Raw genomic sequence first — 53,154 nt, 5'->3', positions numbered from 1 at the left:
AATTCACCAAGCAGATGGAAGAGCAGCTCAAGCACTTCAAGGAAAAGATCGACGCCACCAAGGCCAAGGCCGAGAACAGGGGTCAGGAGTTCATCAAGGGCTACGAGCAGGACCTGGAAAAGCTGGAATCCAAGTATGAGCTGGCGCGCTACAAGCTGACGCTCTTGCGCAAGGGCGGGAAGTCGGCCTGGAGCGAACTGAAGACGGGCTTCGAGAACGCCTTCCACGACCTGAAAGAGGCTGTGGGCAAGGCCAAGGAGAAGTTTTAGTGCAGCGGCCTTGACAACTGAACATGTTTGTCAAGGATAATAGCGGCTTAGATTTTTATCCTCCTCATAAATGTGCATTTATTGAGAGGAATCCACACGTGTGTCGCGTTGGTGAAAAACAACATGTTTTTCACCAACAAAATGTATGGTTCTCTTGGCTTAGAACCACACACTGTATGAACGCATTTTGAGGGCTCCACACTGGGGCTCGCTCCTCTGGAACAACCGCCCAGACAGCAGCGAAACCCCGCCCGGGCGGGACGGAGTCTATTTTTTCCCAGGCTTCATATCAATCATAAGGCCGTCCGCCCCCAGGTTCAGGATCAGGCCCTTGGTGGTGGTGCGCAGCTTGATGACCACTCCGTTGGAGTTCTCCAGCCACTGGACTCCCTTGCCCTCCACCGCCGCGTATCCGGCGCGGACCTGGAAGAATGCTCCGGGGAACTCTTCGACATTGTTGAGATTGTACACTTCTCCGGTGGCGGTCGTCTTGGAGACGCCAAAGCCGCCGACGCCCAGGCTCCCCAGCTTGAAGGGATACTTGCGGCCCTTGAACGTCAGCGTTCCTTCGCCGCCGCTGACCCCAAGGATGAAACCGCCCTGCCCGAACTTCATGGTCACGCTGCCGGTGGGCTTGTCGCCGGGTTCCACCTTGGCCGCTTCAGCTGCCTGGAGGGGCGCGGAGCACAAAAGTGAAATGAGGATCAGACAGCTGCCAAGCATGCCGGAAAGAAACCGTCGATTCGTGACCATACCCGGAAGACCTCCGCTCTGCGTGTCGCCGCCGGGAAAGCCTTTATCCCAACGATCCGTCATGACACGCTATTCCACGCACGGGCCCATGGCAAGCCTTCGGCGCTCAGCTCGCCCGGAAACTTCGCTCAGCTTAAAAGCCGTCCACTGCACCAAGACCCGCCACAGCAGGGCACAAACCGCTTCGACGCACCGGAATCGTCGGCAGGAGTGGTCCGCCGTCGAGTATCCAGTCGGATCCGCTTTGGTCCGGGATTTGCCGCTCGTTACTTGACCACCTGGATGATGAGGCCCTCGCCGCCCACGGCCAGCGACAGTCCCTTGGTCTTGGAGCGCAGCTTGAGCACGACTCCCTTGGTGTTCTTCAGCCACAGGATGCCCTCGCCGTTCCCGGCGGCGTAGTCCGCCCCGCCCTGGACGTAGGCTCCCGAGAAATCTTCAAGCCGCGCGAGGTTGTACACGTCGCCCTCGGCGTCCACAGTGGTGATGCCCAGAAGCCCGATGCCGAGCCCCCCCAGCTTGAAGGGATAGGTCTGCCCCTCGAAGGTCAAGACGCCCCTGCCGCCGGTGGCGCTGATCAGCATGGCGCCGCGACCCACGGTCATACTCACGCGCCCGGATGACGGGCCGTCGGAACCGCTCGGCGCGTCCTGGGCCTGGGCTACCCCGGCAGGCGCGCAACACAGCAGCGCGGCGACGAAACATGCGGCTATCGATCCGAAAAGTCTTTTGTTCATTTCATCAAGCTCCCTGATTCCAGTGATGTTCGCTCTCACACTGGCCTGTCGCAACGCGGCCAACCTGCCATATGTCGCAGAACTATAAGGGATTCCAAAGGGGCTCGCCCCTTTGGCCGCCGGAGGCTTCTGCAACAAAACGCCCTCCGCGCCCGACAATTACTCCCCCACTTCCTGCAACCCGACGCTTCGCCCGGCCTGCCGGTCCCCCGCTTCCCCTCAATTCCCGTCCGGGAAGAGCAGGCGTCCGATTATCAGGTTGCTCACCAGCATGCCCTGGCGTGTCAGGCGCAGGCAGCCGTCCTTGATTCGGATCAGCTCCTTCTGGCGAAGCGCGCTCATAAGCTTGGGCTCGGCGGTGGCCAGGTCGCGCCCGGTGAGACGCCGGTACTCCGCCAGCCGGACGCCCTTGGAGGTGCGCAGCGACAGCATGAGAAGCTCCCTGGCCCGCACTTCGGGCGTGAGCGTCTCTGCCTCGCGCCCCCATCCCTTGCTCCGCGCCAGGGCCGCGTACCCGGCCACGTCGGACGGGTTCTGCCAGCGCCGCCCGGCCAGCGTGGACACCGCCGACGGCCCCAGCCCCAGGTAGTCCTTGCCCTCCCAGTAGCCCTGGTTGTGGCGCGAGGAGAACCCCATGCGCCCGAAGTTGCTTATCTCGTAGTGCAGATAGCCCTGTTCCTCAAGGAAATCCCCGCCATGCACGTACATCTTGGCGGCCTCGTCCTCGGGCGGCATGACCAGTGCCCCCTCTTCCGCAATGCGGGCCATGGGAGTTCCCTCCTCCAGGGTGAGCCCGTAGGCCGAGATGTGCTCCGGCCCCAGGCGCACCGCCGCCTTGAGGGTATCCATCCACTGCTTCAGGCGCTGGCCGGGAAGCCCCCAGATGAGGTCCACGGAGAGGTTGGCGAAGCCTGCCGCGCGCAGGCGCTGCACGGCGGTCAAAACGTCCGCCACGCCGTGAGGCCGCCCCAGCATCACAAGCTCGGCCTCGTTCATGGACTGCACCCCAAGCGATATGCGGTTCACGCCCGCTGAGCGCCACTGGTGCATGAGGTCCTTGTCCACGGCGGAGTCCGGGTTGGCCTCCAGAGTGAATTCGATGTCCTTGGGGATGGTGAAGTTGCGCCGCAGAGACTTCATAAGCCTGTCAAAAGCCCAGGACGGCAGCAGGCTCGGCGTGCCGCCGCCCAGGTACACCGTCTCCACGGACGGTTTCTTGAGGAGCGCGCCGTAGTGGGCCGCCTCGGCGGAGACCGTCTGCTCCCAGGTTTCCAGCACGTCCATGTCCATCACCTGGGAGGAGAAGGCGCAGTAGCGGCACTTGCTGACGCAGAAGGGGACGTGGACGTAGAGGAGCATTTGTATAGGACCTGTTGTTATTACAGCAATATAGTCAACTATTGTTTTCGGAAGCCTCCGGCGGGCAAAGGGCTCCGCCCTCTGCACACCCTCTCCGCTTCGCGTAGTGGGCGGAAAGCTGTCGGGTAGGCCGGAACCTCAAGACGCTACTACGCGATTTCTGCCGGAACGCTTGCCCTCATACAACGCCACGTCCGCCCGCCGGATCACATCGGCCACGGACTCCCCGTCCCGCACCGTGGCGACGCCCAGCGTCGCGCTCAGGCGCAGGGAGTGTCCCTCGTAGGCGTAAACCCGCTCCCCGATGTCCAGGCGGATGCGTTCAGCGATAGCCCTGGCCAGATCCGGCTCCGTGGAGGGCAGGAACAGCAGGAACTCCTCCCCTCCCCACCTGACCAGAATGTCGTACGGGCGCACGGCCTGGGAAATATCCTGGCCGATCATGCGCAGCAGGCTGTCGCCTGCGTCGTGCCCGTGCAGGTCGTTTACGTTCTTGAAGAAATCGATGTCGCAAAGCACCACGGAAAAGGGTTTGCCGGTCCTCACGTAGCGGGCGTGCTCCTGCGGGGCGGACTCTTCAAAATGCCTGCGGTTGAACAGGCCTGTGAGGATGTCCGTCCTCGAAGCCATTCCCAGGCGGATGTTCATGTCCTCAAGCGTGCGTTTGGCCTGCTCGAGTTCCGCATTGGCCTCCTGAAGCTGGCGCGTCCGGTTGGCGACCATTTCTTCCAAAGAGGCGTTCAGCCCCACCAGTTCGCGTTCCATCCGCTTGCGTCTCGTCCTGTTGACGCCCAGCCCGACTATCAGGGCCGTCTCGAGCAACAGCACGACTATGCCGCCAAGGATGTACGCCCCGTGCTGGTCCCAGGCGGAGAGCTCCCTGAACTCGATGCGGCTGCCCTCGGGCAGGACCTTCTCATCGATGTTCCAGCGCTTGAGTTGCCGCCAGTCGAATGCGTATTCGCTGACCGGGCTGGGAACGGACGGACCGGCGGACTTGTCTCCCCCGAGTATCTCCAGGCTTTGCTGCGCCAGCCTGCGCCCGAAAAGCTCGAAGCTGAAGAGATACCCCCCCAGCATACCGCCGCCGAGAGCATGGGCCACAACGCCGTACACCGGGGCCTTTGCCCGCTCAGCCACCTCGCGCGCCACATCGTCGGGAATGAACGACTCGCCCTGCACGTCCCTGTGCCAACGCATGAACAGGATCGCGCTGTCCTCGCCAGCCTCGCCCATAAGGTCGAGCATCCGGGCATGCGTCAGATCGTTCGTGAACACGAACCGCGCCCGCTCGCGATAGGCCTCAGCCACGCGGGACATGTCCTTGAGGATGCTTCGTTCCTCGTCGGAATCGCCCAAGACCACGTACACCGTCTTCGTGGCGGGCCGGGTGCGGAAAATCACTTCCACGCTCTTCATGTATTCTGAATTGCGGGAGGTATCCACGCCGCCCTTGACGGCAGCCTCCAGCGCGGCGCTCTCGTCCCTGGGGAACACCACAGGCACGCCGGGAAACATCGCGTTGCCGTATTCGTCCATGAACTGCCGTATGGGGCCGCCGGAGACCACCACGTCCGGCCTCAAGCGGGCGTACTTCGCTTTGAGGAAGGCCGCCACGTCCGCCAGATAGCCCTGCTCGTTGGGGAAGCGCGCCAGATCCAGGTATTCGTAGCTGATCCGGACGTCGGCACGCGCTTTAAGGACGCTGTCGCGAAACCCCTTCACCAGTTGCAGGTGAACGGGATAATCCTGGGAGAACGGAAGGATCATCACGATGCTCTTTTCGCCAGCATCCGGCGCACGGCCGGGGCTGTCAGACCGGTCCGCGCAAAAGCCCCTCGCGCCCGGCCAAACGAACATCAGCAACAATATGAATACCAGGCGTTGCTTCGCCACTCCGCGGTCATATCCGGGCAATATCGGACACATCTTGATCTTGCCTCTGCTCTGCTTACTGCTTCAAAAGATGAACCCGCTCAGTCGGTTGCGGACGCCCCTGATGATTTCCGCCGCACAACGCGGCCTTGAGCGCAATGAAGTGCGAGCCATTCCCCGACTTATGCCCTCGAAAGCAAGATATGTGCGCAAATCTCGTGGACCGTTGCATTGACGTACAGGGTGTCTCCCGTGCGGGCCAAGCGTATTCGGATTCCAAGGCGCAGATCCTTATGCCCGAAGACTCTTCTGGTCGTTGATTGTGCGTGAAACCCGCGCTTCATGGTCATCGACCCCTGACACTACCGCCCCAGCTTCTTCCGGTAGCGGTCGAACTCGGAGTAGATGCAACCGCAATAGGGCTGGCGGTAGAGCTCCCACTCCTTGGAAAGACGTATTCCTTCCTCCCAGCCGGGGCGGAAGTCCTGGTAGAAAAAGGGTACGCCGTGAGTACGGCCTGCGGCCTCGCCAGCGTCGCGGATGGCCTGGTGGTCCTGGTATTTGCTGTAGAGCAGCGTGGAGGTGAACGCCGTGCAGCCCTGGGATTTCGCCTCGCGCGCGGCGCGGTCCAGGCGCAGCTCGTAGCAGGAGCCGCAGCGGTCCTTCTCGCGGAAGGCCGCCAAACGCAGGAACTGGACGGGGTCGTATTCGGCGTCCGCCACGACCAGGGGGACTTCAAGCCGCTCGCCCACCTGCCTTAAGGCGTCGCGGCGGCGAAGGTATTCGGCCAGGGGGTGGATGTTGGGGTTGTAGTAAAACCCCAGGACATCCTCCCCCTGGCCGAGAAGTTCCCGAAAGACCGTGATGGCGCAGGGGCCGCAGCAGGCGTGCACCAGAAGCATCGGCTACTCCGGCATGATGTGGATGGCCTTGTTGTACTGGCTTTCCAGCGCCTGGAGCCGTTCGCGCTTCTGGTTCAGCAGGTAGAAGGCCAGCTCCGGCGTGGTCTTGTAGTGCACGGCGTCGCTCGAACCGGGGCGGCGCAGCAGCCGGTAAAGATCGTGCAGGGCCTGCAGGGCCTGCCACTCCAGGTTGCGCCGGGTGCCCGTGCCCCGGCATTCGGGGCAGGTCTCGGTGGAGACGGACATGGCAGAGGAGCCCATGCGCTGGCGCACGATCTCCATGAGGCCGAACCGCGAAATCTTGCCCACGTCGTGGCGCGCGCGGTCGATCTTCATGGCCGTCTTCATGGCCTTTTCCACCTCGGCCACGTGCTTGCGCTCCTTGAGCTCGATGAAGTCCACCACCACCTGTCCGCCGATGTCGCGCAGGCGCAGCTGGTTGGCCACCTCGGCGGCGGCTTCCATGTTGGTGCGCAGCGCCATCTCCTTGAAGTTGGTCTCTCCGCCGATCTTGCCGGAGTTCACGTCCACGGCGGTGAGGGCTTCGGTGTGGTCGATCACCAGGCGCCCGCCGGAGGGCAGGATCACCTCGCGCCCGTGCAGCTGGTCGATCTGCCTGCGCAGGTTGAAGCGCTCCCACATGGAGTGCTCGTGGTCGGTGTGCAGCTTCACCAGTCCCTGGCGGCGCGGAAAGACCAGGGCGGCCATCTCGGAGACGCGCTCGGCGGTCTCCTTGTCGTCCACCCAGACCTCGTTGACGTCGTCGGTGAGGTAGTCGCGCACGGCGCGCGCGGACAGATCCGGCTCCTGGTAGATCATGCTCGGGGTGGGCACGCTGGTGCCGCGCCCGCGCACGTCCTTCCAGAGGCGCTTGAGATAGTTGATGTCGCGTTCCAGGGCGGTCTTGGACTGCCCGATGGAGGCGGTGCGCACGATGATGCCGATGCCCTCGTCCAGCTTGACGCCACCGGCGATCTCTTTCAGGCGCTTGCGCTCCTCGTCGTCCTCCACCTTGCGGGAGATGCCCTTCTGCTCGCGGCCGGGAGTCAGCACGAAGTAGCGCCCGGGAAGCGACAAATAGCTGGTGACGAACGCGCCCTTGTTGCCGGTGGGTTCCTTCACCACCTGGATGAGCACTTCCTGACCCTTTTTCAGCACCTTCTGGATGGGCGGATACTTGCCCCGGCGCTCTGGATTGGCCTCTTCCTGGTAGTATTCGGGGTGGACCTCGTCGATCTGGAGGAATCCGTTGCGTTCGGCCCCGTAGTTGATGAAGGCCGCCTGGAGGGAGGGATCGACGTTGTGGATCTTGCCTTTGTAGATGTTGCCGCGCGTCTTGGCCTGATGGGTCATCTCCACGTAGTATTCCTGGAGGACGCCGTCTTCGGCTATCGCGACCTCCACTTCCTCACCGGGAAGCACGGAGACGAACATCTTGCGCTTGCGCTTCTTGACTGCCATGCGAAATTCTCCTGCCGGACCGCCCTCTGCGCCGATTGATATGGCGCGGTGCGTCTCAGGTATCCCCCTCGGGGGCGGGCGTCCGGTCTGGTGTTGCCCCTGCGGGCGCGCAAAGCGCTACCCGGAGGCGGCACGTTGATGCCGTAAATTATTCTTGCCCAGGGCGGCGCACCTTCCTGGTTCGGAAGTAAAACGCGCCGCCGTTTAAGCGCCGGACCTGCACAAGGCCCTGCGCCTGAAAATCGTCGAGTAAATTCCTGAGGTCGCTGTCCGTCGCGCCCAGCACCCGGGCCAGGTCCGTTGCGGACTGCGGCCTGCGCGCCAGGGAATCGAGCACCCTCATGCTCAGGGCCTGTAGCCCTTCCCCGGTCTGGTTGTCCAGTGGATGCGCGAAATGCCGGGCTTTTTCCGGAGTCGCCGCGTCGTCCTGCGCTTCACCCTGCCCTGCCTGCCCGGCCTCATCTTCCAGCGCCGAGTCCCGGCAGGCCTGGGTCGCCTGAGTGTGCTGCGATGGCCTGACGTCCTCACGCCCGGTTCCGGGGGCGCACAGGGCCTGCCGGAAACGCTCGAGCGTGGCCGGGGGCGCGGGCATGGCCTGGATGTAGGCTCCTGGCCGGGTCATGGTCACCACGTCCACACGATCCGGCTTAAGCTCCGTGCAGAAGGCGCTCAGGCGGTCCAGGTTCTCCTGGGAGTCGTTCACCCCGGCCAGCACCAGCACCTCCAGGCAGAGCCGCCCGGAAAAAAGCTTGCGGAACTCCAAAAGCCCGCGCCGGATGTCCAGGAGCGACAGGCCGGATACGGGCTTGTTGATGAGCGCAAATTCGGAAGGCACCAGCGAATCCATGGAGGGCAGCACCAGATCGGCCAGGGCCAGCTCGGTGCGCACCCGGGGATCGTTTATGAGGCTCGAATTGGTGAGCACAGCCACCGGCACGCCGGGGACCAGCTCGCGCACGCCCTCGATGATGCGGCCCATGTCGGAATTGAGGGTAGGCTCGCCCATGCCGCCCAGGGTGACGACGTCGAACTCGGGATGGGGGTTGAAGAGCCAGTAGGCCAGCTCTCCCAGAATCTTGTCGGCCGGAACGTACGGCTTTCGCGCCGAGGTCAGCGCGCGGGTTGGTCCCACCTCGCAATAGAGGCAGTCGAAGGAGCAGATCTTCGCGCCCAGAAGGTCCAGGCCCAGGGACGTGCCCAGGCGGCCCGAACGCACGGGACCGAAGATCAGGCCGTGGTCGTCAAGGCGCATGAGGGTGCCTCGGCTTGACAGGTGGGGCCAGTGGGGCCATGGTGATGCGCTTCGCGCAACGCATGGAATGCATAAATAAGGAATCGTTTCACAGTGATCCAGACCGGAGAGTTGGTACTTCTCATAAGTCCCGAGGGCAAGCGCTATCTTCGCACCCTCGACCCCGCGCACACCTTCCACACCCAGGAAGGCCTGCTGAAAATGGCTGAAGTGGCCGAGGCCGGATTCGGCTCGGTGGTGCGCACCCACAAGGGTTTCGCCTTCCGCATCCTGAAACCCACCCTGCACGACTGCATCAAGGGCGTTCGCCGCTCCACCACCATCATGTATCCTAAAGAGATCGGCTACGTCCTGCTGAAACTCGGGGCCGGACCGGGCAGGCGCATCGTGGAGGCGGGCAGCGGCTCCGGAGGGCTGACCACAGCCCTGGCCTGGATGGCCGGTGACACTGGCCGGGTCTATACCTGCGAGCGCCGCGAGGAGTTCTCCAAGCTGGCCAGGGAGAACATCGAGCGCGCGGGCCTGTCCCACCGGGTGAGTTTCTTCCACCGCGACATCGCCGACGGCTTCCCCGAGGAGGCGCGCGGCGCGGACGCCTTGTTCCTGGACGTGCGCACCCCGGCGGAATACCTCCAGCAGGCCGCAGACATCGTCTGCCCCGGCGCGCCCATCGGCTTTCTGCTGCCCACCACCAACCAGATCACTGACCTCCTGCGCGCCCTGGAGACCTCGGACTTCGAGGACGTGGAGGTGCTTGAGATCATGCTGCGCCGCTACAAGGCCGTCCCCGACCGCCTGCGCCCCGAGGACCGCATGGTCGCCCACACGGGCTTCCTGGTTTTCGCGCGGCACAAGGGCCTGGAGATCGTAAATCCTGAGCCGGTCGAACCCGAAGCGGACGCCGTGACTCCGGAAGGCTCGGATGTCCCGGAAGGACAGAGTGGGCAGGAAGAGCACGGCGAATCCGGCCAATCCGGCGGACAGGACCAGTCCACACAGGAATCCTAACGCGTGGGAACGCCCCAGGCAGGAGTTGCGCGATGTCGCCGACGCTTCACAAATACCTCAACGAAATGCTCCTGACCGAAATCGAGTCCATGCTCGAATTTTCCCTGCACGCCAGCCTCCCGGAGGGACACCCCGTCCGGGAGCGGCTGCTGGATTTCGCCCATGAGGAACTGGAACACGTCAACATGCTCATGGGCATGATCTTAAGGACTGGCGGCGCGGTCAGCGTCGGCAGGCCGGACTTCATCCGGGCGGACAGCCTGGGCGACTTCTTCTGCCGCAGCGCCGCCCGCGAGGACGACTCCATCACGCGCTACACGGCGCTCGTGGAACTTATGGAGAGCCCGGAGGACAAGGCGCTGCTGAAGAGGGCAATCGCCCAGGAACGGGCGCACAAGGAACTCCTGGAAGTCATTCGTTCCTCGTGTGACGCCCCCGGCTTGGGATAGCGCCCGGTGTTGTCCCGGAGCCTGTCCAACCGGCTTGACCGCAAGCGGCCTCAGCCCAGATTGTCCGGCATGGCCTCCACGAAGGCGCGGATCTCGTCGCGCACACGCCGGTAATGGCCGAGCGCTTCCTCCTCTGAGGCGGCGTCCCCGGCCAGGGCGGGCGGATCGTCGAAGCCCGCGTGCATGCGCCTGGCGTTGCCCCTGAAGAACGGGCAGGTCTCGTTGGCATGCCCGCACAGGGTGATGATGGCGTCGAACTCCACAGGGGGCAGGTCGTCCACGGTTTTCGAGGTCTGGCCGGAGATGTCCACCCCGGCCTCTGCCATCACGCGCACGGCGTTCGGGTTCATGCCGTGCCGGACGACCCCGGCGGAATACGCGTCGAACAGGTCGCCCTTGAGCGCGCGGGTCCATCCTTCGGCCATCTGGGAGCGGCAGGAGTTGCCCGTGCACAGGAACAGTATTTTTTTCTTCATCGTACGTGCCTTATGGGATTGATGCGCTGTTGCCACACATGCATACTGCATCGGTCAGAAATCCTGGTTACGTTTACATGACAAACAGCATGAACACATTGTAATCGTGACATGCCACACGGAAATTTTTTGAATATATTCCGTATTTATCATGGGTTGGGAAGAACTTGCCACGCGTGTCCAGCCGCCCGGACGCCGGAAACCCTTTGCTTACAGGGACCAATCTGCTACCGCCGCTCTGGACGCGGCTATAGCCCCGCCATGCACGTACCCCAAGGACAGTCTTTCCTTCCATGATGGATGAACTGAAAAAGATCGCACGGCTCTGGCCGACCTCAGGGAAAGTGCTCGTACTGACGGGCGCGGGGATCTCCGTCGCCAGCGGCATCCCGGACTTTCGCAGTCCCGGCGGCCTGTGGTCGGTCTACGATCCCATGCAGGTGGCCACCGCAGACGCCCTGGACAACAATCCCATGGCGGTCTGGAAGTTCCTGATGGACGCGGTGTGGGTCATGTCGCGGGCCGAGCCCAACCCGGCGCATCTGGCGCTGGCCGAACTGGAACGCGCGGGCATGCTGGAAGCCGTGGTCACGCAGAACATCGACGGATTGCATCAGAGGGCAGGATCGCAGAACGTGCTGGAGTTCCACGGCTCAATGTCGCGCTACCGCTGCAATTCCTGCGAAAAGCCGCACGACGCGGCCCTCGCCAGGTCCATAACCCTGGCCACGGCCCCCTGGCGCTGCGACTGCGGCGGGGTGGTGCGCCCCGACATTGTGTTCTTCGGGGAGGCCATCCCACTTGACGCACTGCACAAAAGCGGTCAATTGGCCTGCGGCGCGGAGCTTACGCTCATCGTCGGAACGTCCTGCGAGGTCACCCCGGCAAGTTCCCTGCCGGGACTCACCAAACAGTACGGCGGCAGGTTGGCCGAAATAAACCTGGAACCCGGCCGCATGGCGCATCTCTGCGACGCACGCGTGGCGGCAAAGGCCGAAGAAGCCCTCCCCGAGCTTGCGCGGCTGCTGTTGGAACACAGGAACACTACCACAAGGTGAAGACATGATTGATACTTTGACGCCACACGGCGGCATCCTGGATATGCTCGCCACCGCCACGCTCACGGTTAAATTCGTCCTGGCCATCCTGGTGGTCATGTCGCTGGCCAGCTGGAGCATCATCTTCCTCAAGCTCTTCACGCTCTCCACCGCCCGCAAGGAGGCCGCACGGGACTCCAAGCTCTTCCAGGAGTCGGAGAACCTGAAGCTGGCCATGCGCGCGGTGAGCCAGCACAAGGGCTCACCCTGCTACGCCGTGGGCCTCCAGGCCTTCGAGGAGCTCATGCGCATGGAAGAGGCCGACCTGGACCCCGCCGAGAAATCCCGCGTGGCCATGGACAACATCCGCCGCACCCTGCGCCAGGCAGTGGCCTCGGAGCTCGGGATGCTCACCAAGTCGTTGTCGTTTCTTGCCACCTGCGCCAACGCCACGCCCTTCATCGGCCTGTTCGGCACGGTCTGGGGCATCATGAACTCGTTCCACTCCATCGGCCTCCAGCAGTCCGCCGCGCTGGCCGCCGTGGCCCCCGGCATCTCCGAGGCGCTGGTGGCCACCGCCATCGGCCTGGGCGTGGCCATCCCCGCCACCCTGGCCTACAACTTCTTCCTGGGCTACATCCGCCACATCGAGCGTGAGCTCATCGGCTTCTCGGGCGCGTTCCTGAACCGCATCCAGCGCGAAGTGAGCTGGTCGCACAAGCCGCAGCCCCGCCCCGAGGCGCAAAAGCCCGCTCCCCGCGTGCGGGAGGACTACTAACATGGGCATGTCCACCGGCGGAGGCGGAGACGGCTTCCTGGCCGACATCAACGTCACGCCTTTCGTGGACGTGATGCTGGTGCTGCTCATCATCTTCATGGTCACCGCCCCCATGATGACCCAGGGCCTGGAAGTGGACCTCCCCCAGACCAAGACCGTCACCAGCCTGCCCCAGGACTCCGAGAACCTGGTGCTCTCCATCCGCAAGGACGGCTCCCTGCACCTGGCCGATTACCAGGTGACCATGGAAGAACTGCCCGCACACGTGAAGAGGCTGGTGACCGACCAGAAGAAGATGCTCTTCCTGCGCGCCGACCGCGAAGTGCCCTACGGCATCGTGGTGCAGGCCATGGGGCAGATCAAGGGCGCGGGCGTCGATAAGCTGGGCGTGGTGGCCGAGCCGGAACCCGTCAAGGACGACAAGTCCCAGGGCCGCGCAAAGAAATGACCGCCCGCCGGTCCTCAGGAATGATATTGTAAGGCAATGCGCTATCTCAGCTGGCTCTTTTCGCTCTTTCTGCACCTGACCGTGGTGCTGGGGGGCATCCTTCTCTCCAACATGGAGATGCACAAGATCAGGCTGGACGTGCCGGTGTACGAGGTCGAACTCGTGGATCTGCGCCTGCCCGGCCCCGGCGCGAAACCCGAAGCAGCCCCCGGCTGGCAGGGTCCCGGACAACCGGGGCAACAACCCACCCCCGAACCTCCCGGCCCCAAGGCCGACCTGCCTCCCAGCCCCCAGCAGGACGCAAAGCCCCTGTCCGACCAGGCTGCCGACGCGGCGAAAAAGGCTGCGGAAGACGCCGCCAAAAAAGCCGCAGCCGAGAAGGCTGCAGCCGAGGAAGCCCACAAGAAGGCCGTGGCCGAGGACGCCGCCAAGAAGGCTGCCGTCGAGAAGGCCGCTGCCGAGAAAGCTGCGGCTGAAAAAGCTGCAGCCGAAAAGGCAGCTGCCGAGGCCGCGCGCATCGCTGCCGAGAAGGCCCTCAAGGAAAAGGCTGAAAAAGAAGCCAAAGAGAAGGCCGAAAAAGAGAAAGCCGCCAAGGACGCCGCCGACAAGGCCGCAAAGGACAAGGCGGAGAAAGAAGCCAAGGAAAAGGCCGAGAAGGACGCCAAGGACAAGGCTGCCAAGGATGCTGCCGACAAGGCGGCGAAGGAAGCCGCCGACAAGGCCGCAAAGGAAAAAGCCGCCAAGGACGCTGCAGACAAGGCCGCCAAGGAGCGCCAGGACGTGCTCAGCCAGGCCCTCAAGGATGCGAAATCCAAGGCTGGCCAGGGCAGCACCTCCGGCCCCAGCGCCGTGGACCAGGAACTGGCCAAGCTGCGCCAGCAGGCCGGCCAGGGCGGCGGTGGCGGAGGAGGCGGCGGAAGCCCTGAATCCAAGGCCACTTACGGCGCAATCATAAATCAGCTCATCAAGCGCAACTGGCGTTTCCCCCAGTTTTCCAACCTGAAGCTTATTTGTGTTGTGGAATTGCAAATAGGACGCGATGGGCGTATCCAATCGGCACGAATCACTCAGCCGTCGGGACGTGCCGACTTCGACAACTCGGCGATGCGGGCAGTTCAGGAGACCGGAGACCTGCCGCAACCGCCATCTGGTGTCGAACGCCTTGAACTGACCTTCAACTCACAGGAAAAACGTTAGCTATGACGTCACTTCGCAGCTTGCTCGTATGCGCTTTCGCCGTGCTCGCCCTGGCGGCCACGGTTGTCGATTCCCGTGCGCAGGACACCCTTGCCATCGAGATCCAGGGGCCCGGACAGGCGCGCATGAATATCGTCCAGTCCAAGCCCTTCGCCGACGGCAACATGCCCGCCGACGCCCAATACCTGAACGAACTCATCCGCAAAAACCTGGCCTTCATGCCCTTCCTCAAGGTCATGAGCGACACGGATATCCTCGGCGGGGCCACCCTGCCCGGCCCCAAGGCCGAGCAGATCGACTTCAAGCCCTTCTCCCTGGCCAAGGTGGACCTGCTGGTCACCGCCGTGTGGAAGCCCGGCAAAGGCCTTGGGGATGTTGAACTGCGCGCCTTCGAGGTGTTCTCCCAGAAACTTCTGCTGGGCAAGGTCTACGGCAGCGTCACCCGCGACCAGCTCCCCGAGGTGGCCGACCGCTTCTGCATGGAGCTCATGGCGCTCCTGACCGGCCAGGGGACCATCTTCAAGGCCAAGCTGGCTTTCGTGAAGCCCTCCGGCAAGGGCAAGGACATCTGGATGGTCGGAGCCATGGGGCGCGACCTGTCCCAGGTGACCCGCTACGGCGACCTGGGCATGGCCATCTCCCCGGCCTGGTCCTGGGACGGCGGGCGCATCTGTTTCACGCTCATCGGGTCCACCTCGCACTATCTGGGCGTTTGGAGCGGCGGCAAGGCCAACGTGTTCACCCTGCCCTCCTCCACGGTCATCAGCCCGCACTACATGCCAAACGGCACCATCGCCGTCGCGCTCAACATTCGCGGCAACACCGACATCTATTCTTTGGACAGCTCGTTCAAGAACACCGCCGGAACTCTCGTGGCCGACTCCTCCATCGACGTGTCGCCCAGCTTCGACCAGTCCGGCAACCTGATGGCCTTCGTGTCCGACCGCCTGGGCAACCCCAACATCTTCGTCAAGGACCTCTCGGGCGGCTCCGTGCGCCGGGCCTCCAAGTCCGGCTACAACACCAACCCGTCCATGAGCCCGGACGGCAAGTACATCGCCTACTCCAAGCAGGCAGGCGGCGGGCACAGGATCTTCGTCTACGAACTGGCCACCGACACGGAAAAGCAGGTCAGCTTCGGCCCCGGCTCCGACGAGAACCCCAGCTTCGCGCCCGACAGCTACTTCATCGCCTTCTCCACCAGCCGCTCCGGCGGCCGGAAGATATACCTGACCACCCGCAACGGGGATGGTGCGGTCCAGATTCCCACTGGCGAAGGCGATGCGCTGATGCCGTCCTTCAGCCCCGTCGCGGCAAAGGACTAATGCTTTATTGGTTTCAATCGTGTCATCCAAGGCGTAGTTGCACGGCGGGCCTGAGACGACACTTGCCTTTTTTATGCAAGAGAGTATGAGTTCCGCCGTCGGCGGTAGATGTTTGTTTCCGTACGATGTAACGCGGTAGAGGGTGGCTCCGTCATATACCGCAAGAGGAGGAAAACTCAATGAAGAGCAGACTGTTGTTGGCTGTTATGGCGCTTCTGTGCCTGTCCCTGATGAGCTTTGGCTGCGCCAGCAAGAAGGTGGCCGGTCCCGACAAGGACAACTGGGAAGAGCAGGAGCGCGAGCGCCTGGCTCGTGAGCGCGAACTGCGCGAGAAGCTCGGCCGCGTCGCCGGTGAGCTTGGAACCATGATCCACTTCGACTTCGACCGCTATGACCTCAAGCCCGAAGCCCGTCAGGTCCTGACCCGCAAGGCCGAGATCATGAAGCAGTACCCGGAGATCAAGCTTGTCGTCGAAGGTCACTGCGACCAGCGCGGCACCGCCGAGTACAACCTGGCCCTTGGCGAACGTCGCGCCCGCGCCGCCGCCGACTACCTGGTCAACCTGGGCGTCCCCACCGCCAAGCTCTCCATCGTGAGCTATGGCAAGGAACGCCCCCTGGATCCGGGCAACAACGAAGCCGCCTGGGCCAAGAACCGCCGCGACGAGTTCAAGCCCAGCTACTAAAATCGCCTCGTCACGCATGTGCGAAGGGCCGCAGGGAAACCTGCGGCCTTTTTGTTTTCCCTCCGTACACGTGCCGGATTTGACAACGCGCCCCTCTTCTGACAGCCCCTTGCCCATGAAAACTCCTTCCATCCCCCTGGACGACATGGGAATCGAACCCGTCACCCTGGCGGCCATCAAGGCCAGGGCGGCGCTGAACCAGCCCCCTATTTCCGAACGACCGCTTCAAGAAGCCCGCGAGGCGCTCGAAGAGGCTCAGGCGCAACTCAAGGACAAACCCTCCGCCCTCGTGGACGACGTCAATATCCCCGTCGGCCCCTCCGGCACGGTGGGCGTGCGACTCATCCGCCCGTCTGGCGTGCTCGGCAAGCGCCCCGTGGTCGTCTACATGCACGGCGGCGGATGGGTTCTGGGCAGCCCCGACACTCACGACCGCCTGGGCCGCGACCTCGCCGTCGCTTCCGGCGCTGCCGTGGCCATGGTGCGTTACTCCCGCTCACCCGAAGCCCGCCATCCCGAAGCTCTCGAACAGGCCTACGCCGTGTGCGAATGGCTGGCCGAGCACAGCGGCGCGGTCGGGCTGGACGCCTCCCGCCTCGCCGTCGCCGGAGACAGCGCCGGAGCAAACATCGCCGCCGCCGTGGCCCTCCTGTCCAAGCGCAGGGGCGGCCCCGCCATCCGCCAGCAGGTGCTCATCTATCCGGTCGTTGACGCGTCCTGCTCGCTGCCGTCCTACTTCGAATTCGAGAACGGCCCCAACCTCACCCGCAGCGCCATGCAGTGGTACTGGGACCAGTACGCCCCCGACGCCGGGCAAAAGAACGCCGATACCGCCACCCTGCTGAACGCCTCCCTCGACGATCTGGCCGGCCTTCCCCCGGCGCTCATCATCACCGCCGAGTTCGACGTGCTGCGCGATGAAGGCGAAGCATTCGCGCGCAAGCTGATACAGGCCGGAGTCGCCGTCACCGCCACGCGCATGCTGGGAACCATCCACGGCTTCATGGCCAACAACGCCCTGGCGCAGACCCCCGCTTGCCGCGCCTGCGTCACCCTGGCAGGTTCGATACTGCGAGAGGCGTTGAAGTAAGCAATGCCTCCGGCTGGCAAAGAGGGCGATGCTACTGGGGCTTCGCCCCAGCCCCCACCAGGGCTCTGCCCTGGACCCGCCAGGGGGATGATCCCCCTGGACCCTGCATCCGCTTCGCGTAACGCCCTGCTCCTACTTAGTCTCTTGCCAAATTATGAGCCCTGAAGCGCGCATAGCCGCGCTTCAGGGCTTATTTATTCTTGAATTCACGAGAATAGATGATGGAGGTGATCAGGATACGCTGCATTGAACACTCCCGAACGACCCCGCGACTATACTCTGGCGTACGTTTTGTCACTGCAACGTACGTTTTCGGCGGGGGCTGGTGGCTGTTACGGTCGGGTTCTGGCGGGCGGGCGACGAATCGTCTTCAAATCGGTTCGAGCCCGCCCGCTGAACACGAACGGGACAGCCACCAGCCGCCAGTCCCAACTCAAAACTCACGCGCACGACGCGAAGCGGAAAGCCAGGTCCAGGGGAGGCTTCTCCCCTGGCGGGTGCAGGGCAGAGCCCGCCGGGTCCAGGGCAGAGCCCTGGCGGGTCTGGGCGGAGCCCAGCTGCCTTCGAGGCATCCCCCCGACTACTCTACCCCGGTCACACCAAAGATCGTCTCGCCGCGCATGAAACTGTCGGCCATGGCAACCACGGCCTGCTCACTGGTCATGAGCATGTCGGTCTGACGCGTGAACTGCAGAAGCTTGCCCAACTGCACGAGCCGGTCTTCGATCAGTTCGGGGGTGTACTTCTGGAAGCGTCCCTCCACGCGGTCGGCGGTAACGGTAACGTTGAACCCCAGGCGTTCAAGTATGAGCGCGATGGCACGGGCGCGGCGTTCGCGGCGATCTTCCCCGGCAGCGCCGCCCTTGAAGGCGAAGGTGATGTAGTTCTTGTTGACGGTCTTGCCGCAGTAGGCGTCCAGCACGCCGTAGTGATAGCCCACGCGGGAGCTGAAGTTCAGGTACTTGTCGGAGATGATGGCGTAGCTGCGTTCGCCGAACCGCTCGGCCCCGAGGTTTGGTCCGTCCACCATCTGGCGTCCCACCACGGAGAGGAAACCGCGCAGATGAACGGGGCGCGGGCCTTTGGCCACGAACGCCTCATCGGCCAATCCGGCCAGCAGCGCGACGAAGGGGCGAGAGACCACGTCCGTACGGGCGGCTATGCCATTTTTGACGTTCTCGCAGGCCAGACCCCCGCCCAGGTCGATGACGTGCAGATCGAGGCCGACGCCTACGTCAAGGCGCACGGCCATGCCGCCCTCGCCGCAGGCCTGATCCCCCAGAGTGAACATTTCGGTGTAGGAACGCTCGTGAAGATAGCGTGTGATGTCGTGCAGGGTCTTGCAGTTGCTGGGGGCGAAGTCGGACGATTTGGGGTCCAGCAGATTGAGCGGCGCGATGAGCGCAGACAGGGAACTGAGCAGATGGTGCACAGGCGTTCCCAACATGGGCGTCGGAGGGGTGCTGACGTCGGAGAGGAGGGTTTCGACTGTGCCGTGGTAGACCCTTCGGTTGGCTGCGTCCACAGTGACGGTGAGGCCCGTCTGCAGCCTGCTGGTGGCCTGGGTGAGTCCAAGGATGGTGGGCACGCCGAACTCGCGGGTCAGCGACGCCATGTGGCCGGTGACGCTGCCGTGATCAGTGATGATGGCCTTGGCCTTGGTCATGGCCACCATGAATTTCGGGGATGAGTGCACGGCGACCAGAATCCCCCCCGCAGGAAAAGCGGCCAGATCGTCGTCGTTTCGCACCTGGAAGACCTCGCCGGAGCCGACCCCGGGGCAGGCTGTGTCGCCGCCTTCAAGCAACACCGTGTGTCCGGGAATGGCGGGTTGGGACGGCTGGCTTTGGGTGAGGTTTGATTCGAGCCCCGCAAGAGGGCGCGACTGAAGAAGAATAAGTTCGTCACGGTCGTCCACGGCCCACTCGACGTCCTGAGCTTTGCCGTAATGCTTCTCCAGCAAAGCCCCCCAGCCAGCAAGCTGCCGGATGCGATCTGGACTCAGGCAGGCCTGGCGCGCCTGATCCGGGGAGACTTGCTCCTGCTCCACTCCTCCGGCGGCCTTGGAAGAGAGCAGCACGGACTTTTGCGCGATCTCCTGGGAGAGTATCTCCAGGCCGGATTTACGGACAATATAGCGGTCAGGGGTGACCATGCCGTCCACGGCATACGGCCCAAGGCCCCATACCGCGTTTATGAGAATGGAATCGTCGGCCGGGTCAAAGGGATGGTGCGTGTACATGACGCCGCTGGAACGCGATGGCACCATGGCCAGACAGGCCACGCCCATGACCGCCGCCTCCTCGGGAACGCCCTTGAGCAGCCGGTAGGCCATGGCGCGCGGAGTGAACAGGCTGGCCGCCACATAGCGGTAGCTCTCGGCGAGCTTTTCGCGCGTGACGTTAAGAACGGACAGGTACTGCCCGGCGAAGGACAGCTCGCCGTCTTCGCCAACTGCGCTGGAACGCATGGCCACGCGGATGGCGTCGGGGTCCTTGCCAAGTCGCGCGGCAAGGGATGCGTGATGCGCAAGCAGTTGTTCCTCGAAGCCTGCCGGAAATGGAGCCAGCAACATGAGGCGCTGGATCTCCTCGCTGGCTTCCTGGATGGACACTGGGTCTGCGAGATCGAGCGCCATGGTCCGCTTTGCGATCTCCGATGACAGGTCGGACTCGCTCAGGAACGCGTGGAAGAGCGCCGTGCTGATGCCAAACCCTTCGGGGACGGGCAACCCGGCCTTGTTGCGCACCTCGCCGAGGTTGGCGCACTTGCCGCCGAACAGCTCTGAATCGACGGAAGAGATGTCCTCGAGCGTCTTGAACCAAACGCCGTCTGCATGGGAAATAACCGAGAGTGCCTCTTTCATGTCGGCGCGGATGGCCTCGATACGGCGGCGCAGTATCGCCTGCTCCTTCCCTGAAAGGTTCTCGAACCCGCGCACCATGCGCAGGCTGTGGAACACGGCCTGGCTGGCCATGGAGTGCAGGAAGGCCATGCCGAAAACTTCACGCCCCTGAAGTTTTTCCTCAATGGCCGTGATGATGCGGAGGAGCTCGGCGTTCGATTCCAGCAATTCCTGGAAGTTGACGTACTTGAATCGAAAGAAAGCCTGCCCCTTCTCCGGCGAGGTTTTTGAGTTCCTGAACAGGGGCCGGAACATTTTTTTTAAATTATTGATAATAGGGCTCTGCAAGCCGGGCATGTGACCTCCCGTGGTCGCGCTGTTTCGCGCAACAGGTTGTCTACATCACGCAATTCACCAGTTCTGAACACCCTCGGAGACAAGCACATAGCGTGTCGCCGGGCCTTTGCCCTTAACCTGAAGCAATCCCCGTTCCACCAGATCGCGCAAATCATACTGCGCAGTGCGAGGGGGTACGTTGCGCCCGACAATGGTCTGGTACTGTGAGCGGGACATGCTTCCGTGCTCCCGCAGGTACGCTATCCCGATCCTCTGGCGCTCGCTGAGTTCCACTGCCGAGTCCTGTGCCGGGAGCTTCTCGGATGAATCCTTGCGCGCGGTTTCAGGGAGCCGGAAGCTCGGGGATGGGCTTCGTATCGCACCCTGGTTCTGGGCATCGAAGCGCAGGTCCTCCACATGAATAACGTCGGAGTCGGCCATGGCCACCGCGCGCATGAGACAATGCTTGAGCTCGCGGACGTTTCCGGGCCAGCTGTGCGTTGCGATGCGCTCCCAGGCTCCGCGCGAGAGGGTCATGGCCGGTTTGTTCATCACCGCCGCCGTTTCCTTGAGGAAGGCGTCCACCAGCAGGGGGATGTCCTCCAGGCGCTCCCGCAATGGCGGGGTGTGCAGGGTAAGGACCCTCAGGCGATAATAGAGGTCTTCCCGGAAGGTGCCCTTGTTGACGCATTCCAGCAGATCCACGTTTGTGGCGGCGATGACGCGGGCGTCGAAGGGCGTCTCGATGTCGCTGCCGAGCGGGATGATCGTCCGTGCTGCCAGGGCGCGCAGCAGGGCCTGCTGAACCTTGGGCGAGGCGTTGCCGATCTCGTCGAGCAGGATGGTACCACCCTGTGCCGCCAGAAAGGCCCCCTTCCTGTCTCCCTTGGCTTCGGAAAATGCCCCCCGGACGTGGCCGAACAGGGCGTCCAGAAGCAGATTCTCGTCCAAAGCACCGCAGTTTATGGAGATGAACGGGCCTTCAGCGCGCCGAGACAGCCTGTGGATGGCCTGGGACGCAACTTCCTTGCCCGTGCCTGTCTCGCCGATGATGAGCACGTCCGGGTCCACCGAGGCAGCCTTGCGGATGAGCCACTTCAGGTCCCGCATGGCCGGGCTGGCACCGATGACCCCCTCCATGGCGTCGACTTCTTTGGGAGGCGGCAGCTTGTCGCCGATATCCAAAGGCTGTCGCCGGAATTGATCTTCAATGTGCGCGTCCTTCAGACGCAACTCCTCCTTCTGATATTGTATGGACTCCACAAGATGGTTTATGGATTCCTTCAGAAGGGTCGTCTCGCGATCCTTTTCCGGAAGATTGATAGGCATCAGCATGCCATCCTGGGGCATGGCCCTCACTGCGGCCGCAAGATCAAGGATCGGGCTGGTGATGATGCGGGACAAGAGCACAATAACACCGATGGTAAGCGTGGTTGCCGACAGGAATATCACCAAAAGAACATCGAATATCCGGTAATCTGCCGCAAGCAGAAGACGGGATTTGTCCATGAAGGCCACACCGCCCACTACCTCGAGGGGTTTGTCGGGATACGTCTTGAAGAGCACCGGGGCATAACCCAGCGAATAGTTGTCGTGCCCGAAGACGCCCAGGTCCAGGTCGATGCTGACGGTCTCGACTCCGGTCTGCGCGCCCTGGATGTTCACTACCATGTTCCAATACGCTTCGTTGCTCGCAGCGGGGCGAAACGCCCCGGCAAAGCCCGGCATGCCATGATCGCCGGCAAAGCCCGACCGTGCCATGTCCGTCGAAAGAGGCAGTTCGCGCTCCTCCAGGTTGCCCGACTGGAAAAGCATCCACCCCTGGCTGTCGAAGAAGAAACTGTAGCGCTTTACCGCTGTGCGGGGGAACGCCGCCAGCGGCGACCTGGGAGAGTTGTATAACGACAGGATCTCCCTGGCTGCCTTGCCATCCACCGAGAGCACCCAGAATCCCGTGATTTTTCCCTGCTGGTCTGCAACGGGCGTCGTCAGCCGGAACACATTGAATCCGATCCCGGCTTCAGCACCGGGGAGAATGCCCGGCGGGTACACGGTCTCCGTGAGTCCCTGCAAGGTGACCACGCCAGGACGCGCCTCGCTCAGGCGCGATGGCGCAAGCAGGGGAGAGTTGCTCACCCGCCCGGCCTGATCCTTGCGGACGCAATGCACTTCGCGTCCGTTGTCCACGCAAAGCTGGAGAGATTCGCCGTCAACCGACATGAATGCCAGCTCCTTGTAAACGCCCGGCCTTATGCCGGACTGAACTTCCATGAATCTTTTGGCAGTATCATCTGTCCGATCGGAACTCGCCAGCAGGAGAATATCCTGCCGCGCCTGGTCGAACAGATCGCTCAACGCATCCGCCTGCCCCATGGTCAGTACCTTGGTGGTCCGTTCCAGGGCCATGCTCAGATACCGGCTGGACACCACCTTGGTGGCGTATCCCGTGACGGCCAGCACCAGGACGATCAACGGGATTACGGTCAAAAGGAGCTTTTTCCGGATGCTCCACTGTGAGAGGGCGCCCATGCTTGCCAGCAGGCTTCCATGAACCGGCTTTTGAGGACCGAAAAAACCCATTCTCCTCGCCCCCTTGTTTGCGCGAACAATCGTTTAATTGCGCCACTATCGCGCTGATCAAACTCCCGCGACATCCAGACACGTTGCGTGAAACTATGAAATACCAATAATTTCGTCAAGTTCTATCGCGTGGCACGCCAGTTGCTATTCCAGGGCAATCGCGTCGCTGAAAAACCCCCAACGTGGAGGAGGAGCATATGAAGATACTGGCGGCATTGGACCTCTCGGCAACGGCCCAGACCGTACTCGAGAAAGCGGTGGCAACGGCCAAGCAGCAAGGAGCGGAACTGACCTTGCTTTGCGTGGCTGAAGATTTCATGGACATCGGCGACTACATGGATTCCGCGAGCGTGACCGGAAAGCTGCTGACCGCCGCGAAGAAGGCCATGGAAGAAGCCAAGGCCTCGGCAAAAGCCATGGGTGTGGACGCAAAAGTTGAAGTTGAGCAGGGCGTCTCCCCGGCCGACATCATCGTCCGCTACGCCACGGACAAGGCCATCGACCTGATCGTAATGGGCAGCCGTGGCAAGAGCGCCATCGACCGGTTCCTGGTGGGAAGCGTCACGTCCAAAGTCGTCGCGCATGCCCCGTGTTCCATCCTGGTTATCCGCTAAATCCGAAGATCGAGGAGCAGACCATGAAGAGAATAACGCAACTGTGCACGATGGTCTTTCTGGCCCTGACCGTTCCCGGACTGGCCCTGGCGGCTGGCGGCGGCGGCGCTCCCATCGTCCTGGTGGCCGACACCCGCAAGCTTGACGGCATCATGGCCTGGTGGGCCAACCTCTACAACGAGAGCCACCTGTACTTCACCATTCTGACCATCGTCATGATTCCCACCATCGGCATCCTGTTCGGCGTGCTGGCGGACATCGTGATGCATTTCATCGGCCTGGACCTCAAGTCCCGCGACCTGGCGGAACACTAAGCCGCGCGAAGGAGAAATACCATGGAATGGCTCTACATTCTGATGCCCATTGCGGGCGTGAAAATTTTCTGGCCCGGCCTGGTCATCCTGGGCGTGGGCGTGGGAATCATCGGCGGCTTCTTCGGAATGGGCGGCGCCTGGATGGTCACCCCCGGCCTCAACATCCTCGGCTTCCCCATGGCCTTCGCCATCGGTACGGACATCGCCCACATGGCGGGCAAGTCCCTTATCGCCACCATGCGCCACGGCAAGTTCGGCAACGTTGACTACAAACTGGGCGTCATCATGATCGTCGGCACGGTCGGCGGTTTCGAGGTGGGCGCACAGATGGTCATGTGGCTGGAACGGCTGGGCAGCGTCGATAAGGTCGTCCGCTACATCTATCTTATCCTGCTGTTCCTCATCGCCTGGATGGTCTTCCACGATGTGAACAAGCGCCGCATGAAGGAAAAGGCCGCCAAGGCCGCCGGACAGGAAGTGGACGCCCTGGCCACCGGCATCGAGTGGCACAAGACCCTGCACAAGATCAAGATTCCCCCCATGGTGCACCTGCACGTGGCCGGCATCTACTGCTCCGCCTGGCTGCCCATCGGCGTCAGCTTCCTCACCGGCTGGCTGGCAGGCATCCTGGGCATCGGCGGCGGCCTGATCCGCATGCCCGCCCTCATCTACCTGCTCGGTTGCCCCACCCACGTGGCCGTCGGCACCGACCTGTTCGAAGTCATGATCTCCGGCCTGTACGGCGCGGCCTCCTTCACCTTCAAGGGACGTACCGAGCTGGTCGCGGCCATCGTCATGCTCTGCGGCGCCTCCATCGGCGCTCAGGTGGGCACCGTGGCCACCAAGTACATCAAGGGCTACGGCATCCGTATCGCCTTCGGCCTGGCCGTCGTCGGCTGCGCGGTCTCCATCGCCATGAAGATGATCGGGTCCGCGTACAAGAACCTGTATCAGGCCATGGACATCGCATCCACGGTCCTCATTCTCGGCCTGGTGTTTGGCATGAGTGCCTACATCGCCGTGAAGATGGTCCAGGGCGCCAAGGCTGAACTGGCCGCCAAGAAGGCCGCGAACTAGGCTATGAGCCAAGGAGCAATGAACATGAAGCGCATATCTCTCTTCGTGGCCGCCCTGGCGCTGGCCTCGCTCATGGGATGCACCGACTTCGGGAAGGTGGACCAGGGCCGTGTGGTGGCCTTCGACAAGCAGGCTGGCAAGGTCACCTTCATCCGCGACAAGAAAGCTGAACCCCTGAACCCAGACTATACCGGGCTGCCGCCCGTGACCTACACCATCCCGACCGACCCTGCGGAAATGGGTCCTGATCCCAAGGCCGGGCTGCGCATGAAGCTGGACACCCAGAAGAGCCAGATCATCATATACGATCCGCAGGCCCAGGCTTTCAAGACCATCGTGTTCAAGATCCACGACATGCAGGAGAACGTGGACCGAGACCATCCGCTGGTCTTCGACAAGGAGTCCGGCAAGGCCAAGGTGTTCCCGATGGTTGACAAGACCAAGAAGACCGTCACCGTGTACTCCGCCCGCCAGAAGATGCTCGTCACCTTCAGCGTGCCCGAGGAATACATGTCCTGGCCCGACAGCACCTGGGATGCCGGCGACGAAGTCCGCGTGTACTACAAGGAAGACGGCAAGTCCTTGCGGTTCATGAACATCAGCAAGACGGACATCTTCAAGAAGTAAGGGAATCCTCGGCTGACCCCGCCACAGCCAGGTTTCCATACCGTCTGGACCGGAGGGTCGTCTTAAACGGCCCCCCCACTCCGCCGCCCCTCCGGTCCAGACACTTCAGGAGCAATGCATCATGAACATCAGACAGAGAATCACCCTGATCGCAGTGGACGTGGCCATCCTCGCCGAACTCTGCGTCGGCATGCGCGCCGCCTCGCTTGATCCCGACAATTTCACCGCCGCATTCTGCAAAAGCTTTTTCATGCTGTTCCTGCCGACCCTGTTTTCGGGTATCGTCCTGATCAGGTTGCTGCGCGACAAGCCGCAGACCGCCCAGCAACAGCAGACCACACCTGAAGCGGCGTAACGAAATGTCTTCCCGCACTCTGCGCGCGCAGCATTTCCAAAAGGTCCATGAAGGCGGCACGCGCGACGCCCATGGACGACACAGGCGGGCACGCATGAACATTTCCCAGGCTCAAGGACTGCGACAGCTCATCGGTTGGCTGACCGCAGCCCTCCTGTTTACCGCCCTGGCCTGCCTGGCCGACGCGCTCGCCGCCGGTTTCAAAGGCGAGACCCGCATTCTCCAGGGAATCCCCGGATCAACGCTGCCCATCAACGCCCCCTTGCCCCCTGGCGCGGAATCGATCAAGGAAATTCGCGTCCTTGGCGGCGATGACAAGGTCACCCTGGTTCCGGAAGAGGTCTACACCGGCTTCTGGCTTGGCGGAACCATGTGGCGCGGCAGTGTGGTCGTATCCCCCGACGCGAGCCCCGGCACCTGGACCCTGACCCTGGAAGGACCGCCTCTGGCCGAAAAACCCAAGGGAATGCTCCCGGTAATTTTCACCGTGACCGTCCACGAGGACGCCATGGCCCAGCAGAAGGCCTCAGCATCCTTCATCACGCGCCACAGCGGGTACGAACCCTTTGCGGTAAGCGCCCTGCTGGCCGGGCTGGCCCTTCCCGGCGGGCTCGCCGGATTCCTGCTCTCCAGACGGATCGAGCAGCTGTTGACTCTTGAGGGAAAAGCCATAGTGTATATGGTAAAGAAGTCCGAGGAAGGCACGCGCGCCACCTTTTCACTGGGGCGTGAGCACGGCCTTACTCCCGGGATGGACGTTATCTTCGTGGACCAGGCCGGACACCGGACCGGCCAAGGCCATGTGGTCGAGAGCCAGCTTACGGATTCCACCGCCACCATCACGTCCGGCTCCTGCACCATGGGAGATCTGGCCGTCCTGCCCGACTTCAAGGGAGGCTTGCCCCGTCAGGGGTGATCACCAACACCGCAGACCGATCCTGAATCGGCAGGAGGTTGCGCCATGAAAGTGCTCGCTTGCATCGACCTGTCCACCCAGGCCCAGACTGTTCTTGAAAACTCCGCCGAATTGGCCAAATGGAAAAAAGCGGAACTCATCATCTTCACGGTCGCGGAGGATTTCATCGATTTCGGCGAAGGAGTGACCCTTGCCCTGACCGAACAGATCAAGGAGCAGGCCCAGAAACGCCTTGAGGAAGCCGGGAAGAAGGTCCAGGACATGGGGATCACGGCGCGGACGGTCATGGATTACGGATCGTCACCGGCAGACTCCATCCTGACCTTCGCCGAGAAGGAAGGCGTGGACCTGATCGTTCTCGGCAGCAGGGCCAAGACCGGGTTGGACCGCTTCCTTATCGGCAGCGTGGCCAGCAAGGTGGTGGCGCACTCCACCTGCTCGGTAATGGTGCTCCGCTAGCGCGAATTGCATTCCGGCACGAAAAGACTCCCCGCGACGGCTCGTCCGTCGCGGGGAGTCTCTGTTTCAAAGCGATTCTTCCAGCAGGCTAGCCGGTCTTGGATCCCGAAGGCGCGATCACGAAGAACGACCCGCCCGCCTTGCCCACCAGGCGGCCTGCGTCGTCGGTCACCAGCGCCTCGGCGGAGATGATCCGCCTGCCCTTGTTCACCAGCGTGGCCGTGGCGCAAAGCCCGCTCGAGAGGACAGGCCGGAAATAGCGCATGGTCATCTCGATGGTGGCCGTTTTCTCTTCGTGCTCCAGATTGGCCAGCACCACGTGCGCCATGGCCTCGTCGGCCAGGGCGGCCACGATGCCTCCGGCCACGGCTCCCGCCCCCTGGATGAACTCCGGCCTGAAGGGGACTTGCAGCACCACGCGCTCCGGGCCGATCTCCTGCACGGAGATTCCAAGAAAGGCGAACAAGGGATTCACGGCCTGTCCCGGCTTGCGGACGGCTTCGAGATACGCTGTCGGCATGGTTCAGACCGCCTGAGTCATCCGCTGGCCCTGGGGATCGATGGGGAGGATGATGTAGAAGTTGTTGCCCAAGGGCGTCGCCTCGTAGCCGACCCTGCCGCCGTGCAGGGTGACGACCTCCCGGATGAAGTACAACCCGTGGCCAGTGCCGTATTCACCTTGGGAGTTCTCGCCCCGGTAGCCTTCGGAAAAGAGGCGCTCGCTCTGTTCGGGGCTCATGGGCGGGCCGGAGCTGAACACGTTCAGCTTGATGCCGTCGCGCCCCGGCTCGAAATAATCCTTCAGAATCTCCCAGCCGTAGGACATGAACTTACGCCTATGGCCCCTCTCCTCCACTTCACGCGTGTATTTCACCACGTTGGAGAACAGGTTGGCGTACACCTGCGACACCAGGCCCACGTCCACCACCACCTCGATCTCCTGATCCGGCACTCCGCCCATGGAGGTGTCGATCTCGATCCCCCGGTCGGTGAGCCTGGAGCGGTACCGTTCCACCTGGGGATCGATCACCTGGCTCTTGAAGTTGCACTTGCGCTTTTCCAGGACGTAGCGCCCTTCCTCGAAGTGGCTGGTCCGCAGCAGCGTCTCCAGGAACAGGCTGGTGTTCTGGTAGTGGCTGTATATTTCCTTGAACTGGTCATGGATGGCGTTGTAAATATAGTCGATGTCCTGGTCGAGTCTGTCCCATTCTCCGGACAACTCCTGCCCATTCTGGGAAAGATCCTGCATCATGCTCTTGAACTTCACCTGAAACGGTTTAATAAGGCCAATTCTCGCCTCGAGCCGCTTGTAGAAGAGCTTGAAGTACATGTTCGGGACTATGACGTTATGCCCGATGTCCTTCACAAGATTTCGTATGAACTGGACGTGTTCCTTGTTCTTGAGGCTTATGAAGCGGTTGTGAAGCTGGAAGCCGATCCTGTTGGCGTAACGGCCCCAGAAGAGCGTGTCGTGCTGGGTGAGGCTGTCCGCCGGAAATATCTCCAGCATGCCGATTATGTCACCCTGCGGAGTGAAGGGCAGCTGCGAGATAAGCTCCCTGTTGGCCTTGATGGGGATGAGCAGGTGCCCGTCCTTTACCATGATCTCTTCGGCGAAGGTGATCTTGCCGTCGGTGCGAGGACAATGGGAGGCGCAGCAACTGAGGATGTCCTGCTGGCCGTCGATGACGTAGAGGGTGCACTCCAGGTTGAAAAGCGACTTGGGGATCATGACGCACACGGCGTACACGTCCTCCACATCGGTGAATTCCTGGGCCAGATCGAAGAAGATGTTCAGGGCGACGCTTTGAAGCTGCGTGAAATTATACGAGCGATAGCTTCCGAGCTTGTCACGAATACGCCTCTCGACCAGTTCCAGGCGGGACTGGTGCAGATCCTCCCGTGAGGGTTCCGCTACCGGGGGAGGGGAGTTCTCGATGTTGTCCATGTCCGGCTCCTGGCGTATTCTCTATCGAGCTCTACCCAAAGCAGTACACGGACACAGTATCAATGACAAGAAGAAGAGGGATTTCTACTGTTTCAGACTGATGACAGTTTCGCCTGGGGCGTAGCCCTTGAGCTGGCCCAGCATGGCTGCAATACCCGCCTGCAGGATGCGCCCGACGAAGGGATTGAGCGGCAGAGGCGCGCCATTCACCGTTATGGACAGCTCGCCGCCGACGGCGGTGCAGTCCGCAGGAGAGGCTGCTCCGGACACGATCTCCACGGCCAACTGGCGGCAGTTCTCCCTGCCGCAGCCACCGCAATCGAGACCGGGCAGCAGGAACGACCGCTCGGACACGATGCGGGCCAGCTCGCGGACGTCGCTCACGGCAGGAACGCCGTCCACGCCCTCAGGCCCGTAGACCGCGAAGGCCAGACCGTCTTGCCCCGCGCCCAGCCTGCGCGCCTCTTCGGCGTCGCGGGCGATGACGATGCGTCCCATCACGCCGAGGGTCTTGCCGCCCTCCACCACCAGCATGTCCTGGCCCAGAAGCGGCAACATGTCCATGAAAGGCTTGCGCTCACGCCAGAAGATGGCGGATTCGGACTCGCCGATGGCCCCAACTGCGGGGCTCACTTCCAAAAGCTTGGCCGTGTCCGTGGAGGATTTGTCCAGGCCTGCCTGGTGGGTGAACTTGAGCGACGAGGCCGGGATGCCCAGGGCGGCGAGCTCGCGGATCACGCTGGCGCAAAGAGTGGTCTTGCCCGTATTCTTGAATCCCACGATGTTCACGGCTCGCATGCGGCACCCTCCTGAGGCAGTTTTTCGATCCCGGTCCTGGGGGCGAGACGGTACATCTCGTCGCACAGCGAGTCCAGCCATTCCCGGTCGTGGCTCACGGCCACCACGGTCAGCCCCCGACGTTCCCGATCCGCCAGTACGGCCCGGCGCACCATCTCGGCGCTCTCCGGGTCCAGCCCGGCCGTGGGCTCGTCCAGAAGAAGAGCCACGGGTTCAAGGGCCAGTCGCGCGGCCAGGGCCACGCGGCGCGCCTCCCCGCCGGAGAGCTGCCACCACCAGCGGCGCAGGTAACGCCCCGGATCAAGGCCCACGCGCTCCAACGCCTGGGCGGCGGCGTCAGGGTTTCGAACGCCCCTGGCCTTCAATCCGTACAGGACGTTGGCCTCCACCCTGCGGCGCAGAAGCGCCGGATCCTGCGGCATGAGCACAGCCTGCCTACGCAGCCGCACGTCGCCGCTGCGGCCCGGCTCGCCGCAGAATGTGACGGTGCCTGAGGCAGGGGGCATCAGAAAAGACATGATGGAAAGCAAGGTGCTCTTGCCCGCGCCGTTAGGGCCGCGAATGCCCACTATGCTTCCCCGCGCCACCTGAAGCCCGGAGCATCGTAGCGCCAGATGGCCGCCGAACCGGTGCTCCACGTCACTGAGGTCATAGACGAGACTTGCGGAAGAATTCATGGCCCCATCCTGCGTTTGAGCACCGCCAGGGCCGCGTTGACCCCGAGCGCAATCCCCAGGAGCACCACGCCCAGGGCGACGCCCTGCGCGAACTCGCCCTTGCCGGTCTCCAGGGCGATAGCTGTGGTGATGGTGCGGGTGTGCCACTTGATGTTGCCACCGACCATCATGGCTATGCCCACCTCGGACACCACCCGCCCGAACGCGGCCACGGCCCCGGCCAAAACACCGAAGCGGGCCTCCCACAGCACCCCCAGGAGCAGCTGGCGCGAATCGGCGCCGAGGGTCAGGAGGGTCAGGCGAAGCCGCGAATCCATCTGCTCCACGGCGGAGGCCGTGAGGCTCACGATCATGGGCAGGGCCAGGAGCGTCAGGCCAAGGGCCATGCCGGGCACGGTGAACAGCAGGCCGAATTCGCCGAAGGGTCCCCGGCGCGACAGCATGGCGTACACCAGCAGGCCGATTACCACCGTGGGGAAGGCCATGAGGGCATCGGAAATCATGCGCAGGAAACGCCGCCCCGGAAAGCGGAAATAACCCAGGCAGAACCCGGCGGGCAGCCCTGGAATCAGGGCCGCGCCCATGGCCAGGGCTGTCGCCTCCAGGGTGGCGGAAACGGCGGAAAAGGTCTCGGCGTCGCCGGAGGCCAGAAGGCCCCCGGCGCGCGAAAGACCATCAAGGAGGTAGTTCATTATTTCCCGGCGTTGGGGAAGAAGAGCTGTTTGTTCATAAGCTTGAAGTCACCGATGACCTTCTGGCCCTCGGCAGAGGCGATCCAGGAGGCGAAGGCTTCAGCTGCGGCCAGCTTGGCCTTGGGACATTTCTCGGGGTTCAGGGTCAGCACGCTGTACTGATTGCGCAAGGAGGGGTCGCCCTCCACCAGGATGTCCATGCTCTTGGACTCCGGCGAGGACTCGAACTGGATCCAGGTGCCCCGGTCAGCCAGGACATATCCGCCCTTTTCGGCAGCCATGCGCAGGCACTGAAGCATGCCCTGCCCGCTGGAAACGTACCAGGTTTCCTTGTCAGGGGCGTCCATGGCGGCCACCTTCCAGAGCTTGAGCTCGGCCATGTGCGTGCCGGACTTGTCGCCACGGCTCACGAAGGTGGCCTTGGCGGCGGCGAGGCCCTTCAGCGCGTCGGCCACGCTCTTGCCCTTCACCTTGGCCGGGTCGGCCTTGGGGCCGATCAGCACGAAGTCGTTGTACATGATCTGCGTCCTGGCCTTGCCGGCGCCCTCTTCCATGAACTTCTTCTCGGCGTCGGGAGCGTGCACCATGAGCAGGTCGGCGTCGCAGTTCTTGCCGATCTCCAAAGCCTTGCCCGTGCCCACGGCGACCCAGCGCAGCTCGAAACCGGACTTCTTCTTGAACGCTTCCGCCAGCACAGGCAGGAGGCCCGTGTCTTCCGTGCTGGTGGTTGTGGCCATCATCAGGACCTTGTCCTGAGCCAGCACCGGGAACGCGCACATAAGAACGCACAAGACGACAACCGTCTGTATTGTCTGCTTCATTTCACTCCGCCTCCTATGACATTTCTGACAGGCTTGCCAGATCAATACAACTTATGTCAATCACACCACATGACAGTACACGACTCGGACCTCGCGCATTTACCGTGCAGGCAGTTCAAGGACGGCTCCTGGCGCACCTTCCAGGATGAAGCGGCCCCGGAAATCCCCGTCGCCCTCGCCGTTGAGGGCGGACGCGACAAAACCCTCTGGGCCTTCCCCGACGGACTGCCCGACCTGGCGCTCGGGCACGCCCTGCTGGACATCTGTCCGGCGGGCATGATCCCCGTGCTGACCACCTTGGGGACGCAGGAGTTCAGCGTGCGCTTCGAGCCGGGCTCGCCTCCTGCCGCGCCCGCCTGGCCCGGCGCGCTCTCGCCCGAAGACGTGCTGCGGGGAGCGGCTCAGTTCATGGGCATGGCCGGACGCTGGGACGCCACCGGCTGCTTCCACAGGGCAGCCCTGTACGACCCATCCCAGAAGACCTTCGTGCACCACGTGGAAGACATCGGGCGCCACAACTGCCTGGACCGGCTTGCAGGCTGGGCCCTGGCCGGACGCCACCCCCTGGCCGGGCAGGTGCTCTACGTCACGGCGCGCGCCACGGCCTCGCTGGTGGGCAAGGCGGTCCGCTCCGGGTATGCGGTCATGGTCAGCCGTTCGGCCGTGACCACTGCCGGAGTCGAGACGGCCCGCAAGGCAGGCATGACACTGCTTGGCTTCTCCCGCGAGAACCGCTTCAGCATCTTCACCGACACGCATGGCCGCATCGGCGACGAATCCTGATACTGCGGTCGTCCTGGCCGGAGGAAAAAGCCGCCGCCTGGGCCGGGACAAGGCCGCCGTGGAAATCGATGGGCAACCCATGCTGGCCAGGATGGTCGCGCTCGCCCGGCGCTTCTGCCCGGCCGTGGCAGTTTCCGGACGCGACCCCGCCCCCCTGGTGACGGGCGTGCCCTGGTTCCTGGATGACGCGCCCGGCCTTGGTCCCATGGGGGGCATCATCACTGCCCTGGAGCGCTTCCGGACCCCCTGCCTCGTCCTGTCCTGCGACCTTCCCCTGCTGGACGCAGGCACCCTGGAGACCCTGCTGGCCGCATGGCGCGTCCGCCCCGCCCATGCTGTGCTCACCACATTCGAACAGACCGAAACGGGCTTCATCGAGGCCCTGGTGTCGGTCTACGAACCCGAGGCGGCGATTCTGCTACGCCAAGCCAACGAAGAAGGCTGCCGGAAGCTCTCCCGAGCCATTCCGGCAGCCTGTCGTCATTGCGTGCCCTATTCGATGAAGGAGTCCCGCCCCTTCTTCAACGTGAACACCCCGGCGGAACTGGCCGAAATACTCGCCTGACTTCCTTTCGCCCGTTCCTGGGCGTGTTATTCAGGAGAGCTTTCCTCTGGCCCCTCTCCCCTGCCGGAGGCATGGCGGATTCCCAGGCCTTGTCCGGGCATTCGTGCGGCGCCCTCAGGATCAAAGCATCGTCATACTGAACAACTCGCTGGAATTCTTCACATCCCTGAAAAACACGTTCACGTTTTTCAGGGATGCTCCACTAACTGCTCCTGAAGGAGTTGATCAGGGACTCAAGCTGCCTGGAGCGCTCCGCCAGCTCGGCGACGCCCTGGGACGACCCGCGCATCCCGTTGGCCGTGGAGGAGGTAATCCGGCTCACTTCCTCCACGATACGGTTGATCTCTTCGCTGGAAGCCGACTGTTCTTCTGAGGCGGCGGCTATGGATTGCACCTGGGCGGTGGTCTCATCCACCAGGGAGACGATCTCCTCCAGCGCGAGTCCGGACTGTTCCGCCAGGTCCGAGGCGTTCTTGGCGGCTCCGGCGGCGGACTTTACCCGGTCCACGTTGCGGGTGGTCCCGTTCTGGATCGCATGGATGGAATCGCCCACTTCCTTGGTGGCGGTCATGGTCTTTTCGGCGAGCTTTCGCACCTCGTCCGCCACCACGGCAAAGCCGCGCCCGGCGTCACCCGCGCGGGCGGCCTCGATGGCCGCGTTCAGGGCCAGAAGGTTGGTCTGGTCGGCGATGTCGGAAATGACGCTCATAATGCCGCTGATGGAGCGGGCCTGCTCGCCCAGGGTGGACATGTCCTGCTCCAGCTCGCCCGCCATGCGGTCCACCTGGCCGATGGCCGAGACTGCACGGCTGACGACTCCCTTGCCCTCTTCGGCCTTGCCCTTGGCCAGGGAGGCCTGTTGAGCCGCGTTGGAGGCGCTTCGGGCAACCTCGAGCACTGTGGCGTTCATCTGTTCCATGGCGGTTGCCGCCTCGGCGGTGCGCCGCTCCTGGACGCTCATGTCCTGGGTGGTGAGATCGATCTGTCGGGACAGCTGCGTGCTGACCACGCTTATGCCCTGCACGACCCCCTCAAGCTGAATGGCAGCAGAGAGCATTCCCTCGCATCGGGCCGCCTCAGCCTGCCCATAGGCCGCTTCGGCTGCGCACTTGGCCTCTTCCGCCATCTTCGCCTGGACACCGGCCTCGTGGGTTTTTTCCTGAGCCTCGTTGATCTTGGACTTGATTGCTGCCACCATGGTGCGCAAGGCGTCGGCGAGGTCGCCTACTTCGTCGTTGCGCTTGACGGCAAGGGTCTCATCAAGCCTGCCTTCGGCCACGGCCTTGGCAAAGGAGATGGTGGTGATGATGGGTTTGGTCAGCCTGCGGGAAGCGAACAGACCGATAGCCAGCATCAGCAGGCCAACAAGAGTTGCACTGCCCAGGACGCTCCACACGATGCCGAGTTGGGTGGCTTCGATGCTTTTGCGGTCCTTGCCGATGAACAGCATGCCGCCGATTTTGCCATCAGCCATGGTGAGAGGCCAATAGTACGTGTCGTACTCGACATTCAGGATGGTATTTCGCGCGTTGAACACGCCGCCTTTCTGTAGGACGGCCTCGATCACCTTGGGGTTGGTCATCTTGGTGCCGACGGCCCGCTTGCCCTCGTTCAGAAGGGACGTGCTCATGCGGGTGTCGCCATTGAAGATGGTGCACTCCACGCCCATGTCGCGTTTGATCTGGTCCACAAACTGATGGGTGCCGAGGTTTTCGCCGACGGACACCGCTCCGACGATCTTGCCGTCGAGCTTCACCGGAGCGCCGCCACGAACCGACAGCTTGACCACGGTCCCTTCTTCCAGGCCCACGGATTCCTGGCCCTGAAGGCCCTTTTTGATGGCAAGTTGCCCGAGCGCGGAGTCGCCGGTCTGGTCGGAATGCCCACGGGCTACGACGATGCCCTTAGCGTCGGTAATGGTCAGGAAATCTATCCCGGTTTTCTCCAGGATCGTCTTGGCGTGCTTTTTAAGGAACGTGGAGTCACCCTTTTCGATTGCCTGGGCGATCGCAAGGTCGGAAGCGATCAGGAACGTCTCAGCCAGCGTCTCATCTTTCAGGCTTTGAAGCTTGGACTGGACGGATTTCTGCCTGCCCTCAAGCTCCAGTACGGCCTGCCGGTCGAAACCATCGGATATGAAATAGTTAGTGGTAAAAAAGATGCCAAGGCTCACCACAACGATACTTGCCACCAGAAGCAGCGCGATCTTCAAAGAGAACGAGATACGCATGACGACCCCTTTGCTGATGATCCCCCCAACCGTTCGGAAAGATTACGCCAATAATGTAGACATGTAAACAGAGGACCCCGGAGGGAAACGAGTTTGCCAGAAATGACGTGAGGAATCCCGCGCCTGAAACGCGACGATGCCAAGGGGAGCGATGCCGCTGAAGAGAATGATTGACGCATCCCAAAGCATGCGCGTGCCTCCTGCCCCCAAGGCTTGGGTGCGCGCCGCACAGACGGCAATGGCTTGAGCATGCACAACTGCACAGGGAATCGCAAACCTGATATCGCAACAACATGCTGCGCGACACAAAAAAAGCCCGGTTCCTCAACAGAGGAACCGGGCAAAAAGACGACGAGGATGAGGCTACTACTCGGGCTTGGCCTGCTGCATGAGCTCCATGGCCTGAAGAAGCTTGGCTGCCTGCTCGGGGTTATCCACCTGGGTGGAAAGATAGGAAGCCTTCTGTGCCATTTCCATGATCATGGTGCCCATGACCATACGCTTGGACTTGGCAGGCAGGTTCTCGAGCTCGGCCATTTTGGCGTCGATGGTGCCGATCTTGGAGCTGATTCCGCTCACATCCTTAGAGAGAACATTCAGGTTCTGATTGGCCTTGAAGAACAATACGCCAGCCAGAAGAACTGCCAACAGTGCCAGCAACAGAGCCATACGGCTGATGTCCTGGGACGTTTTTGCATTAAGTTCCGACATCGAAGGCACGTCATTCTCCTTATTGTTGCGGTAATCGTCCATGGAAACAACCTTTTCCTCGGGCTTCATGTATATCCTCCTTCAGATATGGCTGGCGAGGTGCCCCAAAGAAAGGGACACGGTTCGAGGAGTGTGTCATTTTTATCTCAATCTGTCCAGAGCGCCATGGCTCCATCGAGACTGACGCCGACTACGGACTGACACGCAAGAGCCCTGGAAGCGAGGTGTGATCGAGCACGCGTCCCACCGGCGCCGCGAGGTCCCCGGCATCGATCAGCGCTTGGCTGACTGACTCCACCAAGGCCTCAGGGACGGCGAGGACCAGCCCTCCCGAGGTCTGGGCATCGAACAAGAGGTCCAGAAGGAGCGGGTCGACCCCATTGTCCACAACACACCCCTGCGCAAAATATTTGCGGTTTGCATGGCTGCCCACAGGAACAAACCCCTGACGCGCAAGGTCGTACGCGTCAGGAATCACAGGCGCGGCATGGGCAAAGAGCTCCACCTCTAGGCCGGACGCCTTGGACATCTCCAACAAGTGCCCGCCCAGCCCGAAGCCAGTCACATCTGTTGCCGCGCGCAGGCCATATTCACGTATGAGCCTGCCCGGAACGCTGTTCAAACGCGAAGCAACCCGCCAGATTGCGTCCTCATACCGGTCAGAATCGGGGAGCGCAGCCTTTACCGCCGTGGCCAGAATCCCAGTCCCGAGCGGTTTAGTGAGCAGCAGCCTGTCGCCGTGACGCAGCCCCCGGTTGGTGGCAAAATTATCCGGGTCGGTCAGCCCTGACACGGCGAGGCCGTACTTGATCTCCGCGTCCTCGACGCTATGTCCGCCAGCCATGGCTGCCCCGGCTTCCTTGATCTTGGAGAACCCGCCGCGCAGGACTTCTTTGAGGATGTCGAGAGACATGCACTTTGCGGGGAAGCAGACGATGTTCATGGCGGCGAAGGGTTCACCACCCATGGCATAGACGTCGGAGAGAGCGTTGGCGGCGGCTATCTGGCCGAAACGGTAAGGATCGTTCACCACTGGCGTGAAAAAATCGACGGTCTGCACCAGGGCTTTGCCGGGAGGAAAAGACAACACAGCAGCGTCCTCGTTGTCTCCTGTTCCAGTCAGCAAGCGAGGGTCATCAGCGACATCAAGATCGCGCAGAACAGCCGCCAGGTCCCCTGGGGCGAGCTTTGCGGCTCAACCGGCGGCTTTGACTGTATCCACAAGGCGCGGATGCTTGAGCACGGAGTCTACCCTTTGCTGGAATTGAGGAAATCAATGAAGTAACGCATGGCTGGGAAGAGGTGGCGTTTGGCGTGACGAACAATCTGAAATGAGCGCTGCATCTGGAGGCCGGGGATCTCGATGGGAATAAGGTCACCCTTGGCCAGACAAGGCGCGGCAGCGATGCGGGAGGTGACGCAAAGCCCCAGGCCGTGCAGGGCGCATTGGACCACGGCTTCGTGGCTGCGTGCCTCAATGGCCGGAGAAAAGGTCCGCAGGTCAAGCCCCAGTGACGACAAGGCAAGCTCCAAGGCGCGCCTGGTTCCAGAGCCCTGTTCGCGCAACACCCAAGGCCACTTGTGCAGCAGGTCGGCAGGCAACTGCTCGGCCCCGGACTTCACGAAGGCCTGGTACTCCGGAAGCGAGCGGGAACACGCAATGATCAGGTCGTCATCCTGAAGGTGCGTGAACACGAGATCAGGGTCAGGGAGCATGGCCCCCACCACACCCAAAGCCAGAGCCCCGTTCTGGATGGCCGTGATGATGTCCTGCGAATCCCCAACCGTGAGGCGAACGCGGACATCGGGATAGAGCTTCCTGAACTCCGCCAGTCGCTGTGGGAGGAGGTAGGTCGCAGGGATAGTGCTTCCGCCGATCAGGATCTCACCGGCCACGCGCTGCTGCAGGAGGCCAATCTCGGCAGTTGCGCTTTCCAACGCGGCAAAAGCCTGAAGCGCGTGTTTGTAGAGGATGTCCCCGGCCTGGGTAGGCAGGATCGTCCGCCCCAGTCTGTCGAAAAGCTGCGTGCCCAGTTCCTGCTCCAGGGAGAGGACGTGCGCGCTGATGGTTGGTTGCGACAAGAACAGGTCTTGTCCGGCTTTGGAGAAGCTGCCGAGTTCGTATACCTTTCGAAAGGCTTCAAGTCGCCTGATATCCATAGGTCAAATTCTTACAATCAACAAACCCGATAGTAAAGCATAAAAAAAGCGGAGCAGCAAGCTGCTCCGCTTTAAGACGAAGTGCTGACCCCGTCTACTCTTTGCCGGCCTGCTCAGCAGCAGGAGCCGCCTCGGCAGCGTCCTCGCGGCGGGTCAGTTCGATCACGGCCATGGAGGCGCAATCACCGACGCGGGGGAGGCCAAGCTTGTAGACACGGGTGTATCCACCGCCCGCACCGTTGAAACGGGGAGCGATCTCGTCGAACAGCTTCTGCACCAGCTGGTGATTCTCAAGCACCTTATAGGCGAGACGACGAGCATGCAGGTCGTTGCGCAGTCCAAGAGTGACAAGGTTGTCGGCAACCTTGCGCAGCTCCATGGCCTTGGTCTCAGTGGTCTTGATCTGGCCGTAGGTGAGAAGCGACCGCGCCATGTTGCGGAACATGGCCTTGCGGTGGGAGCTGGTTCTCCCGAGCTTTTTTCCGCCTTTGCTATGCCTCATTGGTCTGCTTCCTCTTCACCCATTCCTGGTATTTCGTTTCGAAGTTATCGATACGCATGCCGAAGTCGAGGCCAAGGTCTTCAAGAACGCGGCGGATCTCCTCGAGAGACTTCTTACCGAAGTTCTTGGTCTTGAGCATCTCGTTCTCGGAGCGCTGCATCAGCTCGCCAACAAGGGAAATGTTGGCGCTCTTCAAGCAGTTGGTAGCGCGAACCGAAAGCTCCAGCTCATCGATGGACTTGAACAGGTTGGGGTTCAGGTCATGGTCGTCGCCGCTGCGCGAACCTTCCGTCTCGGACTCTTTCTCGTCGAAGTTGATGAACACCGAGAGCTGGTCCTTGAGGATCTTCGCGCTGTACGCGATGGCGTCCTCGGGAGTCACGGAACCATCGGTCCAGACGTCGAGAACGAGTTTGTCGTAGTTGGTCATCTGCCCGACGCGGGCCTGCTCCACCGTATAGGCCACCTTCTTCACCGGAGTGAAGCTGGAGTCCAGGGTGATCAGGCCGATGTCCTGGCCGATGTTTTCGTGCATGTCGGCCGGGACGTAGCCCTTGCCCATGCGCACTTCGAACTCCATCTTGAGGTCACGGGCCTCGGAGAGGGTGCAGATGTGCTGGGTGGGATCCAGGACGGTGACATGCTGGTTGACGCCGATATCACCGGCGGTGACGGGCCCCTGCTTGTTCACCGAAAGGGTGAGGCGCTGGGGAGCGTCCGTATTCATGGCAAGACGCACCAGCTTGAGGTTCAGCACGACGTCGGTGACATCCTCGATAACTCCGGGGATGGTGGTGAACTCGTGCTGAATGCCCTCGACACTGACCGACACGATGGCTGCACCCTGCAGGGAGGACAACAGCACACGCCGCAGGGCATTGCCCAGCGTGGTGCCGAAGCCGCGCTCCAGCGGTTCGCAAGTGAACCTGCCGTAGGTGGAGCTGGATTTTGAGTCGCGCGCCAATTTTTCGGGACGCACCAGCTCGGACCAGTTGCGGGTGTTGATGAGCCTGTCGCCTGTACGGATAAGCATTGTGTCCTCTTACTTGGAGTACAGTTCGACGATGAGCTGCTCGTTCACTGCCAGCTGGATGTCTTCGCGAGTGGGCATGGCGTTGACCTTGCCCTTGAACGCGGCGCCGTCGACTTCGAGCCACACGGGGCAGCCACGGCGGGCGATGACCTGCTGGGCTTCCAGGATGGAGGGGGACGTGCGATTCTTTTCGCGCACTTCGACCACGTCGCCCACGCGAACCTGGATCGAGGGGATGGTCACGCGGCGGCCGTTCAGGATGAACAGACCGTGGCGGACCATCTGGCGAGCCTGGTCACGGGAGTTGGCGAAGCCCATGCGGAACACGACGTTGTCCATCCTGCGCTCAAGGTTGATGAGCAGGTTGGCGCCGGTGACGCCCTTCTGGCGGTCGGCCTCGGCGAAGTAGCTGCGGAACTGCTCTTCGAGGATGCCGTAAACGCGACGGGCTTTCTGCTTTTCGCGAAGCTGAACGGCATAGTCGCTCATCTTCTTGCGGATGCGGCCGTGCTGGCCAGGGGCGTAGGGACGGCGCTCGTAAGCGCACTTGTCCGTGAAGCAACGGTCGCCCTTCAGGAAGAGCTTGGCGCCCTCACGGCGACAGAGACGGCATTTGGGTCCGGTATAGCGAGCCACTGTAGATGTCCTCCTGAGCTAGACCCGGCGCCGTTTAGGCGGACGGCAGCCGTTGTGGGGAATAGGGGTGACATCGCGGATGAAGCTCACCTTGAACCCGGCGGCATTGATGGCGCGCATGGCGGCCTCACGGCCCGAGCCGGGTCCCTTCACGAAGATGCCGACGGTGCGCATGCCGTTGTCCTGAGCCTTGCGGGCAGCAGTTTCAGCGGCCACCTGGGCGGCAAAGGGGGTGGACTTGCGGGAACCCTTGAAACCGGCACCGCCGGAGGTAGCCCAGCTCACCACGTTACCCCGGGGATCGGTGAAGGTGATGATGGTGTTGTTGAAAGTGGCCTGAATGTGGGCCACCCCAACCGGGATGTTCTTCTTCTCTTTCTTGCCAGTACGGCGCGGTCTAGCAGCCATAATAATCCTCTATTGAATAACGCGCTACGCGGTTATTTCTTTTTCTTAGCCATCACGGCGCGACGGGGGCCCTTGCGGGTACGGGCATTGGTATGGGTGCGCTGACCGTGAACCGGAAGGCCCTTACGGTGCCTCAGTCCACGATAGCATCCAATTTCCATCAACCGCTTGATATTGGCTGTGACCTCGCGACGAAGATCGCCTTCAACCTTATGGTTGGCTTCGATCTCTTTGCGGATGGTGTTCACTTCCTCGGAGGAAAGGTCATCAGTCCTTTTGGTCCAGTCCACGCCTGTGGTATCCAGGATCTTCAGTGCAGTGGTGCGCCCGATTCCATAAATATAGGTCAGGGCGATGTCCATGCGCTTGTTCCTGGGAAGGTCGACTCCAGCAATACGGGCCACGTTTCGATACCTCGCTTAGGTTCTGGGCTTATCCCTGGCGCTGTTTGTGCCGGGGATTTTCACAGACCACCCGCAGAACGCCGTGGCGACGGATGATCTTACATTTCGGACAGAGTTTCTTTACCGAGGGCCGCACTTTCATTTTCTTTCTCCCACAAATGGGTATGGCCTACGCCGGGAGGCGCTGGCTCAAAATTTTAGGTCCGTCGCTGGTGACCACCACGGTATGCTCGAAGTGCGCGGCAAGACTGCGATCTTTGGTGACCGCGGTCCATTTATCCGCCAGTATCTCGACTTCAGGGCCGCCCATGGTGACCATCGGCTCGATAGCCAGCGTCATCCCCGGCTTAAGCACCACGGCACCTGCCCCCGTAGGGACAAAATTAGGCACCTCCGGTTTCTCATGGAGATGCCGTCCAATGCCGTGGCCAACGAACCGTCTTACTACAGAGTACCCCTGGCCTTCAACATGTTTTTGGATGGCCAGAGAAATATCATACAGATTTGCCTCGACCTTGGCCTGTTCGATTCCGAGAAAGAGCGAATCCCTGGTTACCTGAAGAAGCCTGGTGACTTCATCAGGAATCTGGCCCACCGGGACGGTTTTCGCGGCGTCGCCGTAAAATCCCCGATGGATGACTCCCATGTCGAAGCTCACGATGTCTCCGTCCCGCAGCTCGCGGTTGGACGGAAAGCCATGGACCACTTCCTCGTTGACCGAACAGCACAGCGCGAAAGGATAGCCGAGGTACCCCTTAAAGGCAGGTTTGACCTCATAGTCCTTGCACAACTGCATGGCCATTTCTTCAAAGAGCATCGTCTTGACGCCGGGCCGCACGGCCTTTTCCAACTCGTCCAGAATGGCGGCAACAATGCCGCCAGCCTGGCGCATGATATTCACTTCGGCGTCGTTCTTGATGAAAATGCCTCTGAACTTCTTCAAACTAAGCCCTGCCCTTGATGCGACCCTTGGCAAGCAGACCTTCGTACTGCCTGCTGATCATGTAGGACTCCAACTGGCTCATGAAGTCCATGGCAACACCCACAACGATCAGTATGCTCGTGCCGCCGAAATAAAACGGAACGTTGAACTGAGCAATGAGGATCATGGGCAGCACGCAGACAGCGGAGATGTACATCGATCCCCACAGGGTGAGCCGGGCCAATACCCGGTCAAGGTATTCCTTGGTTTTCTGGCCAGGACGGATGCCGGGCACAAAACCACCTTGCTTCCGGATGTTCTCCGCTATCTGCTTCGGATCAAAAATGATCGCGGTGTAGAAGTAGCAGAAGAACACAATCATGGCGATGAACAGAAGGTTGTAGACAATGGAGCTGGGGCTAAACCAGCTGGACACCATCTGCACCCATTCCGCCTGATAAAAGTTGGCGATGGTCGCAGGGAACAGCAAGATCGACGAGGCGAAGATCGGAGGGATCACGCCTGCGGTGTTGATGCGAAGGGGCAGGTGAGTAGTCTGCCCGCCGTACATCTTCCGACCTACCATGCGTTTGGCGTACTGGATCGGAATACGCCGTTGGCCACGTTCCATGAAGACAATTGCTACAAGCACGCCGCCCATGGCCACGATCAGCAGAAGAAGGACCAGGAGGCTCATTTCCCCCTGTCCCACAAGCTGAAACGTGTTGATGAGGGCCCTGGGAAGGCCGGCCACGATACCCGCGAAAATGATCAGGGATATGCCGTTGCCGATGCCCTTCTCGGTGATCTGCTCACCAAGCCACATCAGGAAGACTGTGCCCGCGGTAAGCGTCATCACGGTCATGAACTTGAATCCAAGACCGGGATGAAGCACAAGCGGCGCGCCAGTCGGGCTGGTCATGCTCTCGAGCCCGACGGCGATGCCCAAACCCTGGATAAGGGTAATGAGCACCGTGCCGTAGCGGGTGTATTGCGTTATTTTCTTGCGGCCCTGCGCCCCCTCCTCCTTCTGCAGTCTGGACAGCTCGGGGCTGACCACGGTCAGCAGCTGCATGACAATGGAGGCGGAGATGTAGGGCATGATGCCCAAGGTGAAGATGGAGAGCTTGTTCAGTCCGCCGCCGGAGAACATGTCGAAGAGCCCGAAAAGGGTGTTCTTCGCGCTCTGGAAAAAGTCCGCCAAAGCGAGAGTATCCACCCCGGGGACCGGGACATGGATACCCACGCGGTAAACAGCCAGAATAAGGAAGGTCCAAAGGATCTTCTTCTTAAGCTCCGGCAGACGAGCCAGATTCTCCACGCCTTGCATTGCCACGTTAGCCTTCCGTCACGTTTTCCAGAGGCTTTGCGGAACCGCCCGCCTTGGAGATTTTCTCCAGGGCGGATGCGCTGAACTTGTGGGCCTCGACGGTGATTGCCTTGGAGAGCTCACCATTGCCGAGGACCTTCACCAGCGAGCCACGGGCAACAATGCCGCGTTCGTAGATGGCGTCCAGGGTGATTTCCGTGCTCTCAGGGAAAGCCTCGACAAGCCTGTCGAGGTTCACCGGGGCGTAGGAAACCTTGAAGGGGTTCTTGAAGCCGCGCTTGGGCAGGCGCCTGGCCAAAGGCATCTGACCGCCCTCGAACCAAGCCTTGGTGCCGGTGCCGGCACGCGCATTCTGACCCTTGTTGCCCTTGCCAGCAGTACAACCCTGCCCGGTGGCGCGACCGCGACCAATGCGCTTGCGGTCCTTTTGGTCCTCGGGAAAGGGATAAAGCTCATGCAGTAACATCTTATTTCACCTCAATAAGGTGAGAGACCTTGAAAATCATCCCCCTGACGTCGGGAGTGTCCGGCAGGGTCTTCTCCTGACGGATCTTCTTGAGGCCAAGGGCCTCAAGAGTCGCCCGCTGCCTGGGATTGCAGCCGATCTTGCTCTTTACGAGCGTGATGGTCACTTGCCCGCTCATGGTCTTATTTCCTCGGAGTTTCCAGGGTTCTGCCGCGCAGTTCGGAAACCTGGTCAGCGCTGCGGAGCGAAGCCAGACCTGCGACGGCGGCCTTGAGCACGTTGTGCGGGTTGTTGGTGCCGATGGCCTTGGTCAGGATGTCATGCACCCCTGCGGCCTCCATCACTGCGCGGACAGGTCCGCCAGCGATGATCCCGGTACCCTTTGAAGCCGGAATGAGGACCACTCGCCCGGCGCCGAAACGCCCCATGACCTCGTAAGGCAGGGTGCCGTCAATAAGGGCAACCTTGATCATGGTCTTCTTGGCCTGTTCGGTAGCCTTGCGGATGGCTTCGGGGACTTCGTTGGCCTTACCCAGGCCGTATCCCACGGAACCCTTTCCGTCACCCACTACCACCAGAGCGCTGAAGCTGAACCGGCGGCCGCCCTTGACGACTTTGGCCACCCGGTTGAGCGATACGATCTTCTCGACATGAGTCAGTTCAGACTGTTCCATTATGAGCCCCGTTAGAATTGCAGTCCGCCCTCACGAGCGCCGTCAGCCATAGCCTTGACGCAACCGTGATAGAGGTAGCCGTTACGGTCGAAGACCACTATTTCAATGGCCTTTTCCTTGGCCTTGGCGGCCACGTCCCGGCCCACCTTGGCGGCGGTTTCCTTGTTGGGCTTGAGGGCCTCCCCGGCCTTCGACAAGGCCAGGGAGGAGGAGGAAACCAGGGTCTGGCCGGTCTCGTCGTTCACGATCTGGGCGTACATGTGCAGGTTGGAGCGGTACACTACCAGCCTGGGACGCGACTGCGTGCCGGAGATCTTCTTGCGAATGCGCACCTTGCGGCGTGCACGTGCAGCTTGTTTGGTCAATTTCATGGCCAGCCCCTTACTTCTTGCCGCCAGATTTGCCGGCCTTGCGGCGAATCTGCTCGTTTTCGTACTTGATGCCCTTGCCCTTGAAGGGTTCGGGCGGACGCACGCGCCTGATGGTGGCTGCGACTTCGCCGACAAGCTGCTTGTCGATGCCCGACAGGGTCAGCTTGTTGCCCTCGGCCTTGGCTTCAACGCCGACAGGCAGGGGGAATTCAACCGGATGGGAGAACCCTACGGTCAAGACAACGGCTTTGCCGGCAACCTGGACCTTGTAGCCAACGCCGATGACTTCGAGAGTCTTGGCGAAGCCCTTGGTCACACCCTCGATGCAGTTGGCCAGGAGGGTGCGGCGCAGGCCATGCTGAGCGCGGGCGATGCGAGTGTCATCGACGCGCCCGACGCGCATGGTGTTACCCTCCATCTCATAAGAGATTTTGGGGTGAGTGGGCGTGGAAAGGGCGCCCTTGGGACCCTTGACGTTCACCATGTCGTCTGAAATCTTGACTTCGACTCCAGAGGGAATGGCGATTTCTTTTTTGCCGATGCGGGACATGGCTAAATCCTCTTACCAGACTTCGCAGAGCAGCTCGCCGCCCACTTTGGCGTTCTTGGCGGCAATGCCGTCCATGATGCCGTGCGAGGTGGAGAGAATGCAGATGCCAAGTCCGTTCTGCACGCGGGGGATGTCATGGGCCCCCACGTAGATGCGGCGTCCGGGTTTGCTCACGCGCTTCAGGCCCGCGATGAGGGGGCGGCCCTTTGCGTACTTGAGCGTAATCACCAGATCGCGCCCGTCTACTGCGAATTCCTCAATGTAGCCCTGATCCTTCAGAATCCCGGCCATGGACTCCTTCATACGGGAGTGCGGCATGGCGACCTTCTTGTGCAGCGCATGGTATGCGTTGCGGATGCGGGCCAGCATATCGGCGATTGGATCGGTCACGGACATGTCGGCCTCCTACCAGCTCGATTTCCTGACACCGGGCAATTCGCCGGCCAGGGCCATGTTGCGGAAGCAGATACGGCAGATGCCATACCTGCGCAAAAACGCCCGGGCGCGGCCGCAAATGGGGCAGCGGTTGTAGGCCCGGGACGAAAACTTGGCTTTACGCCGGGCTTTCACCTTGAGAGCAGTGCGTGCCACGGTCGATTCCTCCTACTTTCTGAAGGGCATGCCGAGAAGATCGAGAAGGACTTTGCCTTCCTTGTCGGTCTGGGCTGTCGTCACAATAGTGATGTTCATGCCCTTCACGCGCTCGACCCGGTCGATATTGATTTCGGGAAAAATGGTGTGTTCCTTGATGCCCAGGGTGAAGTTACCCCGGCCGTCAAAGCCCCTGTCCGGAACGCCGCGAAAGTCGCGGACGCGCGGGAGAGCAAAGTTCACCAGCTTGTCATAAAAATCCCACATGCGTTCATTGCGAAGCGTCACCCGGCAGCCTACAGGCTGATTTTCACGCAGCTTGAATGCTGCGATGGACTTCTTGGCCCGGGTGATGACGGACTTTTGGCCGGCAATGGCGGTCAGCTCGGCCACAGCCTCATCGATCAGTTTGGAGTTCTGCGAGGCTTCGCCAAGTCCGATGTTCAGGGATATGAACTTGAACTTGGGAATCTGCATGGGCGACTTGTACCCGAACTCCTTTTGCAAGGCCGGCACGACCTTCTCGGAGTAGACTTGTTCGAGGCGAGTCATTGTTAGGATTCCCTTTAGCTGATTACTTCGTTGCATTTCTTGCAGAAGCGGAGCTTCTTGCCGTCTTCGGTGTACTTGTAGCCCACGCGGGTAGGCTTGGCGCAAGCATCACACATAAGAGCAACGTTGGAGATGGCCAAGGAAGCCTCTTTCTCCTCAATGCCGCCGGCCTGGCCGGCGTAGGGGTTGCCCTTGCGGTGACGCTTCACCATGTTCACCTTTTCCACCAAGATTCTGTCAGTCTTAGGAAGGACTTTCAAGACCTTGCCGATCTTGCCCTTGTCCTTGCCCGCGATGACAATAACCTTGTCGTCCTTGCGGATGCGGTACGTTTTCATACTTTCCTCAGGCTCACGCTCTAAAGGACTTCAGGGGCCAGCGAAACGATCTTCATGAAGTTTTTCAGACGAAGTTCGCGTGCCACGGGTCCGAAGATGCGGGTACCCACCGGCTCCAGCTGGTTGGAGAGCAGCACGGCCGAGTTGTTGTCAAACTTGATGTAGGTGCCGTCGGGACGACCAACTTCTTTCTTGGTCCGCACGATAACAGCCTTCATCACCTGGCCCTTCTTCACTTTGGAATGGGGCATGGCTTCCTTCACCGAGACCACGATGATGTCGCCCACCGAGGCATACCGGCGGCGCGAGCCGCCAAGCACCTTGATGCAGGCAACTTTCTTCGCACCGGAGTTGTCGGCGACGTCGAGGACAGATTCTACCTGAATCATTTCGCCTTCTCCATGATCTTCACCAGATGCCAGCGCTTGCGAGCCGACAGCGGGCGGTGCTCAATGATCTGCACCTTGTCGCCCATGCCGCACTCGTTCATCGGATCGTGGGCCATGAACTTCTTGCGGCGGCGGATGTACTTCTTCACCAGGGGGTGCTTGACCAGGGTCTCGACGCGAACGACAATGGTCTTGTCGCCTTTGTCGGAGACCACGATGCCGGTCAGCACTCTGCGGTTGCTCTTGTGTTCTTCCATGGTTTCCTACCTGCCGCTTTTGATTTGGGTCATCACCGTCTTGACGCGGGCGATGTCCTTTTTCAGCTCGCGCAGGCGGTGGGTCTTTTCCAACTGAGCCGTGGCGTGCTGGAAGCGCAGCTTGAAAAGCTCCTCCTCGGTCTGGGAGAGCTTCTCGGCAAGCTTGGCCTCGTCGAGTTCACGAAGTTCCTTGGAGGTCAACATGGCTATGACAGCTCCTTGGTAACGATCTTGGTTTTGATCGGCAGTTTGTGCTGAGCGCGCTTGAGGGCCTCGATCATGACGGCCATTTCCACGCCCTTGACTTCGTACAGCACGCGACCGGGCTTGACCGGAGCGCACCAGCCAACCGGAGAACCCTTACCGGAACCCATGCGCACTTCTGCAGGCTTGGAGGTAACCGGGAAGTCCGGGAAGATGCGGATCCAGACCTTACCGCCGCGCTTGATGTGGCGCATGATGGCGATACGGGCGGACTCGATCTGCTGGCTGGTCAGTTTGCCGTGTTCCACAGCCTTGATGCCGACTTCGCCGAAGGAGATCTCGGTTCCACCGGTGGCGGGACCATCAAGACGGCCCTTCTGGCGCTTGCGGAATTTCGTTCTGTTGGGGGAGAGCATTATTGTGCGACCTCGCTATCCAGAATCTCGCCCTTGAAGATCCAGACCTTGACGCCGATGACGCCGTACGTGGTCTTGGCGGTGGCCAAGCCGTAGTCGATGTCGGCGCGCAGGGTGTGAAGGGGCACGCGACCATCGCGGTACCATTCGGAACGGGCGATTTCAGCACCGGCCAGACGACCGGCGCAAAATACCTTGATGCCCTCGGCGCCGAACTTGCGGGCCAGACCCACGGTGCGCTTCATGGCACGGCGGAAGGCGACGCGGCGCTCCAGCTGGAGGGCGATGTTCTCGGCAACAAGCTGGGCATCGGTTTCGGGACGGCGGATTTCGTTCACTTCGACGGCGAATTCGCGGCCGAAGCGCTTCTTGAGATCCGCGCGCACCTTCTCGATCTCGGTGCCTTTGCGGCCGATGACGATACCCGGACGGGCGGTGTGGATGATAAGCTTGATCTTACCACCGGCGCGTTCGATCTCAATCCTGGAAATTCCGGCGTGGAACAGCGAGGTCTTGACGAACTTGCGGATCTTGCTGTCCTCGAAAACAAAAGCGGGGTATTCCTTCTTGGCGAACCAGCGGGAAATCCAGTTTTTGTTGTAGCCCAGGCGGAAGCCGTACGGGTGTACTTTCTGACCCATGGCCCCTACTCCTTCTCTTCCTCGACCACCACGGTGATGTGGCTGGTACGCTTGAGGATGCGGTTGGCACGGCCCATGGATCGCGGCATGATGCGCTTCCAGGTGGGGCCTTGGTTCACGATGACTTCCTTCACTTTGAGCGTATCCACGTCGGCGGACATCTGTTCAGCGTTGGACAGGGCCGAATGCAGCACCTTCTCAATTATCCAGGCGGCCTTCTTGGGGGTGAACTTGAGGATGTTCATGGCTTCCTCAACGCCCCGGCCCTTGATGGTCTCCGCCACGAGGCGGGCCTTCTGGGGGGAGACCCGGATGTACTTGGCTATGGCTTTGGCTTCCATGGCTTAGGCTCCCCTACTTCTTGCCCTTGGTCTTCTTGTCGGCCGCGTGGCCGTGGAAGGTCCGGGTGGGCGAAAATTCGCCCAGTTTGTGCCCGACCATGTTCTCCGAAACGAAGACCGGGATGAATTTGCGACCGTTGTGCACGGCGAAGGTGAGGCCAACCATCTCGGGGAGGATGGTGGAACGGCGGGACCAGGTCTTGATCACGCGGCGATCCTGTGTGTCGTTGGCCTTCTCCACCTTAGCGACGAGGTGGCCGTCCATGAAGGGGCCTTTTTTGAGCGACCGAGGCATGTTCTACGCTCCTACTTCTCGTTGCGGCGTTTGACGATGAGCCGCGACGAGGCCTTCTTACGATTTCTGGTCTTCTGACCCTTGGCCGGCTTGCCCCAGGGAGAAACGGGGTGGCGTCCACCGGAGCTCTTGCCCTCGCCGCCGCCCAACGGGTGGTCGACGGGGTTCATGGCCACGCCGCGCACCTTAGGACGTTTGCCCAGCCAGCGGTTACGACCGGCCTTGCCGATGGAAACCTTCTCGTGGGTCACGTTGCCCACCTGGCCGACCGTGGCGATGCAGGTGGCCAGAATGTTGCGCACTTCACCAGAAGGCAGACGCAGCAGGGCGTACTTTCCTTCCTTGGCGACCAGCTGGGCGTAGGTTCCGGCAGCGCGGCACATCTGGCCGCCGCGACCGGGCTGCATCTCAATGTTGTGCAGCAGGGTGCCGACAGGGACCTTGCTCATGGGCATGGCGTTGCCGGGCTTGATGTCGACGGATTCGCCGGCATACAGCGTGTCACCAACATTTATCCCGACTGGCGCGAGGATGTAACGCTTTTCGCCGTCAGCATAGTGCAGAAGAGCGATACGAGCGGAACGGTTGGGATCGTACTCGATGGAGGCAACCTTGCCAGGGATATCGAACTTGTCGCGGCGGAAGTCGATGATGCGGTACCGGGTCTTGTTACCGGCGCCACGGCGACGAGAAGTGATGCGTCCCTGGTTGTTGCGGCCGGACTTCTTGCTCATGCCCTCGGTGAGGGAGCGCTCCGGCGTGGCCTTGGTGATCTCCGCGAAATCGGAGACGGTCTGGAAGCGCCGTCCAGCGGAGGTAGGTTTAAGCGTACGCACGGCCATGGCTAGACTCCCTCGAAGAATTCGATCTTGTCGCCCTCGGCAAGAGTCACGTAGGCCTTCTTGTAGCCGGGGACGTGAGCCGTGGGGCGGCCGCCGCGAGTCCGCTTCAGGGGACGGCGGCGCACGACGTTGACCTCGGTGACCTTCACTTTGAAGGCCTCCTCGACAGCGGCCTTGATCTCGATCTTGTTGGCCAGGGGGGCAACAAAGAAGATAACCTGATTGGATTCTTCCTTGGCCTTGGTGGCCTTTTCCGAGACCAGGGGTTTCAAAAGAATGTTCGCGTAGCTCATGGCTATTTCAACCTTTCCTGAACGGCCTCGGCCGCGCCTTGCACCATCACCAGCTGGGGGTGCTTCAGCAGATCGTATACGTTCAGCATGTCCTGCCGAACAATCTTTATGCCAGGAAGGTTCCTGGCGGAGAGCTCGACATTGTTATTGGAATCACTCAGGACAATCAAGGCTTTTTTCAGCCCGAGGCTCCCGGCGACACCAGCGAAGAGCTTGGTCTTGATCTCAGGAAGATCAAACTTGTCCACAAGTATGAGGCTTTCCTCGGCAACTTTGGTGGACAGAGCCATTTTGAGCGCCAGAGTCCTGATCTTTTTGTTGACCTTGAACTCGTAGCTGCGCGGCTGCGGTCCGTGCGCAATGGCGCCGCCCCTCCAGATGGGGGAACGCTTTGCGCCGGAACGGGCGCGACCGGTGCCCTTCTGGCGCCAGGGCTTGGCGCCGGAACCGGCCACGAAGGAACGGGTTTTTACTTTGTGGGTGCCGGCGCGCTTGGCTGCCAGCTGAGCCCGGATCACGAGGTGCAGGATCTCGGGGCGGATCGCCACCTCGAACACCTCGGGAGCCAGATTCATCTGTCCCACTTCCTTATTCGTCTGATCGAAAACCTTAACGGTGGCCATTGGCTACCCCTGCTTGCGGATCATCACCAGGCCGTTGCGGTGACCCGGGACCTGGCCTTTGACCAGGATGATGTTGTTTTCCGGCCGGATGTCGAAGACCTCCAGATTGATGCTGGTCACGGTGCGAGCACCCATGTGACCGGCCATCTTCTTGCCCTTCATGACTTTGCCAGGCTCGGTGTTGTGACCGATGGAGCCACCGGAGCGGTGAGCCTTTTCGGTGCCGTGCGTGGCTTTCAGACCATGGAAGCCATGGCGCTTCATGGGGCCCTGGAATCCTTTGCCGATAGATGTGCCGGTGACCTTGATCTTGTCGCCGGGGGCGAAGATGTCGACGGTGATTTCCTGACCGGCTTCGTAGCCGTCCACGGAATCAAGGCGAATCTCGCGCAGTTGATTGAAGAAGCCTTTGCCGACCTTGGCCTGATGGCCGCGCTCGGGCTTGTTCAGCTTCTTTTCCTCGCGTTCGTCAAACCCGATCTGCAGGGCGGTGTAGCCGTCCTTCTCCTGGGTCTTGATCTGCATCACCGGACAGGGGCCGGCGGCGATAACCGTCACCGGAACCACCGAGCCGTCGTCGCTGAACACACGGGTCATGCCCAGCTTGCGGCCGATGATGCCAAGGGTTGTCTTGGCCATGATTCTCTACCCCTTCCTTTAAAGCTTGATTTCGACGTCAACGCCGGCGGGCAGGCTGAGCTTGCCCAGAGCATCGACGGTCTGCTGAGTCGGTTCCAGGATGTCGAGCAGGCGCTTGTGGATGCGCATCTCGAACTGTTCCCGGGATTTCTTGTCCACGTGAACGGAACGGTTGACCGTGTTCTTGTGGATGTTGGTGGGCAGCGGGATCGGCCCGGCAATGCCCGCGCCGGTGTTACGGGCGGTATCAACGATCTCGGCTACGGCTTTGTCCAGGATGCGGTAGTCGTAAGCCTTGAGCTTGATACGAATGCGGTCGCTGTTCATTACAATTACTCCATGATCTCGGTAACGACACCGGCGCCGACGGTGCGGCCGCCTTCGCGGATGGCGAAGCGCAGACCGGTCTCCATGGCGATGGGGGCGATGAGCTCGACGTTGAAGGTGGCGTTGTCGCCAGGCATGACCATCTCGACGCCTTCGTTCAGGGTCACCACACCGGTCACGTCGGTGGTGCGGAAGTAGAACTGCGGGCGGTAGCCGGAGAAGAACGGGGTGTGACGGCCGCCCTCTTCCTTATTCAGGATGTACACCTCGGCCTTGTACTTCTTGTGCGGGGTGATCGAGCCGGGCTTGGCCAGAACCTGGCCGCGCTCGACGTCTTCACGCTTGATGCCGCGAAGCAGCACGCCAACGTTGTCGCCCGCCTGACCCTGGTCCAGCAGCTTGCGGAACATTTCCACGCCGGTGCAGGTGGTCTTGACGGAATTCTTGATGCCGACGATCTCGACTTCCTCGCCGACCTTGATGATGCCGCGCTCGACACG

70 protein-coding genes (1 of these 70 only partly in view) are annotated in these 53,154 nt (G+C 61.6%); 19 read left to right on the top strand and 51 right to left on the bottom strand.

The features are described 5' to 3' along the window. On the top strand, positions 1-269 hold the 3' portion of the coding sequence (locus G453_RS0107560; protein ID WP_027190566.1) for a sll1863 family stress response protein. It extends 16 nt beyond the left edge of the window; the window shows 269 of its 285 coding nt (coding positions 17-285); the start codon falls outside the window, past its left edge; it ends in the stop codon at positions 267-269. A 267-nt stretch (positions 270-536) separates the two neighbouring features. On the opposite strand, the gene G453_RS0107555 is transcribed toward G453_RS0107560, so the two are convergent. The 7 genes from G453_RS0107555 to G453_RS28375 all read right to left on the bottom strand — a co-directional run bounded on the left by G453_RS0107555 (position 537) and on the right by G453_RS28375 (position 8,608). Beyond that, entirely contained in the window at positions 537-1,022 is a 486-nt protein-coding gene (locus G453_RS0107555) for a hypothetical protein (RefSeq protein WP_027190565.1), read from the bottom strand. 266 nt (positions 1,023-1,288) lie between these two features. After that, on the bottom strand, positions 1,289-1,759 hold the full coding sequence (locus G453_RS22930) for a hypothetical protein (protein WP_043644993.1): 471 nt from the start codon (positions 1,757-1,759) through the stop codon (positions 1,289-1,291). A gap of 219 nt (positions 1,760-1,978) precedes the next feature. Further along, a complete protein-coding gene (hemW, locus tag G453_RS0107545) occupies positions 1,979-3,118 on the bottom strand; it encodes a radical SAM family heme chaperone HemW (protein ID WP_027190564.1) in 1,140 nt (379 codons plus the stop codon). 138 nt (positions 3,119-3,256) lie between these two features. After that, entirely contained in the window at positions 3,257-4,888 is a 1,632-nt protein-coding gene (locus G453_RS26160; RefSeq protein WP_051271975.1) for a GGDEF domain-containing protein, read from the bottom strand. Between the two features lie 467 nt (positions 4,889-5,355). After that, complete coding sequence (locus tag G453_RS0107535) at positions 5,356-5,895, bottom strand: epoxyqueuosine reductase QueH (protein WP_027190563.1); 540 nt, start codon at positions 5,893-5,895, stop codon at positions 5,356-5,358. A 3-nt stretch (positions 5,896-5,898) separates the two neighbouring features. Next, complete coding sequence (locus tag G453_RS0107530; protein ID WP_027190562.1) at positions 5,899-7,356, bottom strand: Rne/Rng family ribonuclease; 1,458 nt, start codon at positions 7,354-7,356, stop codon at positions 5,899-5,901. 148 nt (positions 7,357-7,504) lie between these two features. Beyond that, complete coding sequence (locus G453_RS28375) at positions 7,505-8,608, bottom strand: radical SAM protein (protein ID WP_051271972.1); 1,104 nt, start codon at positions 8,606-8,608, stop codon at positions 7,505-7,507. A gap of 93 nt (positions 8,609-8,701) precedes the next feature. On the opposite strand from G453_RS28375, the gene G453_RS22915 reads away from it, so the two are divergent. Next, positions 8,702-9,616 (top strand): tRNA (adenine-N1)-methyltransferase, encoded by a 915-nt coding sequence (locus tag G453_RS22915; RefSeq protein WP_235731716.1) that lies wholly within the window; start codon positions 8,702-8,704, stop codon positions 9,614-9,616. A gap of 32 nt (positions 9,617-9,648) precedes the next feature. After that, positions 9,649-10,065 carry a ferritin-like domain-containing protein gene (locus G453_RS0107515; protein WP_027190561.1) on the top strand — a complete coding sequence of 139 codons (417 nt, stop codon included), beginning with the start codon at positions 9,649-9,651 and terminating at the stop codon, positions 10,063-10,065. Between the two features lie 50 nt (positions 10,066-10,115). On the opposite strand, the gene G453_RS0107510 is transcribed toward G453_RS0107515, so the two are convergent. After that, a complete protein-coding gene (locus tag G453_RS0107510; protein ID WP_027190560.1) occupies positions 10,116-10,541 on the bottom strand; it encodes an arsenate reductase ArsC in 426 nt (141 codons plus the stop codon). Positions 10,542-10,834: 293 nt separating this feature from the next. Between G453_RS0107510 and G453_RS0107505 the strand changes: the two genes are divergently transcribed. The 7 genes from G453_RS0107505 (at position 10,835) to G453_RS0107475 (ending at position 17,102) form a co-directional block, all read left to right on the top strand. After that, positions 10,835-11,599 (top strand): SIR2 family NAD-dependent protein deacylase, encoded by a 765-nt coding sequence (locus G453_RS0107505; protein WP_235731715.1) that lies wholly within the window; start codon positions 10,835-10,837, stop codon positions 11,597-11,599. Positions 11,600-11,606: 7 nt separating this feature from the next. Next, positions 11,607-12,356: a MotA/TolQ/ExbB proton channel family protein gene (locus G453_RS0107500; protein WP_027190558.1), complete on the top strand. Its 750-nt coding sequence runs from the start codon at positions 11,607-11,609 to the stop codon at positions 12,354-12,356. Between the two features lies 1 nt (position 12,357). After that, on the top strand, positions 12,358-12,804 hold the full coding sequence (gene tolR, locus G453_RS0107495) for a protein TolR (protein ID WP_027190557.1): 447 nt from the start codon (positions 12,358-12,360) through the stop codon (positions 12,802-12,804). 36 nt (positions 12,805-12,840) lie between these two features. After that, positions 12,841-14,001: a cell envelope integrity protein TolA gene (tolA, locus tag G453_RS0107490; RefSeq protein WP_027190556.1), complete on the top strand. Its 1,161-nt coding sequence runs from the start codon at positions 12,841-12,843 to the stop codon at positions 13,999-14,001. Positions 14,002-14,003: 2 nt separating this feature from the next. Further along, positions 14,004-15,326 (top strand): PD40 domain-containing protein, encoded by a 1,323-nt coding sequence (locus G453_RS0107485; protein WP_027190555.1) that lies wholly within the window; start codon positions 14,004-14,006, stop codon positions 15,324-15,326. A 179-nt stretch (positions 15,327-15,505) separates the two neighbouring features. Next, positions 15,506-16,012, top strand: a complete 507-nt coding sequence (pal, locus tag G453_RS0107480) for a peptidoglycan-associated lipoprotein Pal (protein WP_027190554.1) — start codon at positions 15,506-15,508, stop codon at positions 16,010-16,012. 115 nt (positions 16,013-16,127) lie between these two features. Then, positions 16,128-17,102, top strand: coding sequence for an alpha/beta hydrolase (locus tag G453_RS0107475; protein ID WP_051271970.1), 975 nt, complete (start codon positions 16,128-16,130; stop codon positions 17,100-17,102). A 440-nt stretch (positions 17,103-17,542) separates the two neighbouring features. Here the strand turns inward: G453_RS0107475 and G453_RS29000 are convergent, their stop codons facing one another. Genes G453_RS29000 through G453_RS0107465 form a run of 3 tightly spaced genes read right to left on the bottom strand, consistent with a single transcriptional unit; the run spans position 17,543 to position 22,812 of the window. Next, the gene (locus tag G453_RS29000) at positions 17,543-17,674 is read right to left on the bottom strand and encodes a hypothetical protein (RefSeq protein WP_268870767.1); all 132 of its coding nucleotides are present in this window, start codon (positions 17,672-17,674) and stop codon (positions 17,543-17,545) included. Positions 17,675-17,682: 8 nt separating this feature from the next. After that, positions 17,683-20,304, bottom strand: a complete 2,622-nt coding sequence (locus tag G453_RS0107470) for a PEP/pyruvate-binding domain-containing protein (RefSeq protein WP_084502165.1) — start codon at positions 20,302-20,304, stop codon at positions 17,683-17,685. Between the two features lie 54 nt (positions 20,305-20,358). Next, a complete protein-coding gene (locus G453_RS0107465) occupies positions 20,359-22,812 on the bottom strand; it encodes a sigma 54-interacting transcriptional regulator (protein ID WP_169725302.1) in 2,454 nt (817 codons plus the stop codon). A gap of 248 nt (positions 22,813-23,060) precedes the next feature. Here G453_RS0107465 and G453_RS0107460 point away from each other — a divergent pair, with 248 nt between their 5' ends. The 7 genes from G453_RS0107460 (at position 23,061) to G453_RS0107430 (ending at position 27,225) form a co-directional block, all read left to right on the top strand. Beyond that, on the top strand, positions 23,061-23,477 hold the full coding sequence (locus tag G453_RS0107460) for a universal stress protein (RefSeq protein WP_027190550.1): 417 nt from the start codon (positions 23,061-23,063) through the stop codon (positions 23,475-23,477). A 23-nt stretch (positions 23,478-23,500) separates the two neighbouring features. Next, the gene (locus tag G453_RS0107455) at positions 23,501-23,791 is read left to right on the top strand and encodes a DVU0150 family protein (protein WP_027190549.1); all 291 of its coding nucleotides are present in this window, start codon (positions 23,501-23,503) and stop codon (positions 23,789-23,791) included. A gap of 21 nt (positions 23,792-23,812) precedes the next feature. Continuing rightward, the gene (locus G453_RS0107450) at positions 23,813-24,868 is read left to right on the top strand and encodes a sulfite exporter TauE/SafE family protein (protein WP_027190548.1); all 1,056 of its coding nucleotides are present in this window, start codon (positions 23,813-23,815) and stop codon (positions 24,866-24,868) included. A gap of 24 nt (positions 24,869-24,892) precedes the next feature. After that, complete coding sequence (locus tag G453_RS0107445) at positions 24,893-25,495, top strand: DUF4881 domain-containing protein (RefSeq protein WP_043644990.1); 603 nt, start codon at positions 24,893-24,895, stop codon at positions 25,493-25,495. A gap of 121 nt (positions 25,496-25,616) precedes the next feature. Continuing rightward, the gene (locus tag G453_RS22910) at positions 25,617-25,850 is read left to right on the top strand and encodes a hypothetical protein (RefSeq protein WP_051271968.1); all 234 of its coding nucleotides are present in this window, start codon (positions 25,617-25,619) and stop codon (positions 25,848-25,850) included. 94 nt (positions 25,851-25,944) lie between these two features. Then, positions 25,945-26,766: a hypothetical protein gene (locus G453_RS26155; protein WP_051271965.1), complete on the top strand. Its 822-nt coding sequence runs from the start codon at positions 25,945-25,947 to the stop codon at positions 26,764-26,766. Positions 26,767-26,811: 45 nt separating this feature from the next. Next, positions 26,812-27,225: a universal stress protein gene (locus tag G453_RS0107430; protein WP_027190546.1), complete on the top strand. Its 414-nt coding sequence runs from the start codon at positions 26,812-26,814 to the stop codon at positions 27,223-27,225. 88 nt (positions 27,226-27,313) lie between these two features. Here G453_RS0107430 and G453_RS0107425 read toward each other — a convergent pair whose 3' ends face one another. From G453_RS0107425 to G453_RS0107400, 6 genes are all read right to left on the bottom strand, one after another. Further along, positions 27,314-27,745, bottom strand: coding sequence for a PaaI family thioesterase (locus tag G453_RS0107425; protein ID WP_027190545.1), 432 nt, complete (start codon positions 27,743-27,745; stop codon positions 27,314-27,316). 3 nt (positions 27,746-27,748) lie between these two features. Further along, positions 27,749-29,173, bottom strand: a complete 1,425-nt coding sequence (locus tag G453_RS0107420; protein ID WP_051271962.1) for a sensor histidine kinase — start codon at positions 29,171-29,173, stop codon at positions 27,749-27,751. An 84-nt stretch (positions 29,174-29,257) separates the two neighbouring features. Then, on the bottom strand, positions 29,258-29,971 hold the full coding sequence (locus tag G453_RS0107415; RefSeq protein ID WP_027190543.1) for a molybdopterin-guanine dinucleotide biosynthesis protein MobB: 714 nt from the start codon (positions 29,969-29,971) through the stop codon (positions 29,258-29,260). Beyond that, positions 29,959-30,648: an energy-coupling factor ABC transporter ATP-binding protein gene (locus G453_RS22900; protein ID WP_051271959.1), complete on the bottom strand. Its 690-nt coding sequence runs from the start codon at positions 30,646-30,648 to the stop codon at positions 29,959-29,961. The genes G453_RS0107415 and G453_RS22900 overlap by 13 nt, the downstream gene beginning before the upstream one ends. After that, a complete protein-coding gene (locus tag G453_RS0107405) occupies positions 30,645-31,340 on the bottom strand; it encodes an ABC transporter permease (protein ID WP_027190542.1) in 696 nt (231 codons plus the stop codon). Before G453_RS0107405 ends, G453_RS22900 begins: the two co-directional genes overlap by 4 nt. Beyond that, positions 31,340-32,161 carry a substrate-binding domain-containing protein gene (locus G453_RS0107400; RefSeq protein WP_027190541.1) on the bottom strand — a complete coding sequence of 274 codons (822 nt, stop codon included), beginning with the start codon at positions 32,159-32,161 and terminating at the stop codon, positions 31,340-31,342. Before G453_RS0107400 ends, G453_RS0107405 begins: the two co-directional genes overlap by 1 nt. Positions 32,162-32,230: 69 nt before the next feature. Here G453_RS0107400 and G453_RS0107395 point away from each other — a divergent pair, with 69 nt between their 5' ends. Together G453_RS0107395 and mobA are read left to right on the top strand one after the other, a co-directional pair. After that, complete coding sequence (locus G453_RS0107395) at positions 32,231-32,944, top strand: formate dehydrogenase accessory sulfurtransferase FdhD (RefSeq protein ID WP_027190540.1); 714 nt, start codon at positions 32,231-32,233, stop codon at positions 32,942-32,944. Continuing rightward, positions 32,919-33,509 (top strand): molybdenum cofactor guanylyltransferase, encoded by a 591-nt coding sequence (mobA, locus tag G453_RS0107390; RefSeq protein ID WP_027190539.1) that lies wholly within the window; start codon positions 32,919-32,921, stop codon positions 33,507-33,509. Before G453_RS0107395 ends, mobA begins: the two co-directional genes overlap by 26 nt. Before the next feature lie 202 nt (positions 33,510-33,711). On the opposite strand, the gene G453_RS0107385 is transcribed toward mobA, so the two are convergent. The 34 genes from G453_RS0107385 to G453_RS0107225 all read right to left on the bottom strand — a co-directional run. After that, positions 33,712-35,739, bottom strand: a complete 2,028-nt coding sequence (locus tag G453_RS0107385; protein WP_027190538.1) for a methyl-accepting chemotaxis protein — start codon at positions 35,737-35,739, stop codon at positions 33,712-33,714. A 366-nt stretch (positions 35,740-36,105) separates the two neighbouring features. Next, entirely contained in the window at positions 36,106-36,519 is a 414-nt protein-coding gene (locus G453_RS0107380; protein WP_027190537.1) for a hypothetical protein, read from the bottom strand. 121 nt (positions 36,520-36,640) lie between these two features. Further along, positions 36,641-37,693 (bottom strand): selenide, water dikinase SelD, encoded by a 1,053-nt coding sequence (selD, locus tag G453_RS22895; protein WP_084502163.1) that lies wholly within the window; start codon positions 37,691-37,693, stop codon positions 36,641-36,643. A gap of 5 nt (positions 37,694-37,698) precedes the next feature. After that, positions 37,699-38,610, bottom strand: coding sequence for a selenium metabolism-associated LysR family transcriptional regulator (locus tag G453_RS0107370; RefSeq protein WP_027190536.1), 912 nt, complete (start codon positions 38,608-38,610; stop codon positions 37,699-37,701). A gap of 94 nt (positions 38,611-38,704) precedes the next feature. After that, positions 38,705-39,112, bottom strand: coding sequence for a 50S ribosomal protein L17 (rplQ, locus tag G453_RS0107365; RefSeq protein WP_027190535.1), 408 nt, complete (start codon positions 39,110-39,112; stop codon positions 38,705-38,707). Beyond that, entirely contained in the window at positions 39,102-40,145 is a 1,044-nt protein-coding gene (locus G453_RS0107360) for a DNA-directed RNA polymerase subunit alpha (RefSeq protein WP_027190534.1), read from the bottom strand. The genes rplQ and G453_RS0107360 overlap by 11 nt, the downstream gene beginning before the upstream one ends. A gap of 9 nt (positions 40,146-40,154) precedes the next feature. Beyond that, positions 40,155-40,781: a 30S ribosomal protein S4 gene (rpsD, locus tag G453_RS0107355; protein WP_027190533.1), complete on the bottom strand. Its 627-nt coding sequence runs from the start codon at positions 40,779-40,781 to the stop codon at positions 40,155-40,157. Between the two features lie 18 nt (positions 40,782-40,799). Beyond that, complete coding sequence (gene rpsK, locus G453_RS0107350; protein WP_027190532.1) at positions 40,800-41,189, bottom strand: 30S ribosomal protein S11; 390 nt, start codon at positions 41,187-41,189, stop codon at positions 40,800-40,802. A gap of 32 nt (positions 41,190-41,221) precedes the next feature. After that, on the bottom strand, positions 41,222-41,593 hold the full coding sequence (gene rpsM / locus G453_RS0107345; RefSeq protein WP_027190531.1) for a 30S ribosomal protein S13: 372 nt from the start codon (positions 41,591-41,593) through the stop codon (positions 41,222-41,224). Positions 41,594-41,621: 28 nt separating this feature from the next. Then, complete coding sequence (rpmJ, locus tag G453_RS27100) at positions 41,622-41,735, bottom strand: 50S ribosomal protein L36 (protein WP_084502162.1); 114 nt, start codon at positions 41,733-41,735, stop codon at positions 41,622-41,624. Positions 41,736-41,762: 27 nt separating this feature from the next. Next, complete coding sequence (map, locus tag G453_RS0107340; protein WP_027190530.1) at positions 41,763-42,536, bottom strand: type I methionyl aminopeptidase; 774 nt, start codon at positions 42,534-42,536, stop codon at positions 41,763-41,765. Position 42,537: 1 nt separating this feature from the next. Next, positions 42,538-43,851 carry a preprotein translocase subunit SecY gene (secY, locus tag G453_RS0107335; protein ID WP_027190529.1) on the bottom strand — a complete coding sequence of 438 codons (1,314 nt, stop codon included), beginning with the start codon at positions 43,849-43,851 and terminating at the stop codon, positions 42,538-42,540. 1 nt (position 43,852) lies between these two features. Further along, entirely contained in the window at positions 43,853-44,311 is a 459-nt protein-coding gene (gene rplO, locus G453_RS0107330) for a 50S ribosomal protein L15 (protein WP_027190528.1), read from the bottom strand. 1 nt (position 44,312) lies between these two features. Further along, positions 44,313-44,489 carry a 50S ribosomal protein L30 gene (gene rpmD / locus G453_RS0107325; protein ID WP_027190527.1) on the bottom strand — a complete coding sequence of 59 codons (177 nt, stop codon included), beginning with the start codon at positions 44,487-44,489 and terminating at the stop codon, positions 44,313-44,315. 4 nt (positions 44,490-44,493) lie between these two features. Next, the gene (gene rpsE, locus G453_RS0107320; RefSeq protein ID WP_027190526.1) at positions 44,494-44,985 is read right to left on the bottom strand and encodes a 30S ribosomal protein S5; all 492 of its coding nucleotides are present in this window, start codon (positions 44,983-44,985) and stop codon (positions 44,494-44,496) included. Between the two features lie 11 nt (positions 44,986-44,996). Next, positions 44,997-45,356, bottom strand: coding sequence for a 50S ribosomal protein L18 (gene rplR / locus G453_RS0107315; protein WP_043644984.1), 360 nt, complete (start codon positions 45,354-45,356; stop codon positions 44,997-44,999). 10 nt (positions 45,357-45,366) lie between these two features. Then, entirely contained in the window at positions 45,367-45,906 is a 540-nt protein-coding gene (gene rplF, locus G453_RS0107310) for a 50S ribosomal protein L6 (protein ID WP_027190524.1), read from the bottom strand. Positions 45,907-45,918: 12 nt separating this feature from the next. After that, complete coding sequence (gene rpsH / locus G453_RS0107305; protein WP_027190523.1) at positions 45,919-46,302, bottom strand: 30S ribosomal protein S8; 384 nt, start codon at positions 46,300-46,302, stop codon at positions 45,919-45,921. A gap of 9 nt (positions 46,303-46,311) precedes the next feature. After that, a complete protein-coding gene (locus G453_RS27095; protein WP_084502161.1) occupies positions 46,312-46,497 on the bottom strand; it encodes a type Z 30S ribosomal protein S14 in 186 nt (61 codons plus the stop codon). 12 nt (positions 46,498-46,509) lie between these two features. Then, positions 46,510-47,049 (bottom strand): 50S ribosomal protein L5, encoded by a 540-nt coding sequence (gene rplE, locus G453_RS0107295; RefSeq protein WP_027190522.1) that lies wholly within the window; start codon positions 47,047-47,049, stop codon positions 46,510-46,512. Positions 47,050-47,063: 14 nt separating this feature from the next. Further along, positions 47,064-47,387, bottom strand: coding sequence for a 50S ribosomal protein L24 (rplX, locus tag G453_RS0107290; protein ID WP_027190521.1), 324 nt, complete (start codon positions 47,385-47,387; stop codon positions 47,064-47,066). 20 nt (positions 47,388-47,407) lie between these two features. Further along, the gene (rplN, locus tag G453_RS0107285) at positions 47,408-47,776 is read right to left on the bottom strand and encodes a 50S ribosomal protein L14 (RefSeq protein WP_027190520.1); all 369 of its coding nucleotides are present in this window, start codon (positions 47,774-47,776) and stop codon (positions 47,408-47,410) included. After that, a complete protein-coding gene (gene rpsQ, locus G453_RS0107280) occupies positions 47,773-48,033 on the bottom strand; it encodes a 30S ribosomal protein S17 (protein ID WP_027190519.1) in 261 nt (86 codons plus the stop codon). The genes rplN and rpsQ overlap by 4 nt, the downstream gene beginning before the upstream one ends. A 6-nt stretch (positions 48,034-48,039) precedes the next feature. Then, positions 48,040-48,234, bottom strand: coding sequence for a 50S ribosomal protein L29 (gene rpmC / locus G453_RS0107275; protein WP_027190518.1), 195 nt, complete (start codon positions 48,232-48,234; stop codon positions 48,040-48,042). 5 nt (positions 48,235-48,239) lie between these two features. After that, positions 48,240-48,653: a 50S ribosomal protein L16 gene (rplP, locus tag G453_RS0107270; RefSeq protein WP_027190517.1), complete on the bottom strand. Its 414-nt coding sequence runs from the start codon at positions 48,651-48,653 to the stop codon at positions 48,240-48,242. Continuing rightward, complete coding sequence (gene rpsC, locus G453_RS0107265; RefSeq protein ID WP_027190516.1) at positions 48,653-49,294, bottom strand: 30S ribosomal protein S3; 642 nt, start codon at positions 49,292-49,294, stop codon at positions 48,653-48,655. The genes rplP and rpsC overlap by 1 nt, the downstream gene beginning before the upstream one ends. A 5-nt stretch (positions 49,295-49,299) precedes the next feature. Further along, positions 49,300-49,635, bottom strand: coding sequence for a 50S ribosomal protein L22 (gene rplV, locus G453_RS0107260; RefSeq protein WP_027190515.1), 336 nt, complete (start codon positions 49,633-49,635; stop codon positions 49,300-49,302). 13 nt (positions 49,636-49,648) lie between these two features. Then, positions 49,649-49,930 (bottom strand): 30S ribosomal protein S19, encoded by a 282-nt coding sequence (gene rpsS / locus G453_RS0107255; RefSeq protein WP_027190514.1) that lies wholly within the window; start codon positions 49,928-49,930, stop codon positions 49,649-49,651. 11 nt (positions 49,931-49,941) lie between these two features. Further along, the gene (rplB, locus tag G453_RS0107250) at positions 49,942-50,772 is read right to left on the bottom strand and encodes a 50S ribosomal protein L2 (protein WP_027190513.1); all 831 of its coding nucleotides are present in this window, start codon (positions 50,770-50,772) and stop codon (positions 49,942-49,944) included. A gap of 2 nt (positions 50,773-50,774) precedes the next feature. After that, a complete protein-coding gene (gene rplW / locus G453_RS0107245; protein WP_027190512.1) occupies positions 50,775-51,065 on the bottom strand; it encodes a 50S ribosomal protein L23 in 291 nt (96 codons plus the stop codon). A 2-nt stretch (positions 51,066-51,067) separates the two neighbouring features. Beyond that, on the bottom strand, positions 51,068-51,688 hold the full coding sequence (rplD, locus tag G453_RS0107240; RefSeq protein WP_027190511.1) for a 50S ribosomal protein L4: 621 nt from the start codon (positions 51,686-51,688) through the stop codon (positions 51,068-51,070). Positions 51,689-51,691: 3 nt separating this feature from the next. Then, positions 51,692-52,327 (bottom strand): 50S ribosomal protein L3, encoded by a 636-nt coding sequence (gene rplC, locus G453_RS0107235; protein WP_027190510.1) that lies wholly within the window; start codon positions 52,325-52,327, stop codon positions 51,692-51,694. 18 nt (positions 52,328-52,345) lie between these two features. Continuing rightward, entirely contained in the window at positions 52,346-52,654 is a 309-nt protein-coding gene (gene rpsJ, locus G453_RS0107230) for a 30S ribosomal protein S10 (RefSeq protein WP_027190509.1), read from the bottom strand. Positions 52,655-52,659: 5 nt separating this feature from the next. Beyond that, positions 52,660-53,154: EF-Tu C-terminal domain-related protein (locus G453_RS0107225; protein ID WP_027190508.1), on the bottom strand; the 495-nt coding region annotated here is incomplete at its 5' end.

The sequence above is a fragment of the Fundidesulfovibrio putealis DSM 16056 genome, from assembly GCF_000429325.1.
In the GTDB taxonomy this organism is placed as follows: domain Bacteria; phylum Desulfobacterota; class Desulfovibrionia; order Desulfovibrionales; family Desulfovibrionaceae; genus Fundidesulfovibrio; species Fundidesulfovibrio putealis.
The sequence above is the reverse complement of the archived record's forward strand: the minus strand, read 5'-3'. Positions and strand labels throughout refer to the sequence as shown.

Bases quoted from the DNA above. Each gene is read 5' to 3' on its own strand.
- G453_RS0107555 (WP_027190565.1), bottom strand. From the start codon at position 1,022: ATGGTCACGAATCGACGGTTTCTTTCCGGCATGCTTGGCAGCTGTCTG.
- G453_RS22930 (WP_043644993.1), bottom strand. From the start codon at position 1,759: ATGAACAAAAGACTTTTCGGATCGATAGCCGCATGTTTCGTCGCCGCG.
- hemW (WP_027190564.1), bottom strand. From the start codon at position 3,118: ATGCTCCTCTACGTCCACGTCCCCTTCTGCGTCAGCAAGTGCCGCTAC.
- G453_RS26160 (WP_051271975.1), bottom strand. From the start codon at position 4,888: ATGATCCTTCCGTTCTCCCAGGATTATCCCGTTCACCTGCAACTGGTG.
- G453_RS0107535 (WP_027190563.1), bottom strand. From the start codon at position 5,895: ATGCTTCTGGTGCACGCCTGCTGCGGCCCCTGCGCCATCACGGTCTTT.
- G453_RS0107530 (WP_027190562.1), bottom strand. From the start codon at position 7,356: ATGGCAGTCAAGAAGCGCAAGCGCAAGATGTTCGTCTCCGTGCTTCCC.
- G453_RS28375 (WP_051271972.1), bottom strand. From the start codon at position 8,608: ATGCGCCTTGACGACCACGGCCTGATCTTCGGTCCCGTGCGTTCGGGC.
- G453_RS0107515 (WP_027190561.1), top strand. From the start codon at position 9,649: ATGTCGCCGACGCTTCACAAATACCTCAACGAAATGCTCCTGACCGAA.
- G453_RS0107510 (WP_027190560.1), bottom strand. From the start codon at position 10,541: ATGAAGAAAAAAATACTGTTCCTGTGCACGGGCAACTCCTGCCGCTCC.
- G453_RS0107505 (WP_235731715.1), top strand. From the start codon at position 10,835: ATGATGGATGAACTGAAAAAGATCGCACGGCTCTGGCCGACCTCAGGG.
- tolR (WP_027190557.1), top strand. From the start codon at position 12,358: ATGGGCATGTCCACCGGCGGAGGCGGAGACGGCTTCCTGGCCGACATC.
- tolA (WP_027190556.1), top strand. From the start codon at position 12,841: ATGCGCTATCTCAGCTGGCTCTTTTCGCTCTTTCTGCACCTGACCGTG.
- G453_RS0107485 (WP_027190555.1), top strand. From the start codon at position 14,004: ATGACGTCACTTCGCAGCTTGCTCGTATGCGCTTTCGCCGTGCTCGCC.
- pal (WP_027190554.1), top strand. From the start codon at position 15,506: ATGAAGAGCAGACTGTTGTTGGCTGTTATGGCGCTTCTGTGCCTGTCC.
- G453_RS0107475 (WP_051271970.1), top strand. From the start codon at position 16,128: ATGAAAACTCCTTCCATCCCCCTGGACGACATGGGAATCGAACCCGTC.
- G453_RS29000 (WP_268870767.1), bottom strand. From the start codon at position 17,674: ATGCCTCGAAGGCAGCTGGGCTCCGCCCAGACCCGCCAGGGCTCTGCC.
- G453_RS0107470 (WP_084502165.1), bottom strand. From the start codon at position 20,304: ATGCCCGGCTTGCAGAGCCCTATTATCAATAATTTAAAAAAAATGTTC.
- G453_RS0107465 (WP_169725302.1), bottom strand. From the start codon at position 22,812: ATGGGCGCCCTCTCACAGTGGAGCATCCGGAAAAAGCTCCTTTTGACC.
- G453_RS0107460 (WP_027190550.1), top strand. From the start codon at position 23,061: ATGAAGATACTGGCGGCATTGGACCTCTCGGCAACGGCCCAGACCGTA.
- G453_RS0107455 (WP_027190549.1), top strand. From the start codon at position 23,501: ATGAAGAGAATAACGCAACTGTGCACGATGGTCTTTCTGGCCCTGACC.
- G453_RS0107450 (WP_027190548.1), top strand. From the start codon at position 23,813: ATGGAATGGCTCTACATTCTGATGCCCATTGCGGGCGTGAAAATTTTC.
- G453_RS0107445 (WP_043644990.1), top strand. From the start codon at position 24,893: ATGAAGCGCATATCTCTCTTCGTGGCCGCCCTGGCGCTGGCCTCGCTC.
- G453_RS22910 (WP_051271968.1), top strand. From the start codon at position 25,617: ATGAACATCAGACAGAGAATCACCCTGATCGCAGTGGACGTGGCCATC.
- G453_RS26155 (WP_051271965.1), top strand. From the start codon at position 25,945: ATGAACATTTCCCAGGCTCAAGGACTGCGACAGCTCATCGGTTGGCTG.
- G453_RS0107430 (WP_027190546.1), top strand. From the start codon at position 26,812: ATGAAAGTGCTCGCTTGCATCGACCTGTCCACCCAGGCCCAGACTGTT.
- G453_RS0107425 (WP_027190545.1), bottom strand. From the start codon at position 27,745: ATGCCGACAGCGTATCTCGAAGCCGTCCGCAAGCCGGGACAGGCCGTG.
- G453_RS0107420 (WP_051271962.1), bottom strand. From the start codon at position 29,173: ATGGACAACATCGAGAACTCCCCTCCCCCGGTAGCGGAACCCTCACGG.
- G453_RS0107415 (WP_027190543.1), bottom strand. From the start codon at position 29,971: ATGCGAGCCGTGAACATCGTGGGATTCAAGAATACGGGCAAGACCACT.
- G453_RS22900 (WP_051271959.1), bottom strand. From the start codon at position 30,648: ATGAATTCTTCCGCAAGTCTCGTCTATGACCTCAGTGACGTGGAGCAC.
- G453_RS0107405 (WP_027190542.1), bottom strand. From the start codon at position 31,340: ATGAACTACCTCCTTGATGGTCTTTCGCGCGCCGGGGGCCTTCTGGCC.
- G453_RS0107400 (WP_027190541.1), bottom strand. From the start codon at position 32,161: ATGAAGCAGACAATACAGACGGTTGTCGTCTTGTGCGTTCTTATGTGC.
- G453_RS0107395 (WP_027190540.1), top strand. From the start codon at position 32,231: ATGACAGTACACGACTCGGACCTCGCGCATTTACCGTGCAGGCAGTTC.
- mobA (WP_027190539.1), top strand. From the start codon at position 32,919: ATGGCCGCATCGGCGACGAATCCTGATACTGCGGTCGTCCTGGCCGGA.
- G453_RS0107385 (WP_027190538.1), bottom strand. From the start codon at position 35,739: ATGCGTATCTCGTTCTCTTTGAAGATCGCGCTGCTTCTGGTGGCAAGT.
- G453_RS0107380 (WP_027190537.1), bottom strand. From the start codon at position 36,519: ATGAAGCCCGAGGAAAAGGTTGTTTCCATGGACGATTACCGCAACAAT.
- G453_RS0107370 (WP_027190536.1), bottom strand. From the start codon at position 38,610: ATGGATATCAGGCGACTTGAAGCCTTTCGAAAGGTATACGAACTCGGC.
- rplQ (WP_027190535.1), bottom strand. From the start codon at position 39,112: ATGAGGCATAGCAAAGGCGGAAAAAAGCTCGGGAGAACCAGCTCCCAC.
- G453_RS0107360 (WP_027190534.1), bottom strand. From the start codon at position 40,145: ATGCTTATCCGTACAGGCGACAGGCTCATCAACACCCGCAACTGGTCC.
- rpsK (WP_027190532.1), bottom strand. From the start codon at position 41,189: ATGGCTGCTAGACCGCGCCGTACTGGCAAGAAAGAGAAGAAGAACATC.
- rpmJ (WP_084502162.1), bottom strand. From the start codon at position 41,735: ATGAAAGTGCGGCCCTCGGTAAAGAAACTCTGTCCGAAATGTAAGATC.
- rplO (WP_027190528.1), bottom strand. From the start codon at position 44,311: ATGTTACTGCATGAGCTTTATCCCTTTCCCGAGGACCAAAAGGACCGC.
- rpmD (WP_027190527.1), bottom strand. From the start codon at position 44,489: ATGAGCGGGCAAGTGACCATCACGCTCGTAAAGAGCAAGATCGGCTGC.
- rpsE (WP_027190526.1), bottom strand. From the start codon at position 44,985: ATGGAACAGTCTGAACTGACTCATGTCGAGAAGATCGTATCGCTCAAC.
- rplR (WP_043644984.1), bottom strand. From the start codon at position 45,356: ATGAAATTGACCAAACAAGCTGCACGTGCACGCCGCAAGGTGCGCATT.
- rplF (WP_027190524.1), bottom strand. From the start codon at position 45,906: ATGTCCCGCATCGGCAAAAAAGAAATCGCCATTCCCTCTGGAGTCGAA.
- rpsH (WP_027190523.1), bottom strand. From the start codon at position 46,302: ATGTCCGTGACCGATCCAATCGCCGATATGCTGGCCCGCATCCGCAAC.
- rplE (WP_027190522.1), bottom strand. From the start codon at position 47,049: ATGACTCGCCTCGAACAAGTCTACTCCGAGAAGGTCGTGCCGGCCTTG.
- rplX (WP_027190521.1), bottom strand. From the start codon at position 47,387: ATGAAAACGTACCGCATCCGCAAGGACGACAAGGTTATTGTCATCGCG.
- rplN (WP_027190520.1), bottom strand. From the start codon at position 47,776: ATGATTCAGGTAGAATCTGTCCTCGACGTCGCCGACAACTCCGGTGCG.
- rpsQ (WP_027190519.1), bottom strand. From the start codon at position 48,033: ATGGAAGAACACAAGAGCAACCGCAGAGTGCTGACCGGCATCGTGGTC.
- rplP (WP_027190517.1), bottom strand. From the start codon at position 48,653: ATGCTCTCCCCCAACAGAACGAAATTCCGCAAGCGCCAGAAGGGCCGT.
- rpsC (WP_027190516.1), bottom strand. From the start codon at position 49,294: ATGGGTCAGAAAGTACACCCGTACGGCTTCCGCCTGGGCTACAACAAA.
- rplV (WP_027190515.1), bottom strand. From the start codon at position 49,635: ATGGAAGCCAAAGCCATAGCCAAGTACATCCGGGTCTCCCCCCAGAAG.
- rpsS (WP_027190514.1), bottom strand. From the start codon at position 49,930: ATGCCTCGGTCGCTCAAAAAAGGCCCCTTCATGGACGGCCACCTCGTC.
- rplB (WP_027190513.1), bottom strand. From the start codon at position 50,772: ATGGCCGTGCGTACGCTTAAACCTACCTCCGCTGGACGGCGCTTCCAG.
- rplW (WP_027190512.1), bottom strand. From the start codon at position 51,065: ATGAGCTACGCGAACATTCTTTTGAAACCCCTGGTCTCGGAAAAGGCC.
- rplD (WP_027190511.1), bottom strand. From the start codon at position 51,688: ATGGCCACCGTTAAGGTTTTCGATCAGACGAATAAGGAAGTGGGACAG.
- rplC (WP_027190510.1), bottom strand. From the start codon at position 52,327: ATGGCCAAGACAACCCTTGGCATCATCGGCCGCAAGCTGGGCATGACC.
- rpsJ (WP_027190509.1), bottom strand. From the start codon at position 52,654: ATGAACAGCGACCGCATTCGTATCAAGCTCAAGGCTTACGACTACCGC.